This is a genomic window from Streptomyces sp. NPDC050508 (assembly GCF_040655155.1).
GTDB lineage: Bacteria > Actinomycetota > Actinomycetes > Streptomycetales > Streptomycetaceae > Streptomyces.
In genome coordinates this window covers 1-57671 of record NZ_JBFAJJ010000026.1, presented here as the reverse complement: position 1 = coordinate 57671, position 57671 = coordinate 1, and the positions used below count along the sequence as shown (strand labels likewise).

Annotated in this window: 45 protein-coding genes, 1 other RNA gene and 1 pseudogene (1 of these 47 running past the window's edge); 34 read left to right on the top strand and 13 right to left on the bottom strand. The window is 69.6% G+C overall.

Going from position 1 to position 57671, the window contains the following annotated elements:
* Positions 1–2464, bottom strand: partial view of an FHA domain-containing protein gene (locus AB0I69_RS43930; RefSeq protein ID WP_363101470.1) — the 5' portion only. The gene continues 1190 nt to the left of window position 1, outside the view; only the first 2464 of its 3654 coding nucleotides appear in the window; its start codon is at positions 2462–2464; its stop codon lies off the left edge, out of view.
* A 345-nt stretch (positions 2465–2809) separates the two neighbouring features.
* On the opposite strand from AB0I69_RS43930, the gene AB0I69_RS43925 reads away from it, so the two are divergent.
* The 4 genes from AB0I69_RS43925 (at position 2810) to AB0I69_RS43910 (ending at position 8141) form a co-directional block, all read left to right on the top strand.
* Positions 2810–4501: a serine/threonine-protein kinase gene (locus AB0I69_RS43925; protein ID WP_363101433.1), complete on the top strand. Its 1692-nt coding sequence runs from the start codon at positions 2810–2812 to the stop codon at positions 4499–4501.
* A gap of 156 nt (positions 4502–4657) precedes the next feature.
* Positions 4658–5896, top strand: a complete 1239-nt coding sequence (locus AB0I69_RS43920; RefSeq protein WP_363101432.1) for a serine/threonine-protein kinase — start codon at positions 4658–4660, stop codon at positions 5894–5896.
* A 222-nt stretch (positions 5897–6118) separates the two neighbouring features.
* Positions 6119–7225, top strand: coding sequence for a peptide chain release factor 2 (prfB, locus tag AB0I69_RS43915; RefSeq protein WP_363101431.1), 1107 nt, complete (start codon positions 6119–6121; stop codon positions 7223–7225).
* Between the two features lie 310 nt (positions 7226–7535).
* Complete coding sequence (locus AB0I69_RS43910) at positions 7536–8141, top strand: hypothetical protein (protein ID WP_363101430.1); 606 nt, start codon at positions 7536–7538, stop codon at positions 8139–8141.
* A gap of 94 nt (positions 8142–8235) precedes the next feature.
* Here AB0I69_RS43910 and AB0I69_RS43905 read toward each other — a convergent pair whose 3' ends face one another.
* Complete coding sequence (locus AB0I69_RS43905; RefSeq protein WP_262061123.1) at positions 8236–8427, bottom strand: hypothetical protein; 192 nt, start codon at positions 8425–8427, stop codon at positions 8236–8238.
* A 251-nt stretch (positions 8428–8678) separates the two neighbouring features.
* Here AB0I69_RS43905 and ftsE point away from each other — a divergent pair, with 251 nt between their 5' ends.
* The 5 genes from ftsE (at position 8679) to ssrA (ending at position 12704) form a co-directional block, all read left to right on the top strand.
* The gene (gene ftsE / locus AB0I69_RS43900; protein WP_363101429.1) at positions 8679–9368 is read left to right on the top strand and encodes a cell division ATP-binding protein FtsE; all 690 of its coding nucleotides are present in this window, start codon (positions 8679–8681) and stop codon (positions 9366–9368) included.
* Positions 9369–9423: 55 nt separating this feature from the next.
* Positions 9424–10341 carry a permease-like cell division protein FtsX gene (gene ftsX / locus AB0I69_RS43895; RefSeq protein WP_363101428.1) on the top strand — a complete coding sequence of 306 codons (918 nt, stop codon included), beginning with the start codon at positions 9424–9426 and terminating at the stop codon, positions 10339–10341.
* Between the two features lie 67 nt (positions 10342–10408).
* On the top strand, positions 10409–11593 hold the full coding sequence (locus AB0I69_RS43890) for a S41 family peptidase (protein ID WP_363101427.1): 1185 nt from the start codon (positions 10409–10411) through the stop codon (positions 11591–11593).
* A gap of 81 nt (positions 11594–11674) precedes the next feature.
* Positions 11675–12223, top strand: coding sequence for an SsrA-binding protein SmpB (gene smpB / locus AB0I69_RS43885; RefSeq protein WP_363101469.1), 549 nt, complete (start codon positions 11675–11677; stop codon positions 12221–12223).
* Between the two features lie 93 nt (positions 12224–12316).
* Positions 12317–12704, top strand: a transfer-messenger RNA (tmRNA) gene (ssrA, locus tag AB0I69_RS43880).
* Positions 12705–12773: 69 nt separating this feature from the next.
* On the opposite strand, the gene AB0I69_RS43875 is transcribed toward ssrA, so the two are convergent.
* The 7 genes and pseudogenes from AB0I69_RS43875 to AB0I69_RS43845 form a co-directional block, all read right to left on the bottom strand.
* Complete coding sequence (locus tag AB0I69_RS43875) at positions 12774–15644, bottom strand: glycoside hydrolase family 3 C-terminal domain-containing protein (protein ID WP_363101426.1); 2871 nt, start codon at positions 15642–15644, stop codon at positions 12774–12776.
* Positions 15645–15745: 101 nt separating this feature from the next.
* On the bottom strand, positions 15746–16756 hold the full coding sequence (locus tag AB0I69_RS43870) for a LacI family DNA-binding transcriptional regulator (protein WP_363101425.1): 1011 nt from the start codon (positions 16754–16756) through the stop codon (positions 15746–15748).
* Between the two features lie 2 nt (positions 16757–16758).
* A pseudogene (yicI, locus tag AB0I69_RS43865) lies at positions 16759–18996 on the bottom strand (alpha-xylosidase); the annotation flags it as partial.
* Between the two features lie 16 nt (positions 18997–19012).
* Positions 19013–19837 (bottom strand): carbohydrate ABC transporter permease, encoded by an 825-nt coding sequence (locus AB0I69_RS43860; protein ID WP_363101424.1) that lies wholly within the window; start codon positions 19835–19837, stop codon positions 19013–19015.
* Entirely contained in the window at positions 19834–20802 is a 969-nt protein-coding gene (locus tag AB0I69_RS43855) for a sugar ABC transporter permease (protein ID WP_363101423.1), read from the bottom strand. Before AB0I69_RS43855 ends, AB0I69_RS43860 begins: the two co-directional genes overlap by 4 nt.
* The gene (locus tag AB0I69_RS43850; protein ID WP_363101422.1) at positions 20799–22094 is read right to left on the bottom strand and encodes an extracellular solute-binding protein; all 1296 of its coding nucleotides are present in this window, start codon (positions 22092–22094) and stop codon (positions 20799–20801) included. The genes AB0I69_RS43855 and AB0I69_RS43850 overlap by 4 nt, the downstream gene beginning before the upstream one ends.
* A 191-nt stretch (positions 22095–22285) precedes the next feature.
* A complete protein-coding gene (locus tag AB0I69_RS43845; protein ID WP_363101421.1) occupies positions 22286–23485 on the bottom strand; it encodes an MFS transporter in 1200 nt (399 codons plus the stop codon).
* A gap of 83 nt (positions 23486–23568) precedes the next feature.
* On the opposite strand from AB0I69_RS43845, the gene AB0I69_RS43840 reads away from it, so the two are divergent.
* The 5 genes from AB0I69_RS43840 to AB0I69_RS43820 all read left to right on the top strand — a co-directional run bounded on the left by AB0I69_RS43840 (position 23569) and on the right by AB0I69_RS43820 (position 30021).
* Positions 23569–24543 (top strand): LysR family transcriptional regulator, encoded by a 975-nt coding sequence (locus AB0I69_RS43840; RefSeq protein WP_363101420.1) that lies wholly within the window; start codon positions 23569–23571, stop codon positions 24541–24543.
* 384 nt (positions 24544–24927) lie between these two features.
* A complete protein-coding gene (locus AB0I69_RS43835) occupies positions 24928–25731 on the top strand; it encodes a hypothetical protein (RefSeq protein WP_363101419.1) in 804 nt (267 codons plus the stop codon).
* A gap of 128 nt (positions 25732–25859) precedes the next feature.
* Positions 25860–28007, top strand: coding sequence for a glycosyltransferase (locus AB0I69_RS43830; protein ID WP_363101418.1), 2148 nt, complete (start codon positions 25860–25862; stop codon positions 28005–28007).
* Complete coding sequence (locus AB0I69_RS43825) at positions 28004–29269, top strand: acyltransferase (RefSeq protein ID WP_363101417.1); 1266 nt, start codon at positions 28004–28006, stop codon at positions 29267–29269. The genes AB0I69_RS43830 and AB0I69_RS43825 overlap by 4 nt, the downstream gene beginning before the upstream one ends.
* Before the next feature lie 245 nt (positions 29270–29514).
* Positions 29515–30021 carry a hypothetical protein gene (locus tag AB0I69_RS43820; protein ID WP_363101416.1) on the top strand — a complete coding sequence of 169 codons (507 nt, stop codon included), beginning with the start codon at positions 29515–29517 and terminating at the stop codon, positions 30019–30021.
* A 25-nt stretch (positions 30022–30046) separates the two neighbouring features.
* Here the strand turns inward: AB0I69_RS43820 and AB0I69_RS43815 are convergent, their stop codons facing one another.
* On the bottom strand, positions 30047–30703 hold the full coding sequence (locus tag AB0I69_RS43815) for a hypothetical protein (RefSeq protein WP_363101415.1): 657 nt from the start codon (positions 30701–30703) through the stop codon (positions 30047–30049).
* 180 nt (positions 30704–30883) lie between these two features.
* Here AB0I69_RS43815 and AB0I69_RS43810 point away from each other — a divergent pair, with 180 nt between their 5' ends.
* On the top strand, positions 30884–32239 hold the full coding sequence (locus tag AB0I69_RS43810; protein ID WP_363101414.1) for a nitrate/nitrite transporter: 1356 nt from the start codon (positions 30884–30886) through the stop codon (positions 32237–32239).
* 138 nt (positions 32240–32377) lie between these two features.
* Positions 32378–33538 carry a uroporphyrinogen-III synthase gene (locus AB0I69_RS43805; RefSeq protein ID WP_363101413.1) on the top strand — a complete coding sequence of 387 codons (1161 nt, stop codon included), beginning with the start codon at positions 32378–32380 and terminating at the stop codon, positions 33536–33538.
* A gap of 108 nt (positions 33539–33646) precedes the next feature.
* On the opposite strand, the gene AB0I69_RS43800 is transcribed toward AB0I69_RS43805, so the two are convergent.
* A complete protein-coding gene (locus tag AB0I69_RS43800; RefSeq protein WP_363101412.1) occupies positions 33647–34165 on the bottom strand; it encodes an anthrone oxygenase family protein in 519 nt (172 codons plus the stop codon).
* Between the two features lie 261 nt (positions 34166–34426).
* Between AB0I69_RS43800 and AB0I69_RS43795 the strand changes: the two genes are divergently transcribed.
* The 6 genes from AB0I69_RS43795 to AB0I69_RS43770 all read left to right on the top strand — a co-directional run bounded on the left by AB0I69_RS43795 (position 34427) and on the right by AB0I69_RS43770 (position 41621).
* Positions 34427–35020: an ABATE domain-containing protein gene (locus AB0I69_RS43795; protein WP_363101411.1), complete on the top strand. Its 594-nt coding sequence runs from the start codon at positions 34427–34429 to the stop codon at positions 35018–35020.
* A 329-nt stretch (positions 35021–35349) separates the two neighbouring features.
* Positions 35350–35871, top strand: coding sequence for a sigma-70 family RNA polymerase sigma factor (locus tag AB0I69_RS43790; RefSeq protein ID WP_019056398.1), 522 nt, complete (start codon positions 35350–35352; stop codon positions 35869–35871).
* Positions 35872–35909: 38 nt separating this feature from the next.
* Positions 35910–36671 carry a zf-HC2 domain-containing protein gene (locus AB0I69_RS43785; protein ID WP_363101410.1) on the top strand — a complete coding sequence of 254 codons (762 nt, stop codon included), beginning with the start codon at positions 35910–35912 and terminating at the stop codon, positions 36669–36671.
* Positions 36672–36845: 174 nt separating this feature from the next.
* Positions 36846–39161 (top strand): UvrD-helicase domain-containing protein, encoded by a 2316-nt coding sequence (locus AB0I69_RS43780; protein ID WP_363101409.1) that lies wholly within the window; start codon positions 36846–36848, stop codon positions 39159–39161.
* 345 nt (positions 39162–39506) lie between these two features.
* A complete protein-coding gene (locus AB0I69_RS43775) occupies positions 39507–40934 on the top strand; it encodes an NAD-dependent malic enzyme (RefSeq protein WP_363101408.1) in 1428 nt (475 codons plus the stop codon).
* 405 nt (positions 40935–41339) lie between these two features.
* On the top strand, positions 41340–41621 hold the full coding sequence (locus tag AB0I69_RS43770) for an HU family DNA-binding protein (RefSeq protein ID WP_019056394.1): 282 nt from the start codon (positions 41340–41342) through the stop codon (positions 41619–41621).
* 123 nt (positions 41622–41744) lie between these two features.
* Here the strand turns inward: AB0I69_RS43770 and murA are convergent, their stop codons facing one another.
* Positions 41745–43091, bottom strand: coding sequence for a UDP-N-acetylglucosamine 1-carboxyvinyltransferase (gene murA, locus AB0I69_RS43765; protein ID WP_363101407.1), 1347 nt, complete (start codon positions 43089–43091; stop codon positions 41745–41747).
* Between the two features lie 252 nt (positions 43092–43343).
* On the opposite strand from murA, the gene AB0I69_RS43760 reads away from it, so the two are divergent.
* The 12 genes from AB0I69_RS43760 to AB0I69_RS43705 all read left to right on the top strand — a co-directional run bounded on the left by AB0I69_RS43760 (position 43344) and on the right by AB0I69_RS43705 (position 57051).
* The gene (locus tag AB0I69_RS43760; protein WP_363101468.1) at positions 43344–43919 is read left to right on the top strand and encodes a YqgE/AlgH family protein; all 576 of its coding nucleotides are present in this window, start codon (positions 43344–43346) and stop codon (positions 43917–43919) included.
* Between the two features lie 61 nt (positions 43920–43980).
* The gene (locus tag AB0I69_RS43755) at positions 43981–44271 is read left to right on the top strand and encodes a DUF3039 domain-containing protein (RefSeq protein WP_363101406.1); all 291 of its coding nucleotides are present in this window, start codon (positions 43981–43983) and stop codon (positions 44269–44271) included.
* 197 nt (positions 44272–44468) lie between these two features.
* Positions 44469–45764: an extracellular solute-binding protein gene (locus AB0I69_RS43750; protein WP_363101405.1), complete on the top strand. Its 1296-nt coding sequence runs from the start codon at positions 44469–44471 to the stop codon at positions 45762–45764.
* A 42-nt stretch (positions 45765–45806) separates the two neighbouring features.
* Positions 45807–46724, top strand: coding sequence for a sugar ABC transporter permease (locus AB0I69_RS43745; RefSeq protein WP_363101404.1), 918 nt, complete (start codon positions 45807–45809; stop codon positions 46722–46724).
* Positions 46721–47566, top strand: a complete 846-nt coding sequence (locus AB0I69_RS43740) for a carbohydrate ABC transporter permease (protein ID WP_043679376.1) — start codon at positions 46721–46723, stop codon at positions 47564–47566. The genes AB0I69_RS43745 and AB0I69_RS43740 overlap by 4 nt, the downstream gene beginning before the upstream one ends.
* A 10-nt stretch (positions 47567–47576) precedes the next feature.
* Positions 47577–49205: a beta-N-acetylhexosaminidase gene (locus AB0I69_RS43735; RefSeq protein ID WP_363101467.1), complete on the top strand. Its 1629-nt coding sequence runs from the start codon at positions 47577–47579 to the stop codon at positions 49203–49205.
* A gap of 244 nt (positions 49206–49449) precedes the next feature.
* Positions 49450–50343 (top strand): FAD binding domain-containing protein, encoded by an 894-nt coding sequence (locus tag AB0I69_RS43730; protein WP_019056386.1) that lies wholly within the window; start codon positions 49450–49452, stop codon positions 50341–50343.
* The gene (locus AB0I69_RS43725) at positions 50340–51971 is read left to right on the top strand and encodes a 2Fe-2S iron-sulfur cluster-binding protein (RefSeq protein WP_363101403.1); all 1632 of its coding nucleotides are present in this window, start codon (positions 50340–50342) and stop codon (positions 51969–51971) included. Before AB0I69_RS43730 ends, AB0I69_RS43725 begins: the two co-directional genes overlap by 4 nt.
* A complete protein-coding gene (locus AB0I69_RS43720) occupies positions 51968–54286 on the top strand; it encodes a molybdopterin cofactor-binding domain-containing protein (RefSeq protein WP_363101402.1) in 2319 nt (772 codons plus the stop codon). The genes AB0I69_RS43725 and AB0I69_RS43720 overlap by 4 nt, the downstream gene beginning before the upstream one ends.
* A 14-nt stretch (positions 54287–54300) precedes the next feature.
* Positions 54301–54828 carry an AAA family ATPase gene (locus AB0I69_RS43715; RefSeq protein WP_363101466.1) on the top strand — a complete coding sequence of 176 codons (528 nt, stop codon included), beginning with the start codon at positions 54301–54303 and terminating at the stop codon, positions 54826–54828.
* A gap of 167 nt (positions 54829–54995) precedes the next feature.
* The gene (locus tag AB0I69_RS43710) at positions 54996–56186 is read left to right on the top strand and encodes an SUKH-4 family immunity protein (RefSeq protein ID WP_363101401.1); all 1191 of its coding nucleotides are present in this window, start codon (positions 54996–54998) and stop codon (positions 56184–56186) included.
* Between the two features lie 136 nt (positions 56187–56322).
* Positions 56323–57051: a DinB family protein gene (locus AB0I69_RS43705; RefSeq protein WP_363101400.1), complete on the top strand. Its 729-nt coding sequence runs from the start codon at positions 56323–56325 to the stop codon at positions 57049–57051.
* Between the two features lie 274 nt (positions 57052–57325).
* On the opposite strand, the gene AB0I69_RS43700 is transcribed toward AB0I69_RS43705, so the two are convergent.
* Positions 57326–57529 (bottom strand): hypothetical protein, encoded by a 204-nt coding sequence (locus AB0I69_RS43700; RefSeq protein WP_363101399.1) that lies wholly within the window; start codon positions 57527–57529, stop codon positions 57326–57328.
* Between the last annotated feature and the right edge of the window lie 142 nt (positions 57530–57671).

Sequence of the window (57671 nt, the reverse complement as noted above, 5' to 3'; positions counted from 1 at the left end):
CCGCCCGGAGCGGTGCCAGTGCCCGCGCGAAGCGCTCGGCCCACGCGAGCGAGACCGCGTCCACGGCGGCGACGGTGCCCTGTCCGACGGGGCCGGGGGGCGTCGCCTCCTTGCCGGGCCGGGATGCCGCCGTACCGCCGTGCGCGACCCGCAGCAGCCGCAGTGCCGTCGCGACGTCACCGCTGAGCAGCGCGACCGCCCCGCACTCCCGGAACGTCGGCGACGCCGCGCACGCCGCCTCGTACGTCTCCGTCACCGGCGACGAGGGCGAGGCCGGCTCCGTCTCGGCGAGGCACACGACATGGATGCCGGCCCGGGGCCCGTCGTGCGCCAGCCGCGCCACCGCCTCGCGGACATCGGCCCCACCGGGGTCACCGTCCACCACGAGCACGGTGTACGGCCCCACGAAGCCGTCCGCCGAGCCGTCACCGTCGTCGGTGCGGGCCCAGGAGGGCCGGTGAGCGGCGCCGCGGACGGGGTCGGGGGAGTCGGAGGGGTCGGTGTCGGAGGAACGGGGCCGGGTGGCGCCGGAGGCCGCGTCGTCGAAGGCGTGCGGTGCGGGGGTGCCCGACGGGTCGGGTGAGCCGGAGCGGTGGTGGTGCGCGTCGTCGGTGGTGCTGTACGCGGTGGGGGCGCCCGACGGGCCCGTCGCCCCGCGCTGGTGTCGGTCGTCGGCCCCGTGCCGTGCGGCGGCACCCGACCGGCTCTCGGGCGAGCCGGGGTGTACAGCGGCGCGGGACTGCCCCTGGGCCGAGCCGCGCTGCGCGCCGATGCCCGGAGTGCGGCGACCGGCGGTGGCGGACGCACCGAAGGTGCCGGGGGCGACGGCCGGCCGGCCGGTGCCGTGCGTGTCCGCGGCGTGGTCCTCCAGGCGGCGCAGGAGTTCGTCGGTGCGGGCCGTGGCCTGTTCGCGGTCGTAGGCCAGGAGCAGCCGGCAGTCCTGGCCGTGGCCCGGGCGCAGATGCGGCAGCCAGCCGAGCCAGGACCACTCGGCGGTGCGCTCGGCCGCCGAACGCGCGCGGTCCGTGCTGATCAGCACGATCTCCAGGGCGTCGGGGGAGTGCAGCGCGGCGAGCTGGGCCACCACCGCGCGCGCCAGCCCCGCCAGCCGGGTGCGCGGACCGGCCAGGCCCAGCGCGCCGACCTCACGCAGCCCGGAGGTCACCGGCACCGCGGGCAGCAGCGCCGAACCGTCCGGCGTCGCCCGGTCGGCCGTGCCGAGCCGCACCGTGAGCGCCTCCGGGTGACCGGGGGCCCGCTCCCACAGGCGCGGTCCCGGGCCCAGAGCCGTCAGCAACAGGGCCGCCGGGTCCGGCCAGGTGTCCGGCTGCTGGAGGACGACGGGCGGGGGCGGCACGCTCTCGTCGGCGCCCCCTTCGTCGTAGGACGAGTCGTCGCCGGAGTCGTACGCCGACTCGGGGCCCTCGGCCGTCGACTCGCCGCGTCCGCCCGCCAGGCGCCGCGCCCACTTGCCGATCCCGCCGCGCCTGCGCACGCCCTGCGGCACGTCGGTGCCACGCAGAGGGGTGCCCTTGCGTCCGCTGTGCTCCCCGGCGTCGTCGTCGCGGATGGGGATGCGGGACGTCGTCGTACGCGCCGAGAACGACTCCTCGGCACCCTCGTCACCAGGGACCTCGCCGAACGTGCCCACTCCGAAGCGGCCGGCGTGGGTGTCCCCGTCCAGGCGGACGCGGCTCTCGATGCTCGGTGCCGCGCCCTGGCCCGGCACCACGGGCGGTTCGCTCCGGGGTGCCGACACCGAGTCGGCGGGGGTGCCGGGGGACACGCGCACGTGGCCCTCGCCGTCGGGTGCCGTCTCGGCCCGCGCTCCCGGGCCGCCGGACGGAGTCAGCCGTAGGGCCGACTCGCCGATGCGCAGCAGCGCGCCCGGGGCGAAGCGCACCGGGCGGGTGCCCACGCGCGTGCCCGCCAGCGTCGTGCCGTTCGTCGAGCCCAGGTCGGCGACCGAGACGCGGCCCGAGGGGTCGACCGTGACCGCGCAGTGCAGCCGGGAGACGTCCGGGTCGTCCAGCGGGACGTCGGCGTCGGCGGAGCGGCCGATGTGGATCTGGCCGCCATGAAGGAGGTGCACCCCGCCCGCGTCCGGCCCGGCGACCACATGGAGCTGGGTCGGGGCGTCGTCCAGCTCGGGATGCGCCTCGGGCTCGGCGGGGGCGCCCAGGGACAGCACCGCGCCGTCCGTCAACGGCGGCTCGCCGAGCGTGCAGCGCTGGATGTCGAGGCGCTCCACGCCCGCGTACAGCACGATCGGGCCGCCGGACTCGCGGCTCCGCTCGGGCTGGGACGCCGCCGCGTCGGCGGAGACCGCCGAGGCCAGCGCCGAGGCCACCGCGGCCAGGGCCGTGCCGGCGGGCGCGGTGACCAGCACATCGCAACTCGCGGAGCGGCCCCGCGGCTGCGCGGGCGGCCCCAACGGGTCTACGACGGTCAGCCGGATCTGCATCGCCGTCAGCGGTCCCTTCTGCCCGGGCACGGATTTCTCCCCGCCCCAACACGAGCACATCGGCCAGTACTGCACGCATCCTCGCACCTGCCACTGACAACTCGCCCGGGGCCCGGCAGCAAGTGATCTTGATTGGTCAGCTCTGTCCCCAAAAGTGCCTGACCAGTGCCGCACCGGTGATCGAGTGAGACCGGTCATGTCCGCCTTCGGCGACCATTGGGGCAACCGGGAGACCGGGGAGAGCGTCTTTCCTTCGAACATGTACGGCGATGCTTACGTAGGTAGCCGCAAGAGGGGCGGCACTACAGTGGACCGGAACACAGGCAAGCAGCAGGGAGCGCAGACGTGCGGCCGGTAGGCAGCAAGTACCTCCTGGAGGAGCCACTCGGACGCGGCGCCACGGGCACCGTCTGGCGGGCCCGCCAGCGCGAGACCGCAGGCGCCGAGGCAGCCGTCCAGGGACAGCCCGGCGAGACCGTCGCGATCAAGGTCCTTAAAGAAGAGCTCGCGAACGATCCCGACATCGTGATGCGGTTCCTGCGCGAGCGGTCGGTGCTGCTGCGCCTGACCCACCCGAACATCGTCCGGGTCCGCGACCTCGTCGTGGAAGGCGATCTCCTGGCGCTCGTCATGGACCTCGTCGAGGGCCCCGACCTGCACCACTACCTGCGCGAGAACGGCCCCTTCAGCCCCGTCGGCGCCGCGCTGCTCACCGCGCAGATCGCCGACGCGCTGGCCGCCAGCCACGCCGACGGCGTCGTGCACCGCGACCTGAAGCCGGCGAACGTCCTGCTCAAGCAGGGCGGCGGCCAGATGTACCCGCTGCTCACCGACTTCGGCATCGCCCGCCTCGCCGACTCCCCGGGCCTGACCCGCACCCAGGAGTTCGTCGGCACGCCCGCGTACATCGCGCCCGAGTCCGCCGAGGGCCGCCCGCAGACCTCCGCCGTGGACATCTACGGCGCCGGCATCCTGATGTACGAGCTGGTCACCGGCCATCCGCCGTTCTCCGGCGGCTCGGCCCTCGAAGTCCTCCACCAGCACCTCAGCGCCGAACCGCGCCGCCCCTCGACGGTCCCCGACCCCCTGTGGACGGTCATCGAGCGCTGCCTGCGCAAGAACCCGGACGAACGCCCCAGCGCCGAGAACCTCGCCCGCGGCCTGCGCGTCGTCGCCGAGGGCGTCGGCGTGCACGCGAACTCCGCGCAGATCGCCGCCGCCGAGAACGTCGCGATGCTGCTGGCCCCCGACCCCGCACCCGCCGCCGTACCGGGCGTACCCGGCGCCGCCGACCCGACGCAGGTCCTCTCGCACAGCGCGGGCGCCTACGACCCGAACGCGGCGACCAGCGTCCTCCCGCACACCAACGGCCCCGTGGGCGCCGCCGACCCGACCACCGTGATGCCGAACCGCGGCGCGGCCGACCCGACCACGGTCATGCCGCAGAACCCGTACGGCCAGCAGGGCGGGCAGGGCCAACCCGGCGCCGGCCCCGAGCAGCCGCACCCCTGGCAGAACCAGCTCCGCGCCGCCCGCGACCGCAACGAACAGACCCAGTTCCAGCCCTACCTCGACCCGGGCGAGGACCCACTGCGCCGCCGCCCCCAGCGCCAGGTCTCCCGCCCGCAGCAACCCCCGCAGCAACCCCGCCAGTCCGCCCAGCAACGCCCGCAGCAGCGCCCCGCACAGAGCCGGCAACCGCAACAGCAGGGCGGCTACGGCCAACCGCAGCAGCAACAGCCGCAGCAGTACGCCCCGCCGAGCCGGCAGCAGCCCCAGCGGCCCCCGGAGCCCGCGCGCGAGCCCCGCCAGCCGCGGCAGCGCAGCGCCAACCCGATGAAGATCCCCGGACTCGGCTGCCTGAAGGGCTGCCTGTTCACGATCGTCCTGCTGTTCGTCGCGGGCTGGCTGGTCTGGGAGCTGACTCCGCTTCAGCACTGGATCGGCACCGGCCGGAGCTACTGGCGGGAGATCAGCCACGTCGCCGGACAGGTGAGCGGCTGGGTCAAGAGTCTGAGTTCCGCAACCGGCAACTGACTCTCGACGCGGCCGGCAACTGACCCTCGAATCGCCCTTGTCGGACGCTGGGTTGGGGATTTGTCGACACCCAGTGGGTGATTTCCGCCTCCGCGGTGAAGGTTGGCCGATCTGACGCGTAGTTTTAGCGACAACACGCGTCTGGTAGGAGCAGCCTTGGCACGGAAGATCGGCAGCCGGTACACCGCCAACCAGATCCTGGGGCGGGGCAGCGCCGGCACGGTGTGGCTGGGCGAGGGGCCGGAAGGGCCCGTCGCCGTCAAGCTGCTGCGCGAGGACCTCGCGTCCGACCAGGAACTCGTCGGCCGCTTCGTGCAGGAGCGCACGGCCCTGCTCGGCCTGGAGCACCCGAACATCGTGTCCGTACGGGACCTGGTCGTGGACGGCAACGACCTCGCCCTCGTCATGGACCTGGTCAGGGGGACGGATCTGCGCACCCGGTTGGACCGGGAGCGGCGCCTCGCCCCCGAAGCCGCGGTCGCGATCGTCGCCGACATCGCGGACGGACTGGCGGCGGCACACGCGGCCGGCGTCGTCCACCGGGACGTGAAGCCGGAGAACGTCCTCCTGGACATGCAGGGGCCGCTCGGCCCCGGCGGCTCGCACCCCGCCCTGCTGACGGACTTCGGAGTCGCCAAACTCATCGACTCCCCGCGCCGCACCCGGGCCACGAAGATCATCGGCACGCCCGACTACCTCGCCCCCGAGATCGTCGAGGGCCTGCCCCCGCGCGCGGCCGTCGACATCTACGCCCTGGCGACCGTCCTGTACGAACTCCTTGCCGGGTTCACCCCGTTCGGCGGCGGCCACCCCGGCGCGGTCCTGCGACGGCACGTCACCGAGACCGTCGTACCGCTGCCCGGGATCCCCGAAGAGCTGTGGGCGCTGCTCGTCCAGTGCCTGGCGAAGGCCCCGGCCTCCCGGCTGCGCGCTTCCGAGCTCGCCGCCCGCCTGCGCGAACAACTCCCCCTGCTGGCCGGGATGCCCCCGCTGGACGTCGACGAGCCGGACACGGAGGCGGACGAGGCGGAGCAGGAGGAGGCCCCGGTGTCCGCGCCCGCGCGCAGCGAGCGGGTACGGCGAGGTGCCGTACCGCTGGTGCCGGGCGCCAAGCCCGCCGACTCCAACCGGGACACGCACACCTCGATGCGGGTACCCGCGCCGGACGAGCTGGCGGGCGGGGCACGCGGGACGGCACGGGCACCGCGTGCGGCGGGCGCACCGCGCCCCGGTTCGGCCCGGCACCGGGCGGCCACGCGACGCCGTCGGCTGACGCTGGCGGCGGCGGGGGTGGTGCTGGTCGCCGTGGTCGGGGTCGGCACGTGGGCGGCCACGTCGGGCGACTCCGGCACGGACACCCCGGACACGAAGAACTCGGCACCGGCTTCGCCGTAGGAGTTTTCGCCCCCGCCGCCCCTACCCGTCCCGTCCCTGGGGGCTGCCGCCCCCAGACCCCCGCTTCGGCCTGAACGGCCTCGTCCTCAAACGCCGGACGGGCTGGGGGTGGGGCACCTCTTGAGGGACCGAGTCGGGTGACGCCCGCCCCAGTACCGGGGTGACCAGAGTGCTGGTTCAGGCCCGGCACTCCCCGCTTGGCGGAGCCGTTACGCTGGAGGCGTGGCAGTCGTCGATGTATCCGAAGAGCTCAAGTCCCTCTCCTCGACCATGGAGTCGATCGAGGCCGTCCTGGACCTGGACACGCTGAGGGCAGATGTCGTCGTCCTTGAGGAGCAGGCCGCCGCGCCGTCCCTCTGGGACGACCCGGAAGCGGCGCAGAAGGTCACCAGCAAGCTGAGTCACCTCCAGGCCGAGATCCGCAAGACCGAGGCCCTGCGCGGCCGGATCGACGACCTCTCGATCCTCTTCGAGATGGCCGAGGAGGAGGACGACCCGGACACCCGCGCCGAGGCCGAGATCGAGCTCACCGCCGTCAAGAAGGCGCTGGACGAGATGGAGGTCCGCACCCTCCTCTCCGGCGAGTACGACTCCCGCGAGGCCGTCGTCACCATCCGCGCCGAGGCCGGCGGCGTCGACGCCTCCGACTTCACCGAGAAGCTCCAGCGCATGTACCTGCGCTGGGCCGAGCGCCACGGCTACAAGACGGAGCTCTACGAGACGTCGTACGCCGAAGAGGCCGGCATCAAGTCGACCACCTTCGCCGTGCACGTCCCGTACGCCTACGGCACGCTCTCCGTCGAGCAGGGCACCCACCGCCTCGTGCGGATCTCGCCCTTCGACAACCAGGGGCGCCGCCAGACCTCCTTCGCCGGTGTCGAGATCCTCCCGGTGGTCGAGCAGACCGACCACATCGAGATCGACGAGTCCGAGCTGCGGGTGGATGTGTACCGGTCCTCCGGTCCCGGCGGCCAGGGCGTCAACACCACCGACTCCGCGGTGCGCCTGACCCACCTCCCCACCGGCATCGTCGTCTCCTGCCAGAACGAGCGCTCGCAGATCCAGAACAAGGCCAGCGCGATGAACGTGCTCCAGGCCAAGCTGCTGGAGCGCCGCCGCCAGGAGGAGCAGGCCCGGATGGACGCCCTCAAGGGCGACGGCGGCAACTCCTGGGGCAACCAGATGCGTTCGTACGTCCTGCACCCGTACCAGATGGTCAAGGACCTGCGCACGGAGTACGAGGTCGGTAATCCGGAGGCTGTCTTCAACGGCGAGATCGACGGCTTCCTGGAGGCCGGAATTCGCTGGCGCAAGCAGCAGGAGAAGTAAGTTTGTCGACAAGGCAACTGCCGCCCATCGGGCGGCAGTTGCCTTTTGTGTTCCCCTCTTGATCCCTGATGTCTGGGTTTTACATCACACTCACAGGTTCCATCCCCCAGCAAAGAACCCGTAGTTGGACATTGCGCTCGCAACGGCCTTGACGTTGCAGTGAAAAATGGGAAGGGTGAAGCGTGGCATGCGTGTCTCTGGGGCGCATGTGAACCGGGGGAGTCGAGCTTTCGCCAGCCGCTACCCCTGTCGATCACGGCCCCGGACACCGACGCACCACTGACGACGAGCTACTGGGGGTAGCAACCTAATGACCAAGAAGACGCGGATCCGTGTCGCGCGAATAGCGGCCACCGCTGTCATCGCCGGCGGCGCCTCGCTGACCGCCGCCGGTGCCGCTTCGGCGGTCGGTATCGGCGTGAGCCTCGGCGGCAACGACGGCCTCAAGGTGTCGGTCACCACCGACGACGACCCGACGCTTCCGCCGGAGTCGACTCCGCCCGCGACTCCGACCGGTTCGACGGTCCCGACCGTCCCGGACAGCACGCCGCCGGCCACGCCGACGTCGCAGCCGCCCACGTCGGACGACCCGACCGAGCCCACCGGCAACCCCACCGAGCCGACGGACGAGCCGACCACGGCCAGTCCCACGAGCACCAGCACCAGCGGCTCGGGCTCCACCGGCGGCAACAACACCGACCCCGACGGCGGCTCCTCCGCCCAGGAGGCGGGCACCTCCGCCCTCACCGACACCGGCTCCGACACGTCCGCCCAGGGCAACGGCGACCAGCTCGCCGAGACCGGTGCCGGCCAGACCGCGTTCCTGCTGATCGGCGCCGCGACGATGATCGCCGGCGGCATCGCCTTCCGCGTGCTCCCGCGCCTCGCGAGCAACCGCGGCGGCACGATCGCCTGACGGTAGCCGTCCCCGTACGGAACGTACGCACGTCGTACGACGAAGGGCCCGGAGCGTGTCGCTCCGGGCCCTTCGTGCGTGCTCCTGGTATGGCTCAGGCGGTCTGGTGTGCCACCAGCGCCAGCGCCGCGATCAGTACCGCGAGCAGGGCGATCAACGCCATGGGGTTGAGATTCCCCCAGGGATTCTCCTGCTGCAGCCGCTGACGGTTCGCACGGCAGACGGGACAGCGGCCCTCGTTCACGGGCGCCGCGCAGTTCGCGCACACCAACCGGTCGTACGTCATGCGCTCGCCCTCCTTGCACCGGCTTCCACAGACACAACGCCTCCGGAAACTAGAACGTTCCCTCTCCACTGTGCCAGGTTCCGCGGGATTCGGCGCGGCTCGCCTTATCCTGCCCCGACTCTGTGCGTTCCAGCCCTTCAAATCCGCGACAAAACGTGCAAGCCTCGCGCAACCCCGTAGGCCGACTGCGCGCGCGCACCCGCTTCGCGTATGGTCACGCTCACCTACCCCCGGCTACCCGTGGTGCATCCGTGATCCGATTCGACAGTGTCTCCAAGGTCTACCCCAAGCAGACCCGCCCCGCCCTCAGGGACGTCTCCCTGGAAGTGGAGAAGGGCGAGTTCGTGTTCCTCGTGGGGTCCTCCGGCTCCGGAAAGTCCACCTTCCTGAGGCTGGTCCTCCGCGAGGAGCGGTGCAGCCAGGGCCAGGTGCACGTGCTGGGCAAGGACCTCGCCCGCATCTCCAACTGGAAGGTGCCGCAGATGCGCCGCCAGCTGGGGACCGTCTTCCAGGACTTCCGCCTGCTGCCCAACAAGACGGTCGCCGAGAACGTGGCCTTCGCGCAGGAGGTCATCGGCAAGTCCAAGGGCGAGATCCGCAAGTCCGTGCCTCAGGTGCTCGACCTCGTCGGGCTCGGCGGCAAGGAGGACCGGATGCCCGGCGAGCTGTCCGGTGGTGAGCAGCAGCGCGTGGCCATCGCGAGAGCCTTCGTGAACCGCCCCAAGCTCCTCATCGCCGACGAGCCCACCGGCAACCTCGACCCGCAGACCTCCGTCGGCATCATGAAGCTCCTCGACCGGATCAACCGGACGGGCACCACCGTGGTGATGGCGACGCACGACCAGAACATCGTGGACCAGATGCGCAAGCGCGTCATCGAGCTGGAGAGTGGCCGCCTCGTCCGTGACCAGGCACGTGGCGTCTACGGCTACCAGCACTGACCGCCGACCGACCGCCGTCTGATGTCCGTCCACGGAAAGGCCTGAAGAAGCCGCCATGCGCGCCCAGTTCGTACTCTCCGAGATCGGTGTCGGTCTCCGCCGCAACCTGACGATGACCTTCGCGGTCGTCGTCTCCGTAGCCCTGTCCCTGGCCCTCTTCGGCGGCTCGCTCCTGATGAGCGACCAGGTGACCACGATGAAGGGCTACTGGTACGACAAGGTCAACGTCTCGATCTTCCTCTGCAACAAGAGCGACGCCGAGTCCGACCCCAACTGCGCCAAGGGCGCGGTGACCGACGACCAGAAGAAGTCGATCGTCTCCGACCTCGGCAAGATGTCGGTCGTCCAGAAGGTCGTGTTCGAGTCCCAGGACGAGGCGTACAAGCACTACAAGGAGCAGTTCGGCGACTCCCCGCTGGCCAGTTCCCTCACCCCGGACCAGATGCAGGAGTCGTACCGCATCAAGCTCAAGGACCCGGAGAAGTACCAGGTCATCGCGACGGCCTTCGACGGCCGCGACGGCGTCCAGTCGGTGCAGGACCAGAAGGGCATCCTGGACAACCTCTTCGGCCTCCTGAACGGCATGAACTGGGCGGCGCGCGCGGTCATGGCGTTGATGCTGGTGGTCGCCCTGATGCTGATCGTCAACACCGTGCGCGTCTCGGCGTTCAGCCGCCGCCGTGAGACCGGCATCATGCGGCTGGTCGGTGCGTCCGGCTTCTACATCCAGGCCCCGTTCATCATGGAGGCCGCCGTCGCCGGCCTCATCGGCGGCACGGTCGCCTGCGGATTCCTGGTGGTCGGCCGGTACTTCATCATCGACCACGGCCTGGACCTGTCCCACAAGCTGAATCTGATCAACTTCATCGGCTGGGACGCCGTCCTGACGAAGCTCCCGCTCATCCTCGCGACGAGCCTGTTGATGCCTGCGCTTGCGGCGTTCTTCGCGCTGCGCAAGTACCTGAAGGTGTGACACATGCCAAGAGGGCCGTACGGGCAACCGCCCGTGCGGTCCTTCGCGTTGTCCTAGACTCACCGCCATGTCAGGCCGTGACCCGCTCTGTCAGCCCCGCCGCATCCGCCGCGGGGCCGCCCTGACATTGGTGTTCGCGAGTGTGCTGGTGGCCGGTGCGGCGACCGGGTCGTTCGACGAACCGGAGCGGCCGGACCGGAAATCGGCGTCCGGTACGGCCCGTTCGGCGTCCGTCGGCCGTCACGAGGACGTGGCGAAGGCCGCCGCCGAGGCCAAGGCCGACGGCAAGTCGCCCATGGAGGCCGCCGAGCGCGCCGTCAGCCGCAGCGGGGACCGGTGGGGTGCCGTGTACTCCCAAGGGGAGTACGAGGAGTTCGAGGAGGCCCTCGACGGCCAGTACACCGGCGTCGGGCTCTGGGCCCGCCGCGAGCGGGACGGCCGGATCGAGGTGACCCGTGTGCAGTCCGGGTCGCCCGCTGCCACCGCCGGGGTCCGCAAGGGCGACCGACTGCGCACCGTCGACGGCGACAACGTCGACGGGCAGCCCGTCACCGAGGTCGTGTCGTTACTGCGCGGCGACGCACAGGACGCGGCTGCTGGCACCACCGTCACCCTCGGCCTGGAGCGCGGCACGCACGCGTGGAGCGAGACCGTGCGGCGCGCCCGCCTCTCCACGGACTCCGTGACCGTCCGCAGGCTCGCCGGTGAGGTCACCGTCATCAAGATCGCCGCGTTCACCAAGGGCGTCGGCGACCTCGTCCGCACCGCCGTACGGCAGGCCCCGGCCGACTCCGCTTTCATCCTCGACCTGCGCGGCAACTCCGGCGGCCTGGTCACCGAGGCCGTCACCACCGCCTCCGCCTTCCTCGACGGCGGCCTCGTCGCCACGTACGACGTCGACGGCGAGGAGCGCGCCCTGCACGCGGCCACCGGCGGCGACACCACCAGACCCCTGGTCGCGCTCGTCGACGGCGGCACGATGAGCGCGGCCGAGATGCTCACCGGCGCCCTCCAGGACCGCGGTCGCGCGGTCGTCGTGGGCTCCAGGACCTTCGGCAAGGGCTCGGTCCAGATGCCGAGCAAGCTCCCCGACGGCGTCGTCGCCGAACTGACCGTCGGCCACTACCGCACCCCCTCCGGCCACACCGTCGACGGCCGGGGCATCACCCCCGACCTCGACGTCACCGCGCAGGGACAGGCCGCCGTGGAGCGGGCCGAGACGGTATTGAGCGGGCTCGGGGACGCGTCGTAGGCGATCCTGACCGCCGTCCGTAATCGCCTTTCCCTCACACCCCCTTGTAGTGCGAAAATGGGCAGCACTATGAGCAAGGGAATGTACGTACCCAAGGAGTCCCAGCCCAAGCAGGGCGGTGGGGCCGCCGGCGGCAAGGCCAGGGACGGCGAGAAGGGCGGCAAGCGCAAGATCGTCGCCCAGAACAAGAAGGCCCGCCACGACTACGCGATCATCGACACCTACGAGGCCGGGATCGTCCTCTCCGGTACCGAGGTCAAGTCGCTGCGTGAGGGCCGGACCTCGCTGACCGACGGCTTCGTCCAGATCGACGGGGGCGAGGCGTGGCTGCACAACGCCCACATCCCCGAGTACCACCAGGGCACCTGGACCAACCACTCGGTGCGCCGCAAGCGCAAGCTGCTGCTGCACCGCGAGGAGATCGACAAGCTGGAGGCCAAGACCCAGGAGACGGGTCACACGATCGTGCCTCTCGCCCTGTACTTCAGCAACGGCCGAGCAAAGGCGGAGATCGCCCTCGCCCGAGGCAAGAAGGAGTACGACAAGCGGCAGACCCTGCGCGAGAAGCAGGACCGCCGGGAGTCGGACCGCGCGATCGCGGCGGCGAAGCGGAAGCAGCGCGGCGAGTAGCCACGAGGAATACGGTGGCATCGGCGCCCGTTGTTCACGTACGATGGCTACTGCACCCCACAGCGGGTGTGTAGCGGTTTGAAAAAACAACATGGGGATGATCGGTTTCGACAGCGGATGTCGAAGCAGGTGAAGCGTGTCGAGGAAGCGGCAATGATCTCGTTAACCATATGTCGCAACCAATAATCGCCAATTCCAAGAGCGATTCCCAGTCCTTCGCCCTCGCTGCCTAATAACAGCGACTGAAGGACCCTAAAAGGGTGTCAGCCCGGGGGTGTTCCCGACCCGGACCCTGGCATAATCTAGGGAACTAAACCATCGAGCCCGGTCACGGGGTTCGATGGGAAATCAAACAGTGGCTGGGCCCGTCGGCGACTTGTTCGCGTGATCACCGGGGCCGAGAAAATCACAGCGAACTGCACACGGAGAAGCCCTGATTCTGCACCGGTGGACGCGGGTTCGATTCCCGCCATCTCCACTCATCCCATGTTTGTGATTGAGCACAGTGGAAAAGCCCCTCACCGCTTCGGCGGTGAGGGGCTTTTCCCTGTCACTGAATACTGAAGGTCGAGATTCGTAGGCCGTCGCTCAGGACCAGATACACGTCCGTACGGCCTTTCGCCGCACCCGAGAGATCCGCGGTCACTGTTTCGTAGTCGTACGACGACGGAGTCGCCGCCGTGTGAACCGTCCCCGCCAGCCTGCCCGTCGGGGAACCGAGCCGGACCTCGATCGTGCCGGGTGAGGTGCCTGCCACCCGAGCCGTGAACTTCGTTGCGCCCGCGCCCAGTTGCGTGTCCGCGAACTTCAGCCACGCGCCGTCCGCAGCCGCACCCACCGCCGTACCGCTCGCCTTTGACTCGTCCACGAAATGAATGCCGGAGTAGTCGTCGAAGTTCTCGGCACGGGTGGTCTTCGACAGGTTCCGGGGTGGAATGGTCTCCCCGTGGACCTGCCAGGTCGTACGGGCGCGGATGTCGGCGGACGACGCTCCGGCCATGACGTCGTACGTGCCGCTTTCCACCACCCATTTCGAGCGGGTGACATCCCAGTGGGCGAGGTCTTTCTGCTGGAGCTTCAGACGGACCGTTTTCGTCTCGCCGGGTTTGAGGGAAACCCGCTGGAAGGCTTTCAGCTGCTTCAAAGGCTCCTTGTCCCGGGAGGTGCGCTGATGGGTGTAGAGCTGTACGACCTCGTCGCCGGTCCGCGTGCCCGTGTTCGTCACCGGGACCTCATAGCCGCCGGCGACGGGTTTCAGGGTGCCGTAGCGGAACGTCGTGTACGAGAGGCCGTAGCCGAAGGGGTAGAGCGGGGTGCCCTGGAAGTACTCGTACGTGCGGTCGGACTTGATGATGTCGTAGTCGAGGATCGAGGGGAGGTCCGACTCCGACCGGTACCAGGTCTGGGTGAGGCGGCCGGACGGGTTGACGTCGCCGTAGAGGACGTCGGCGAGGGCGTTGCCCGTTTCCTGGCCCGCGTGGGAGGTCCAGAGGAGGGCCGGGACTTCCTTCTGGAGGGCGCCGAGGGTGGTCGGGTAGCTGTTCTCGACCACGACCACCGTCTTGGGGTTGGCCCGGTGGACCGCCTTGACCAGGGCCTCCTGGGTCGGGGCCAGGGCCATGTCCGTGCGGTCGTGGGCCTCGCGGCCGTTGATGGACGGCATGGAGCCGATGACCACGACCGCCGCGTCCTTGCCCTTGACCGCCGCCACCGCGTCGGCGACTCCGCTGCGGACCACGTCCTTCGTGTAGCGCGCGGCCTGGTCCTTGGGGACCAGACCCAGGGTGCCGTTCGCGTCGGTCGGGCCGAGGTAGAGGGGACTCGACCACCAGGACTCCGACGTCTCGTAGCCCGCGTATTTCAGCAAGTACGTGCCGTCGTCCTGCTGTTCCAGCTTGAACTGCTGCTGGACGTACCAACCATTGGGCTGCGTCTGGTCGTTGACGAAGTTCGACCAGTTGTAGCCGACGTACTTTCCGTTGGCGGCCGAGCGCAGGGTCACGATGCCGGAGCCCCAGTCGAAGGCGTCGAACTGGGCCGCTGTTGTAGGGGTGTTCGTGGTCTCCTGCAAGGGTGCGCCGGTGTCGCCCGCGCCTGCGGTGACGTATTTGCCGGTCGCCGTGTCGCGTAGGGCGATGCGGTCCACGCCCTCGCTGGTGGCCACTCCGGTGCCGAGTTTCGAGGCGATGCCCTTCGCGGGGGTGACGGCGTAGGGGAGTGTGCCCGAGTACCAGTCGGTGTAGAGGGTGTCGGCCAGGGGGCCGACCACTGCGACATCCTTGCCCGAACTCCTCAGTGGCAGCGCCCCGTTGTTCTTCAGCAGCACTGTCCCCTCGGCCGCCGCCTTGCGCGCCAACTCCTGATGCGCCGGGCTGTTGATGACGGACGCGTCGATCGAGCCGTACTTGCCGCCGCCCGGGTCGAATTCACCGAGCCGGACGCGGACGGAGAGGATGTGGGAGGCGGCCGTATCGATGTCCGACACCTTCAACAGGCCTTGCTGGAGAGCCGAGTTGACGGCCGTCGTGGTCGGGCCGGAGTCGGCGCTGTTGTCCGTGAAGCTGTCGATGCCGGCCTTCAGCGCCGCCGCGTCGCCCTCAGTGATCGTGGGGTAGTACTGCTGGGGTGTGACGAGGTTGCCGGGGGCGAATGCGTCGGTGACGTTCAGCAGGTCCTGGTCGGTCCACTTCCGGACGACGCCGTTCAGGTCCGGATTCACCGTGCTGGGGCGGCCGTTGACCAGGTTGTACGAGGTCATCACGCCCGTGGCCGCGTCTGCCGCGATCGCCGGTTCGAAGGCGGCCTCGTCGTACTCCTTCTCCACCCGTGGGCGCAGGTCGGAGGACGTGGTCGCGCGGTCGGCCTCGTTGTTGTAGGCGAGGTAGTGCTTCAGGGTGGGGGCCGTCTTGAGGTGGTCCGGGTCACCGCCGGTCAGGCCCTCGCCGTACGCCGTGGAGAGGGCGCCGGTCAGCTCCGGGTCCTCGCTGTAGCCCTCTTCGTTGCGGCCCCAGCGCGGGTCGCGGAGGAGGTTCACCACCGGGGCCCAGAGGTTCAACCCCCAGCCGTCCGGGCGCTGTTGCTGGAAGCCGCGGGCCTCGTCGCCGACCGCCGAGCCGACCTGCTCCATCAGCGCCGGGTCCCAGGTCGAGGCAAGTCCGATGGCCTGCGGGAAGACGGTGGCCTTGCCGAGCCAGGCGACGCCGTGGAGGGCCTCGGTGCCGGTGCGGAAGGACTGGATGCCGAGGCGGGGGATCGCGGGCTCGTACTGGTGGAGGAGGGAGATCTTCTCGTCGAGGGTCAGCCGGCCCAGCAGGTCGTCAACGCGCTTGCTCACCGGGAGGGTCGGATCGCGGAAGGGGTACGGGGTGTCGGCCGTCGCCGGGACCGTCGCTCCCAGGCCGACGATCAGGGCGAACGCCACGACGAGCGTGGTTCTGTGTCCTCTTCCCGTGCCTTGTCTTGTTCTCTTGCCTCTCACGTCACGGCTCCTTCAAGTAGGGCCTTGCACCAACGGTGGTGAGGTCAGGGCGCGTTGCGCGGTGCCGTGCTCGCGCGTTCCGTCAGCCGGGGGGACAGCAGCGTCGCGTCGGGCACGGTCTTGCCGCCCAGCTTCTTCATCAGCAACTCGACGGCTCCGGAGCCGAGTTCAGCGGTCGGCAGCGCGACAGACGTCACCGGAACCCGTACGGACTCGGCGAGTTCGTCGGGGCAGATCGCGGTGATCGACAGATCGCCGGGGACGCGCAGGCCCAGCTGCTCGAACGCGTCGATCAGTGGCTCCAGGAGGGGCTCGTTGTGGACGACGACTCCGGTCAACGCGGGCTGTTCGCGGAGCAGTTGTTCCGCTACGGCGGCTGCGGCGGCCGGTGCTGCCTCGCAGGGGTGGACGGAGGAGGCGAGCCTGTTGCGGTCGGCGGCGGCCGTGAAACCCTGAACGACCCGCTGGGCGAAGGCGGTTCCGCGGACGTACACCTCGGGCGGTGACCCGACGAGGGCGACGACCCGGTGCCCGAGCCCCGCGAGCCGTTCCACGCACAGCTCACCGGCCGCCTTGAAGTCGAGGTCGATGCAGGTCAGTCCGTCCGCCTCGGCGGGGAAGCCGATCATCACGGACGGCCGCTCCAGGGAACGCAGCAACGGCAGCCGGGGGTCGTCGAGTTGGACGTCCATCACGATCATCGCGTCGACGAGCGCCGTGTCCGCGACCCGCCGCAGTCCCTCCTCGCCCTCCTCCTGGGTGAGCAGCAGGACGTCGTGGTCGTAGCGGCGGGCGGTGGTCACCACGGAGACCGCGAACTGCATGACGACCGGGACGTGGATGCCGGTCCGTAAGGGGATGACCAGGGCCAGCACGTTGGACCGGCTGCTCGCCAGGGCGCGGGCGCCGGCGTGCGGCCGGTAGCCCAGCTCGCGGATGGACGCCTCGACGCGCTGCCGGGTCTCCTCGGAGATCGGGCGCTTGCCGCTCAGCGCGTACGACACGGTGCTGGGGGAGACGCCGGCGTGCCGGGCCACGTCCGTGATCTTCACCATCAGCCCAGCTCCAGGGTGAGGAATCCGCTGCCCGACTTGGACCGCGCCCCGGCGGCCAGCGCCCACGACACGGACGGATCACTGCAGGACGCCCGGAGCGTGTCCCCCTCCCGTACGACGGTGAAGGTCACCTCGCCGACCGGCACCGTCACCTGCGCGCCCCGCTCCAGGGCGTACGCCCGCAGAGTTACGCCGTCGGCGTGGTCGTAGTCCGGCCGGTCGGTCACCGCGCCGACCGGGATCACCGTGCCGGGGCGGACCAGCAGGGGCACGCTGTCGAAGGCGTGCTGTTCGCGCACCCAGCGCGGTCCGGTGACCGTGCGGCCGGTGAGGTAGTGGGTCCAGGTGCCCTCGGGGACGTAGTACGAGACGTCACCGTCGTCGCTGAAGACGGGCGCGACGAGCAAGTCCGGGCCGAGCATGTACTGCCGTTCCAGGTGCGCGCACCCCGGGTCGTCCGGGAACTCCAGGACCATCGCGCGCATCATCGGCACGCCCTCGGCGGAGGCGGTGCGCGCGGTCTCGTAGAGGTACGGCATGAGGCTCAGCTTCAGGCGGGTGAACTGCCGTAGTACGTCGACGGATTCCTCGTCGAAGAGCCACGGGACGCGGTACGAGGAGCTGCCATGCAGGCGGCTGTGGGAGGACAACAGGCCGAAGGCCAGCCAGCGTTTGAAGAGGGCCGGGGTCGGGGTGCCCTCGAAGCCGCCGATGTCGTGGCTCCAGTAGCCGAAGCCGGACAGGCCGAGCGAGAGGCCGCCGCGCAGGGACTCGGCCATCGACTCGTACGTCGCCTCGCAGTCGCCGCCCCAGTGAACGGGGTACTTCTGGCTGCCAGTTGTGGCCGAGCGGGCGAAGACGACGGCCTCGCCCTCGCCCCGGTGTTTGCGCAGGACGTCGAAGACGGTGCGGTTGTAGAGGTAGGTGTAGTAGTTGTGCATCCGCTCGGGGTCGGCGCCGTCCGCGTAGGCGACGTCGACGGGGACGCGCTCGCCGAAGTCGGTCTTGAAGCAGTCGACGCCCTGCGCGAGCAGTGCCTCCAGCTTGCCCGCGTACCAGTCGCGGGCGGCCGGGCTGGTGAAGTCGACCAGGGCCATGCCGGGTTGCCACAGGTCCCACTGCCAGACGCTGCCGTCCGGTCGGCGGAGGAGATGCCCAAGTGCCTTGCCCTCGGCGAAGAGTGGGGAGCGCTGGGCGATGTACGGGTTGATCCAGACGGAGATGTGCAGGCCGCGTTCCTTCAGCCTGGCGAGCATGCCCTCCGGGTCGGGGAAGACTCTCGGGTCCCACTGGAAGTCGCACCAGTTGAACTCGCGCATCCAGAAGCAGTCGAAGTGGAAGACGGAGAGCGGGAGTTCGCGCTCCCGCATCCCGTCGATGAAGGAGGTCACCGTCTCCTCGTCGTAGGAGGTGGTGAAGGACGTCGACAGCCACAGGCCGAACGACCAGGCGGGCGGGAGGGCCGGGCGGCCGGTGAGGGCGGAGTACTTGCGGAGGATGTCCTTGGGGGTGGGGCCGTAGATGACGTAGTACGTCAACTGTTGGCTCTCCACGCTGAATTGGACCCGGGACACGGCTTCTGAGCCGACCTCGAAGGAGACCCGGCCGGGGTGGTCGACGAAGACGCCGTAGCCCGCGTCGGTGAGGTAGAAGGGGATGTTCTTGTAGGCCTGTTCGGTGGCGGTGCCGCCGTCGGCGTTCCACATGTCGACGACCTGGCCGTTCTTGACGAGCGGGCCGAAGCGCTCGCCGAGGCCGTACACGGATGTGCCGACTCCCAGGCCGAGTTGCTCGCGCAGGTAGTGGGCGCCGGTCGCGTCCCGCATGATGCCCATGCCCTTGGGGCCGCTGCCGGTGAGGACGCGGCCGTGGGCGAGGAAGTCGACGTGCCAGGGGCCGGTGCGGGCCACCTTCACCGAGAGCGCGCCGGAGGTGAGGGTCGCGTGCTCGTCGTCGTAGGAGGTGTGGACCCCGAACTCCTCTTTCTGGACGTCGAATTGGGGGCCGCGCGGCTGTTCGCCCTCGAAGTGGGTGAAGGTGACGCCGATGACGTCGGGCATCGGGGCGTGGGCGCTGATCGTCACGACCGGTCCCTTCAGCAGGTCGCCGCGGTGGCGGATGGGCATCGTCGGCGCGTGAATTTCCAACGCGCCGTCCGGAGCGGTGACATCGAGGACCTCGACCGGGTGGGCGGCGGTGACGCCCTCGCGCAGCAGCCAGTAGCCGTCGGTGAACTTCATGTGGGGGGTCCCCTTACTACTTGACGGCACCCACGGCGATGCCGCGCGTGAGGGTCCGCTGGAAGACGAGGAAGAAGACGATGGCGGGCAACACACCGAGCAGGGCAGCCGCGTTGGTCATCGTGGCGTCCATCAGGCGCTGGCCCTGGAGGACGCCGAGGGCCACCGACACGGTCTGGTTGTCGTTGGAGATCAGCATGACCAGGGGGAGCAGGAACTCGTTCCAGGTCCAGATGAAGAAGAAGACCAGGAGGACTCCGATGGTGGGGCGGCTGACGGGGACCACGATCCGCCACAGCACCTGCCACTTGTTGGCACCGTCGATCCGGGCCGCCTCGATGATCTCGCGGGGGAACTGGCCGAGGACGGAGGAGAGGAGATACGTGCCGAACGCCGCCTGGATCACCGTGAAGACGATGATGACGCTCAACCTCGTGTCGTAGAGGCCGACTTCCTTGCTGAGGTAGTAGATCGGGTAGACCAGCGCCTCCTGCGGCAGCATGTTGGCGAGGACGAAGAAGGCCAGGACCCAAGTGCGGCCCCGGATACGGCCGATGCCGATCGCGTACGCGTTGAGGATGGAGAGGGCGGCGGCGAGAACGGCCACCGAGCCGCTGATCAGGGCCGAGTTGAGGAGTTTGCGGCCGAAGTCGACGCGTTGCCAGAAGTCCTCGACGCCGTGCAGATACAGGCCCTTGGGGAGGCTCAGCGGGCCGTGCTGGGAGTACTCCGTGGGTGACTTGACCGCGTTGACGGCGACGATCAGGAACGGCAGCACCATGAACAGGGCCGCGATGCACAGGGCGATCAGTACCGGGTAGCGGCGCAGGGCGGTCGTCATGCGCGGGCCCCTTCCTCGGCGTCCTCGGCGCGGGTCTGGAGTTTCAGGAAGGCGAGGGAGAGCACCAGGATGATCACGGTCAACACCGTGGAGATCGCGGCTCCGTAGCCGACCTGGGTCTTCTCGAAGAACGTGGTGAAGGAGAAGTAGGAGGGGACGTCGGTCGCGCCGCCCGGGCCGCCCTTCGTCAGGACGTACACCGCGCCGAACACCTTGAGCGCGGCGATCGTGCACCAGGTGAGGACGACGTAGATCTCCGGGCGGATCTGTTGCAGCGTGATGTGCCAGAAGCGGCGCCACCAGCCGGCGCCGTCCAACTCGGCGGCCTCGTACAGCTGGGGGTCGACGCGTTGCAGCCCGGCCATGAACACCACGAGCGGGAAGCCGAGTTGGACCCAGACCATGACGCCCATGACGCTGTAGAGCGCGATGTCGGGATCGCCGAGCCAGTCCTGCTGCCAGGAGCCCAACCCGACTGCTTTCAGCAGGGCGTTGAGGGAGCCGTTGTCGGGGGCGAGGATCCAGCTCCAGACGATGCCGGCGACCGCGATCGGGAGTACCTGGGGGAGGTAGAAGCAGGCGCGGAGGATCGCGGCCATGCGGGTGCCGAAGTGTTTGGCTATGTAGTCGAACAGGGCGGCGGCCAGGACGAGTCCGACGATCGTGGGTACGGCCGCCATCGCCACGACCATGAACAGGCTGTGGCGGAACGACGCCCAGAACTCCGAATCGTCCAGCAGGTCACGGTAGTTGGCGAGCCCGGTCCACTTGGGGTCGCCCACGCCCTGCCAACTCGTGAAGCTCACGGCCGTGTTCATCAGGAAGGGGACGACGATCACGGCGAGAGCGGCCAGGGCGCCGGGGAGCAGGAACAGGGCGTACGAGTTGCGCGGGCGACGGGCCGGGTGCCTCATGGCGTCACGCTTGTCGAGCACCCGGCCGTCCTTCTCGACGGTGACCGTCATGTCGACGGAACGCCCTTGTCGTACGCCTTCTGCAGGTTGCTGAGGTAGGCGTCCGGTTTCTCGCTGTTCGTGATCAGCTTCTGGGTCTCGGAGACGAGGACGTCGTAGAAGCCGGGTACCGGCCAGTCGGGGTAGAAGGCGAGGCCGTCGCGGGCGGAGACGGTGTTGAAGTTGGCGATGAGTTCCTTGGACTTGGGGTCGGTGATCGCGGAGGTGTCGGCCGCGACCGGGATGCCGCCCTTGTTGCCCATCAGGTTCTGGATCTTCTTCGACAGGGTGATGTCGATGAAGTCGTAGGCGAGTTGCTTGTTCTTGGCGCCCTTGGGGACGACCCAGATGTTGCCGCCGGAGCCGAGGGTGAGGTTCGAGCCGGGCCAGAGCGTCGTGTCCCAGTCGAACTTGGCCTCCGTCTGGAAGCGGCCGTACCACCAGCTGCCGGAGAACAGGATCGGTGCCTTGCCCTGGATCCAGGAGACTCCGGCGTCCTCGGCCTTGGTGGAGCTGGAGGTCTTGGCGATGTAGCCCTTCTTCACCCAGTCGGCGAAGGTCGTGGCCGCGTACGTCCAGGCCGGGTCGTGGAAGTCCGTCTTGCCCTTGTACAGCTCGTACTTGTCGACCCAGGCGCGGTCGGCCTTCGACAGGGCGAGTTGGTAGAGGTACTGCTGGGCCACGTACTCCGCGCCCGCGTTGGCCAGGGGGGTGATGCCCGCTGCCTTGAACTGGGCCATTGCCGCGGTCAGTTCGTCGAATGTCTTCGGCTCGGCGATCTTGTACTTCTTGAAGAGGGCCTTGTTGTAGTAGACCATCGTGTACTCGCCGTAGTCCGTGACGCCGTACCACTTGCCGGAGCCCATCACTCCGTTGGTGTTGTAGACGTCCGTCGTGCCCACACTCGCGGGGATCTTCTTGTCCCAGCCGCGCTTCGTCGCTTCGGCGGTCAGGTCGGTCAGCAGGCCCTGTTTGGAGAGCAGGCCTGCCGTTGCGTTGCCCTTGTTGTACTCCATGATGTCCGGGGCGTCCGATGAGTTGAGGACCATCGGGGCCGTTTTCTGGATCTGCTCGAAGCCCTTCTCCTCGAACTTCACCTTCACGCCCGGGTGTTGGGCCTCGAACTCCTTGATGGCCTCGTTCCAGGCCACGCCCATCGCGCTGTCCGGGCCCTCGTAGTGCCAGAGCTTGAGGGTCTTGCCGTCCGAGGAGCCGCCGTCCGAGCTGCCACCGCAGGAGGACAGGAGCAGGGATCCGGTGAGGATCAGGGCGGCTGCCGTTGCGCGCCGTTGTGCCGTCGACATCCAGTGCCTCCAGGGGAGTCGGATGGGGTGTCGAATCGATTCGACGGGGAGCGTCGAAGCGCTTCGATGGAGGAAGGTATGTAGGGGCTGTGAGGGCGTCAATGGGTGCGGCAGGGATTGGGGCAAGCGGTTCGATGGGTTGTGGGTTGGGTGCGGGTGTGTGGGGGCTGGTCGCGCAGTTCCCCGCGCCCCTAAGGAACTGCCCTGCTCGGTACTGCGATGAGAAGGGCGGTTGTTGCTGCCGCTATCGGTATCGCGAAGCCCGCCGTCGGTGACGTGTGGTCCGCTGTCCAGCCGCCCAGCGCTGAACCGCATGCGATGCCCATCAGCAGGCCCGTCACCGCCAGGCTCATGCCCTCGTTCAACCGGCCCTCCGGCGTGCGGTGTTGGATCAGGGTCATCGCGGTGACCATCGTGGGAGCGGTTGCCATGCCTGCCAGCAGCAGGGCAACCGCCAGTGCTGGGAGGGAGCCGAACGTGCGGGCTGCCAGCAGTGGCAGAGACATCAGGGTCGTCATCGCCAGCAGGCACCACGGCAGGCGGCGTTCCGCCGGGCCGCTCGGTTTCAGCGTGCCGTAGAGCAGGCCTGCCGCGCAGGAACCGGCTGCCTGGAGGGCCAACACCGCACCGCCCGCCGTACGGTGACCCGTCGCGTCCGCGTATGCGAGCGTGACGACCTCCAGCGAACCGAACACGGCACCGGTCGCGACGAAACCGGCGAGCAGGGGTGGGATGCCGGGGACGCGCAGAGGTGGCCCGCCCTTCGCTGCCGGGCTCGGCGGTGGTTCCGTCGACCGTTGGGCCGTGAAGATCAGGACGCCGGTCATCAGCAGTACCGCCCCGGTCAGCGTGCCCGCCTCCGGGAAGAACGTCCCGCACAGGAAGGCCGCCAGCGCCGGGCCCAGCATGAAGCACAGCTCGTCGGCGGCCTGTTCGAAGGAGTTCGCGGTGTGCAGTGCCCCGGTGTCTCCGTCGAGGAGATGGGCCCAGCGGGCGCGGGACATGCCGCCGGTGTTGGGGGTCGTCGCGGTGGCCGTGTAGGCGGCGAACAGGGTCCAGTCGGGGGTGCCGTAGCGCACGCAGAGGAGGAGGGCGAGGGAGCCGAGGACCGCAACTGCCGTTGCCGGTACGGCTGTTCGGGCCTGGCCGTAGCGGTCGATCAGGCGCGCGATCCACGGGCCGGCGACCGCGGACGCCGCGAGGCCGGTCGCGGTGACGGCGCCGGCGAGGGCGTACGAGCCCCGGGAACCGGCGATCATCACGACCGCGCTCACGCTGAACATGCCTGCGGGGAGGCGGGCGATGAGGTTCCCGGTGGTGAAGGCGCGGGTGCCGGGGAGGGAGAAGAGCCGGCGGTAGGTGGTCCGGTGTTCGGTGGTCGTCTGCGGCATGGTTCAACCGTCGCCCGGAGTCGATCAAGGGGTCCAACACCTGCTCCGCGCCGATTCACGCACCTGCGTTGTAAGTTCACCGGATGCCCCGGATACCGGCCCATGTGGACCCCCGACTCCTCCGCGCCTTTCTCGTCGTGGCCGAGGAACTGCACTTCACCCGAGCCGCCGCCCGTCTGTACGTCGCGCAGCAGGCGCTCAGTCGTGATGTGCGGCGGCTGGAGCGGGAGTTGGGGGCCGAGCTGTTCCTGCGGACCACCCGGCAGGTGACGCTGACGCCGGACGGTGAGCGGCTGCTGCCGTACGCCCGCCGGGTGCTCGCCGCGCAGGACGAGCTGCTCGCCGCGTTCCGGCAGGCCCGGCCGCTGCTCGTGGACCTCAACTCGCCGGGCCTGGTCACCGGGCGCCGGGTGCTGCACCGGGCGCGTGAACTCGCCCCGGAGCAGGAGCTGATGGCCCGCTACGAGAGTGGACTGGCCTGGGCCGCGGGGGAGTTGCTGGCGGGGCGGCTCGACGTGTCGTTCGGGCGGTTCGCCGGTCTTGAGCCGGTGTTGCGGGCCGGGCTCGACCATCAACTGGTGCGGTACGAGCCGATGGCGGTCGTGCTGCCCGAGGACCACCGGCTGGCGTCGCTGGACGCGGTGCCGGTGGACGCGCTCGCGGGGGAGTCCGTGTACGCCGGGGCCGGGAATCCGCGTACTCCGGAGTGGACGGATCTCGCGCGTCGTTTGTTCGAGGGGCGTGACATCGAGGTTGCGGCGCCCGCACCGATGGCCGTGGGCGAAGAGGAGTTCGAGCGGGTCATGGCGAAGATGCGGAACCCGATTCTCGCCGTGGTGGACTTTCCGGCCATGCCCCGGACGGTGGTGCGGCCACTGGTGGACCCGGTGCCGCTGTCCGCCGTGTCGCTCGTGTGGCGAAAGGGGCTGGTGCACCCCGGAATTGATGCGCTTCGTCGCGCTGCGGTGGAGATCGGCACCTCCGAGGGATGGCTGAGTCGGCCGGTGAACGGATGGATTCCGGCCATCGACGTGGACATGCTAAAAAGGGGAAAATGACGCATCACGCCACATGGTGAGGTCCCTGTGCGCTACCTTCAGGGCCTGAGCACGGTGTGGTAAAGGGGGCGCGAGGACCGGGTGGGGGCCCGGTTCGGCGGCGTGTGCTCGGGGTCGTCTGCGCGCCCGGAACAGTTCCGTGGGGGGATGTGCGTGCGCATGGAAAAGTGGCGAGAAGACGCCCAACCGGAATGGCCCCAAGCTGCATCCGCGACCAGAGAAGTACCGGTCGTAGGCGGAGAGGCCCAGGCGTTCCCGGCGACCGGAGCAACTGGAGGACCAGACATCCTGGAGGGCGGCAGACGTGGCCGCCATGGCGGTCGTATACGGACCGGTTCCGAGCTCGCCGGGCCTGCGGGGCCCGCGGGAAAGAACGCGCCTGGTGTGAGTGCGGGGGTGGGCGCGGGGGCCGGTGCCGGAGTCCTGGCCGATCCCTGGGGGAAGTCCGTGGGGGCCGACCCCGACGAGGTGACCGTCCAGCTCGACGGGCCGGTATCGCAGCTGGAAGCCGGGGGCAAGAGCGGTCCCGGCGCCGGTCACGACGGCTCCGACGGGCCCGTGTTCGTCGACGAGTCCGGCCGCCGCAGCCGTAGGTATCGCCGGATCGGCATGGCCGTCGGTATCGCCTGCGCGGTCTACGCCGTCGTCATCGTCGCCACTCTGCTGTCCGGCAGCTCCGACGCGCCCTGGCTCCCGGTGCCGGGCCAGAAGGACGACGCGCCGGCCGGCAAGGTCGACACCTCGCCGCTGCCCGCCGAGTCGGGCCGAGCGTCCGGCGGCAGCGGCAGCGTGGCGCCCGGGAACATTCCGACGGCGCGCAACGGTACGACGCCGTCGCCCGGCGCGAGTGCGAGCGGCAAGCCCGGCGCGTCCAAGGGGCCCAGCGGCAAGGCGAGTGCGTCCGCGTCTCCTAAGCCGTCCGCGAGCAAGAGCGCCCCGGCGACGAGCGGCGGGAGCGGGGGCAACCCGGTCGTACGGCCTTCGCAGCCGACTTCTGCCTCGCCCGATCCGACGCCGACGACCAGCACGAGCCCTCCGGCCGACCCGACGCCGACACCGACCCCGACCGGGAGCACGGGGACCGGCACGGTGGCCGACGCCCCGAGCACCCCGTCGCCCGTGGCACAGGAGCCGGCTGCCTCCGCGTCGGCACCGGCACCGTCCCAGACCCCGGAGCACATCCTCTGATGCCATCGCACAACCGCCGACCCAGGGCCACGAACACGGCCCCGGGCGGCCGTCACGGCGCAACTCCGGCTGCCTTGAGCGGAGTTGGGCCCCGCGCCCAGCGCGGTCCCCGGCGACGCCGGCTGTCCATGCGGTTCCTGCTGCCGATGCTGCTCCTCGTCGCGCTGCTGGCGATGCTGATGCTGCGTGGCTACGTGCACAGCGAGATCCTCGCCGACCACCGCATCCGCCCCGAGGCCGCCACCGACAAGGTGCCGGACAAGATCCTCGACGGCGGCCCGGTCATCGACACCCGCAGCGGCCGTACGACCAGCCTGGACGTCCCGGACCACGACATCGTGCTGACCTTCGACGACGGTCCCGACCCGACCTGGACGCCCAAGGTCCTGGACGTGCTCAAGAAGCACCACGCGCACGCCGTCTTCTTCGTCACCGGCACCATGACCTCGCGCTATCCGGGCCTGGTCAAACGCATCGTGGACGAGGGCAACGAGGTCGGCGTGCACACCTTCAGCCACCCCGACCTCTCCTTCCAGTCCAAGAAGCGCATCGACTGGGAGCTGTCCCAGACCCAGCTGGCGATCACCGGCGCGGCGGGCATCCGGACGTCACTGTTCCGGCCGCCGTACTCGTCGTCCGCCGACGCGATGGACAACCTGTCCTGGCCGGTGACCGAGTACATCGGCACCCGGGGCTACCTCACCGCCGTCAACAACACGGACAGCGAGGACTGGCAGAAGCCCGGCGTCGCGAAGATCATCAGCAACGCCACTCCGCGCGGCGGCAAGGGCGCGATCGTCCTGATGCACGACTCGGGCGGCGACCGCCACCAGACCGTGCAGGCGCTGGACAGGTTCCTGCCGGAGATGCAGACCAAGGGCTACAGGTTCGACAACCTCACCGAGGCCCTCGGCGCCCGCAGCGCGCTCACCCCGGTGACCGGCCTCAACCTGTGGAAGGGCAAGGCGTGGATCTTCCTGGTCCAGGCCTCGGACAGCATCATGGACGTCCTGGTGGTCGGCCTCGCGATCACCGGCTCCCTCGTCATCGCCCGCTTCGCGCTGATGCTCCTGCTCTCCGTCATCCACGCCCACCGGGTGCGCCGCAAGGACTTCGCCTGGGGCCCGCCGGTGACGGAACCGGTGACGGTCCTGGTCCCGGCGTACAACGAGGCCAAGTGCATTGAGAACACGGTCCGTTCGCTGATGGCGAGCGAGCATCCCGTCGAGGTGATCGTCGTCGACGACGGCTCGGCGGACGGTACGGCGAGAATCGTGGAGGCGATGTTCCTGCCGAACGTACGGGTCGTACGCCAGCTCAACGCCGGCAAGCCGGCCGCCCTCAACCGCGGTCTGGCGAACGCCAGTCACGACCTCATCGTCATGATGGACGGCGACACGGTCTTCGAACCGGCCACCGTACGGGAGTTGGTCCAGCCCTTCGGCGACCCGCGCGTGGGCGCGGTGGCGGGCAACGCGAAGGTCGGCAACCGGGATTCGATGATCGGCGCCTGGCAGCACATCGAGTACGTGATGGGCTTCAACCTCGACCGCCGTATGTACGACATCCTCCGCTGCATGCCGACGATCCCGGGCGCCGTGGGGGCCTTCAGGAGAAGCGCGTTGGAGCGGGTCGGCGGCATGAGCGACGACACGCTCGCCGAGGACACCGACATCACGATGGCCATGCACAGGGACGGCTGGCGCGTCGTCTACGCCGAGAAGGCGCGGGCCTGGACCGAGGCGCCGGAGACGGTCCAGCAACTCTGGTCCCAGCGCTACCGCTGGTCCTACGGCACGATGCAGGCGATCTGGAAACACCGGGGCGCGCTGCTGGACAAGGGCCCGTCCGGCCGCTTCGGACGCGTCGGCCTCCCGCTGGTGGCCCTGTTCATGGTGATCGCCCCGATCCTGGCCCCCCTGATCGACGTGTTCCTGCTCTACGGCCTGGTGTTCGGCCCGACGGAGAAGACGTTCCTCGCCTGGCTGGGCGTCCTCGCCATCCAGGCGATCTGCGCGGCCTACGCCTTCCGCCTGGACCGCGAACGCATGACGCACCTCGTCTCGCTGCCCCTGCAGCAGATCCTCTACCGCCAACTCATGTACGTCGTACTGCTCCAGTCCTGGATCACCGCGCTCACCGGAGGCCGCCTGCGCTGGCAGAAGCTGCGGCGCACGGGCGTCGTGGAAGCGGCACCCGGCGGTCCGGTGCCGACCCAGCGAAGCCGCAGTGGCAGTGACAGCGGCAGTGCCAATGATCGGAGGCCGGTGGCATGACGCACGGATACACGGCGGGGACGGGTACGAACCCGGATCCCGAGTCGACGCCGGCGTACGGGATTCCCCAACAGCGGCGGCAGGAACCGCAGTTGGCACCGGAACCGAAGAAGGCACCGGGCGGCCGGGACCGCTACCTCGACCTCCTCCGTTCGATCGCGTTGGTCCGGGTGGTCGTCTACCACCTCTTCGGCTGGGCGTGGCTGTCGGTGCTGTTCCCGTCGATGGGCGTGATGTTCGCGCTCGCGGGTTCACTGATGGCCCGCTCACTGAACCGTCCGGCGCTGGGCGTGATCAGGGGTCGGCTACGGCGACTGCTGCCCCCGCTCTGGGCGTTCAGCGCGGTGGTGCTGGTGATGATGTTCGGGATGGGCTGGAACCCGCTCAAGGACCCTGACCTGGGCGGCACTTGGTGGGGCGCGGCGAAGGTCCTCGACTACGTCGTGCCGGTCGGCGCTCCGCCGTATCCCGAGCATCTGGGTTCGGAGTCGGGCCTGTTGGAGAGCACGTGGGCGGACCAGGCGGCGGGGCCGTTGTGGTACCTGCGGGCGTATCTGTGGTTCGTGATCGCGTCACCGCTGCTGCTGTGGGCGTTCAGGAGGGTTCCGTGGGCGACGCTGCTGGCGCCCCTGGCGTTGACGGCGGTCGTGGGCACGGGTCTTGTGACCATCCCCGGTGAGACGGGCAACGCGGTGTCCGACTTCGCGGTGTACGGGGGCTGTTGGGTACTGGGCTTCGCACACCACGAGGGCGTACTGAAGAAGGTCCCGCGCTATCTCGCGGTGTCTGGCGCGACCCTGATCATGGGCTTCGGACTGTGGTGGGCGTCGGGTCATCTGGGGCCGGACGGCTGGGACTTGAACGACATCCCGCTCGCACAGGCGACCTGGTCCTTCGGCATCGTGGTGATCCTGCTCCAGTACTCGCCGTCGTGGCAGGAACTGCCGGGCAGGCTGGCGAAGTGGGATCGGCTGGTGACGCTGTCCAACAACCGCGCGGTCACGATCTACCTGTGGCACAACCTCCTCATCATGGCCACGGTCCCGATCATCGACCAGCTGTACAACCTCCCCTTCATGGAGAGCGACACGGCGACGTCGTGGCTCGACAAGGCGGACACGTTCCTGATGTTCCTGCTGATCTGGCCGCTCATCGCGGTGGCGATCCTCGCGTTCGGCTGGATCGAGGACCTCGCGGCGAAGAGGGGGCCGCGGTTGTGGCCGGACGGTGCGAGTAGTGGGGGGTCTCGGCGAAGGGGCTGATGAGGGGCGGTGGCGCAGTAGTGAATTTGGGTGCACGTGACCCGAAGAGCGAGGAGTGAAGACCCCACATGACACAGCCTCCCGGCTGGCCGCCGCAGGGCGGTTACGGACCCCCGCCTCCGCCGCAACAGCCGCCGCAGTATCCGGGTCCGTATGCGGCGCCGGTGCCCAACTACGGCGCGCCGTACGGTACTTACCCTCCTCCGCCGCCGGCCCCGCCCGGCAGGAACAGGGCGGCGATCGTCGTGGCTTCCGTGGTCGCGGCCGTGGTGTTGATCGGCGGCGGGGTCTACCTGGCCACGAACAACGGCGACAGCGCCGGCAACGACACCAAGCCGTTGGCGGACAAGAGCACGTCCGCGCCGCCGAGCGAGTCCGCGAGCACGGAGGACACGGCCGATCCGAGCAGCGACGAGACCGGCGACGGGACGGTCACGCCGCCCGCGACGGGTGTCGTCGGCCAGTGGCAGGACGACACCGACAAGACCCTGACCATCGGCACGGAGTACACGTCGGGCGACTACGTGGGCGACTATCCGCTCTCCTACATCGACCCCGGGGGCAAGGGCATCCTCACCGGCATGGGCACGGACCGGAGTGACGGTTCGTTCCGGATGGTCCTGAAGTCGATGAGTACGGAGAGTTCGAGCGGGGACGGCTACATCTCGGCGACGGTGACGCGGTCGGGGGACCGTGTGGATATCACGTGGGACGACGGGGGGACCGACACGTTGGCTTATGTGGGGGAGTAGGACCGGAGGGTGGGTGCCGGGAAGGTCAACCACGCACCGTCAGATACAAGGCCATACCGCCACAGAACACGGCGCCGACAGCCAACGGGTCAGCAACGACCGACCAGTTGAAGTACCGCCGAAGTCCGGCCGGCCCCGGCCCCGGCCCCGGCCCCGGCACCGACCCGGCCTCCGACTCGGCCCGCGCATGCGCCCGCATGGCATCGCCGCAGACGCCGGAGAAGTCGTAGTACAGGTCCCAGAACGAACCGTCGAACAACGCGAAGTCGATGTTCTCCCCACCGTGGGTCTCCAGGGCAAGGTGGCCTCGCCACGTGTCGCGGTGCAGCCTCTTCACCTCCGAGCAGGGCACCACCGCATGCCGCCACATACCGGAGCACACGATCTCGCCCGGCCGGAGCACCACCCTGATCAGCGAGCCCCGCCACAGGAACGACGCCGTTGCCAGCATCATGGCGTCCACCACGGCACGGTCCCGTGCGAGGCCCACCGCGTCCAACTGGACGTACAAGGCGAAACCGACGGCGCCGCAGGACAGACCCCTGAGGATGCCGACACGCAGCCAACGCACCAGCTTGATCTCTCCGCGCCGGTTCGGCCGGTAACCCCGTACCCGCTGGACGATCGAGGTACCGGGCCCGTACCAGTCACGCAACCCCGCCTGCCACAGCCCTGACGTCACGCGCGCGACCCTACCCGCAGGGGGTCCCGCGCCGACCGCGGTCTTCCTCACCGCGCCCACCCTCCGCCCGTGAGAGCAACGTTCCCTTCCGGTCACTCACAGCCACAGCGTGGAAACCCGCCCTCCCTACCTTCGGGATGCATCACCGCTCGTTACCCCGTAGTGCACCGTGGAGGCGTCATGACAGCCACTGGCAAGTGGATCGAGCACTGGGATCCGGAGGACGAGACCTTCTGGCGGGAGACCGGTGAGAAGGTCGCCCGTCGCAACCTCGTCTTCTCCGTGCTCTCCGAGCACATCGGCTTCTCGATCTGGACCCTGTGGTCCGTGCTGGTGCTCTTCATGGGCCCCGAGTACGGACTGACCCCGGCCGACAAGTTCCTGCTGACGTCGATGGTCACCCTCGTCGGCGCGGTCGTCCGGGTGCCGTACACCTTCGCGGTCGCCGTCTTCGGCGGACGCAACTGGACGATCGTCTCCGCGAGCCTCCTCCTCATCCCCACCATCGCCGCGTTCGTGGTGATGAAGCCGGGGACCTCCTTCGACACCTTCCTCTGGATCGGCCTGCTGGCCGGCATCGGCGGCGGCAACTTCGCCTCCTCCATGACCAACATCAACGCCTTCTTCCCGTTGAAGAAGAAGGGTTGGGCGCTTGGGCTCAATGCCGGTGGGGGCAACATCGGCGTCCCGGTCATCCAGCTCGTCGCCCTCGCGATCATCGGCGCCAGTGGCGGGCCGCGCGTGCTGCTCGGGATCTACATCCCGCTCATCCTCGTCGCCGCGATCCTCGCCGCCCTCTTCATGGACAACCTCACCTCCGTGAAGAACGACACCGGCGCCGCCAAGGACGCCGCGAGGGACTGGCACACCTGGATCATGGCGTTCCTGTACATCGGCACGTTCGGGTCGTTCATCGGGTACGCGTTCGCGTTCGGGCAGGTGCTTCAGGTCCAGTTCGGCCGTACGCCGCTGCAGGCCGCGTACCTCACCTTCATCGGCCCGCTGCTCGGCTCGCTGATCCGCCCGGTGGGTGGCTGGCTCGCCGACCGCTACGGCGGCGCGAAGATCACCCTGTGGAACTTCGTCGCCATGGCCGCCGCCACCGCCGTGCTCGTCGTCGCCAGCATGCAGAAGTCGTTGCCGCTGTTCGTCACCGTGTTCATCGTCCTGTTCGTGCTCAGCGGGCTCGGCAACGGCTCGACGTACAAGATGATCCCTGGCATCTTCCAGACCAAGGCCGTCGCGAAGGGGCTTGAGGGGGACGAAGCGGCTGCCTACGGGCGTCGGCTCTCCGGGGCCTCCATGGGGCTCATCGGGGCCGTCGGCGCGCTCGGCGGGGTCGGCATCAACCTCGCCTTCCGGCAGTCGTTCCTCTCCTACGGCTCCGGGACCGGCGCGTTCGTCGCCTTCCTCGCCTTCTACGCCCTCTGCTTCGGGGTCACCTGGGCCGTATACCTTCGGCGCCCGACCGCCCAGGCTCAGGCCAAGGCTTCCGCATCGGAGGCGAAGCCGCAGCTCAGCTATGCCGAGGTGTGACGTAACACCGTCGACATAAAGTCGAACCGAGCCTGTCACGCACCGTTGACAGGCTCGTTCGGCACGTAAGTATCGGCATGCGGGTATCGCACCACTGCATGGACCACCGCATGTACGACGACGTTCGGGACGAGAGACATGCACGAGGAACAGCAGCGACCGGATCGCGCGCCACACGGCCCCCTCTCCGGGTTCACCGTGGGTGTCACCGCCGCGCGCCGCGCCGACGAGCTGGGGGCACTGCTCCAGCGGCGCGGTGCGACGGTCGTGCACGCGCCCGCGCTGCGCATCGTGCCCCTCGCCGACGACAGCGAACTGCTCGCCGCGACCAAGGAGTTGATCGACCAGGCGCCGGACGTGGTGGTGGCCACGACGGCGATCGGGTTCCGGGGGTGGATCGAGGCCGCCGACGGGTGGGGGCTCGGGGAGGCGCTCCTCGACCGGTTGCGCGGGGTGGAACTGCTCGCCCGCGGGCCCAAGGTGAAGGGCGCGGTGCGGGCCGCCGGCCTCACCGAGGAGTGGTCGCCGTCGTCCGAGTCCATGGCGGAGGTGCTCGACCGGCTCCTGGAGGAGGGCGTCGAGGACCGCCGGGTCGCCATCCAGCTGCACGGCGAACCGCTGCCCGGGTTCGTGGAGTCGCTGCGGGCCGGGGGAGCGGAGGTCGTCGTCGTCCCCGTGTACCGGTGGATGCCGCCCGAGGACATCGCCCCGCTGGACCGGCTCCTGGACGCCGCGGTCTCCCGCGGCCTGGACGCGCTGACGTTCACCAGCGCACCGGCCGCCGCGTCGCTGCTCTCCCGCGCCGAGACCCGGGGCCTGCTGCCCGAACTCCTCGCCGCCCTGCACCACGACGTCCTCCCGGCCTGCGTCGGCCCGGTCACCGCGCTCCCGCTCCAGAACCACGGCATCAGCACGGTCCAGCCCGAGCGCTTCCGGCTCGGCCCGCTGGTCCAGCTCCTCTGCCAGGAACTCCCCGGCCGCGCCCGCACGCTGCCCGTCGCGGGGCACCGGGTGGAGATCCGCGGCCACGCGGTCGTGGTCGACGGCGTGCTACGGCCGGTTCCGCCGGCCGGTATGTCGTTGCTCCGGGCCCTGTCCCGCCGCCCGGGCTGGGTCGTCGCCCGAGCCGAACTCCTCCGCGCCCTCCCGGGCGCCGGCCGCGACGAGCACGCCGTGGAAACGGCAATGGCCCGCCTCCGTACGGCACTTGGTTCTCCGAAGCTGATCCAGACGGTGGTGAAGCGGGGGTATCGGCTGGCGTTGGATCCGGCGGCCGACACGAAGTACTCCGACGGTTGAACCGGTGTTGGTGCGGGCGTCCCTGGGGGCTCCGCCCCCAGCCCCCCGATCGGCCCTGAAGGGGCCTCGTCCTCAAACGCCGGACGGGCTGGATGGCGCCACCCTGCGCTATGAAGAAGCCCTGCGCTGCACAGCCCCGCACAACACCAACGCCCGCACCAAACACCCCACCCCCACCGTCGACAACCCCGCCCGCACCACGTTCCACCCCACCCACGCGTCCTCGAACCGCTCCCGAGCCGCCCCTACATCCGCTACATCCGCCGTGCTCGCCAGGTCGTCGTTCAGCGGAATATTGAAGGCGACCGTGACGAAGAACGCCAGCGCATACGCGCCCAGCCCCGCCCACACCCACACCCGGTACGGCCTTCCGCGCACCTGCCACGCCGACGCCGCGGTCAGGAGCAGCGCCCCCATGAAGCTCAGGAAGAACACGGGGTTCTGGATCACGTCGTTGATGTTCCGCATCACCTCGACGTAGACCCGGTCGTCGCTGCGGGCCAGCGCCGGCATGATCGCGCAGGCGAAGACGTAGAAGACCCCGGCGATCAACCCCATCGCGATCGTGGCCGCACCCAGTACCCAACCCGCGCCACTCGTGCCCTGTTTCTCTGTTTTCTCTGTCATGCCCTCCAGTCAACGGACGGGCCGCCGCCACCGACATCGCCGAGACGCGCGAGCGCATACGCGACCGTCCACGCGCGCCCTGCCCGAGGGGTTCCGGCCGCGCGAACGGGCAGGCACTGTAGAGGGAACGGTTTCCCGCGCCCCCACCTCCCCTTCCCTTCTCCGCTCACTCCCTCCTCCCCTCACTGGCAACGCACCGACCCCCGGCAGTCGACCATCCACGACCGACGACCGGGGTAATCCCTAGGCGGTGACAGGCACATGGCACTGGGTACGACCATGGCCCCGTACGAGCTGCGCTTCGACGCCGGGCGGATCTGCCTGGATCTCCTCGCGACCACCCATCCCGAGGAACGGCTCGACGCACCGGAGCCGTTGCGCGCGTGGATCGTCCGCTCGGGGCTCGTCCCGGCGGCCACCGCGCTCGCGCACGTCGACTCCGCCTGGCTCGTCGGGTTCCGTGAACTACGCGGGCAGATCAGCCAGTTGGTACGCAGAAGTACCGGTCCCGACACCCGGCCCTACGACCTCGCGCTCGCCCGCGTCAACGACCTCGCCCGCGCCGCACCCCCGGCACCCCGTGCCGTACGGGATGAAGACGGCGCGCTGGTGCGGCAGTTGGACGGGCCGCCGGGGTGCGATGCGCTGCTCGCGGTCGTCGCGCGGGACGCCGTAGAGCTGCTCACCGATCCGGTCGCGCGGGCCTCGTTGAGGGAGTGCGAAGGGGACAACTGCCCGATCGTTTATCTCGATACGTCCCGGGGGCGCAGGAGGCGCTGGTGCTCCAGTGAGGTCTGCGGGAACCGCGAAAGAGTGGCCCGGCATCGGCGGCGCGCGGCCCTCGCCCGAGCCTGAGAATCCCATATGCGGCTTCTGTGGAGTGACGGGACGTCAATTGTCGAAGTGATTTCGACAACAGTGCGTTTCACTCCGCCGTCGCACGGGCAGCCCGCGTGATCTTGCTGGTGTGGTGGAAATGTAAAGATCGTACGGTGGGAATGTGCACTCATGTCCCGCTCGTCACGTCACTACACAGAAAAATGTCGCCCCCCTCTGAACACTCGGCCGCCCGCCCGCGTACCTCTCCATGAGCGACCGACCGGGGGAACCCCCGGACACCGGAGGTGGGCGTGCGCAAGGATTCCGTCGTGGCCAATGAACACGCACCGAGGGCCCGACATCGCATGTCCCAGTCCTCGGAACCTGATGAGGAGCTGATGCGTGCCCTGTACCGAGAGCACGCCGGACCCTTGCTCGCCTATGTGTTGCGGCTCGTCGCCGGGGACCGGCAGCGTGCCGAGGACGTGGTGCAGGAGACGCTCATCCGGGCCTGGAAGAACGCCGGCCAGCTCAACCGGGCGACCGGATCGGTACGACCCTGGCTTGTGACGGTGGCACGGCGCATCGTCATCGACGGTCACCGCAGCCGGCAGGCCCGGCCGCAGGAGGTGGACCCGTCGCCGCTGGAGGTCATCCCCGCGGAGGACGAGATCGACAAGGCGTTGTGGCTGATGACACTGTCGGACGCGCTGGACGACCTGACCCCGGCCCACCGGGAGGTGCTCGTCGAGACGTACTTCAAGGGGCGTACCGTCAATGAGGCGGCCGAGACGCTTGGCATCCCCAGTGGCACGGTGCGCTCAAGGGTGTTCTACGCCCTTCGATCCATGAAACTTGCTCTGGAGGAGCGGGGGGTGACGGCATGAGCATTTACGGGGGATACGGAACGGGTAGTCCAGGTTCCATGCAGGGATCTCAGGGCTCGAACGAACACGAGACCGTCGGCGCCTACGCCCTCGGGATTCTCGACGACGCCGAAGCAACCGCTTTCGAGGCCCATCTCGCCACCTGTGAATGGTGCGCCCAGCAGCTCGACGAGCTGGCCGGGATGGAGCCGATGCTGGCGGCGCTCGCGGATCTGCCGGGCTCCGGCACCCCCGCGATCGGCGAGTCCCTGTCCGCGAAGCCCAGTCCACGGCTGGTGGAGCGGCTGGTCGACGACGTCGGTGACCGTCGAGCCCAGAAGCGCCGGCGCAGTTTCTACATGATCGCCGCTGCGGCCGCCCTGATCATCGCGGGACCGCTGGCCGTCATCGCGGCCAACAACGGCGACAGCTCGGGCCAGACCGGCTCCGTGGCCGTGGGCACCGCGAAGACCACCTTCGAAAACCTGTCCGACAAGGTCACGGCGACGGACGCGAGCACCAAGGTGACCGCGACCGTGGCGATGTCCAAGAAGGACTGGGGCACCCTCGGGGTCGTGGAGCTCAAGAACGTCAAGGGCCCCCTGAAGTGCTCCCTGATCGCCGTCGGCAAGAACGGCGAGCGCGAGACCATGAGCTCCTGGTCGGTCCCGGCCTGGGGTTACGGCATCGCGAACGCCACGAAGACGGAGGCCAAGAACCCGCTCTACGCCCAGGGCGGAGCGGCCTTCAAGCCGAACGAGATCGACCACTTCGAGGTCATGACCTTCGACGGCAAGAAGCTCGTGGCAGTGGACGCGTGAGCAGGTAGCAACTGGCCGATGCAACTGGCCAATGTGGTCTGTGGGGTCCGGGACGCGGCAGGTGCGCGTCCCGGGCCCCGCGTCTTTGTCAAGATCCACCGGGCACGCCCCTCGCTACAGAGGCTTTCTTTCGCGTACGGTTGACGGCTGCCCAGCACGTCAGAAGGGGGCCCGGTGGCCGCACAGGCTCAACAGGAGACCGCGCTCGACACGGTGTCCGACAAATCCGCCCAGGATTCGCTACGGGACCGGGAGATCAGCGTCGAACAGGCACACCTGGACCGGGTGTACCGGCGGCTTGAGGAGAAGATCCACGAGGCGGAGTTCCTCATGAACGACGCGGCCAAGCGCGGCCAGGTCGGCACGCCCGGCGCGCTCGCCGAACGGGACGCACAGGTGTTCCGCGCCGGTATCCACCTCAACCGGCTCAACAACGAGTTCGAGGACTTTCTCTTCGGCAGGATCGACCTCCTGCTCGGCAAGGACGGCAAGAAGGGGCCCGACGGCGCCTACACCGCCGTAGAACCGGCCGAAGGCGCCGTGCGGGACGACGACAACACCGCCGACATTGCCGAGACCCTGCACATCGGCCGTATCGGGGTCCTCGACTCCGAGTACGCGCCGCTGGTCATCGACTGGAGGGCGCCCGCCGCGGCGCCCTTCTACCGGTCCACGCCGGTCGATCCGGGGCGGGTCGTACGGCGCCGGGTCATCCGCTCCAAGGGGCGTCGGGTGCTCGGGGTCGAGGACGACCTGATGCGGCCCGAGCTGACCGCCTTCCTCGACGGCGAGCAGCTGGCCGTCATCGGCGACGGCGCCCTGATGGCCGCGCTCGGCCAGGCCCGCAGCCACACCATGCGCGACATCGTGGCGTCGATCCAGGCCGAGCAGGACCTGGTGATCCGCGCCCCCGCCGCCTCGGTGACGTACGTCGAGGGCGGCCCGGGGACCGGCAAGACGGCCGTGGCGCTGCACCGCGCCGCCTACCTGCTCTACCAGGACCGGCGCCGGTACGCGGGCGGCATCCTCATCGTCTCGCCGACCCCGCTGCTGGTGGCGTACACCGAGGGCGTCCTGCCGTCCCTCGGCGAGGAGGGCCAGGTCGCCATCCGGGCCATCGGCTCGCTCGTCGACGGCGCCGAGGCCACCCTGTACGACTCCCCGGCCGTGGCCCGCGCCAAGGGCTCGTACCGCATGCTGCGTGTGCTGCGGAAGGCCGCGCGGGGTGCCCTGGAGCTGAGCGATTCGCCGTCCCGGCTGCGGGTCGTCGCCTTCGGGCGTCGGCTGGAGTTGGAGGCGGTCGACCTGGAGCGCGTCCGGCAGAACGCCCTCAGCGGTACGGCTCCCGTCAACATGCTGCGCCCGCGCGCCCGCAAGCTCCTCCTGGACGTCCTGTGGGAGCGCTCCGGTTCGGCCGGCCGGCACACTGATCCCGAACTGGCCGCCGAACTGCGCTCGTCCTTCGACGAGGACATCGCGAGCGAGGACGACTTCATCGCGTTCCTCGACGCCTGGTGGCCCGAACTCACCCCGCGCGCCGTCCTGGAGTCCATGTCCGACGAGCGCAAGCTCGGCCGCTGGGCCCGGCGCATCCTCAACCCCGGCGAGGTCCGCAGGGTCGCCCGCGCACTGAAGCGGGACGGGCTCTCGGTCCACGACGTGGCGATCCTCGACGAACTCCAGGCGGTCCTCGGCACCCCGGCCCGCCCCCGCAAGCGGCGCGACCTGGACCCGCTGGACCAGCTCACCGGTCTGGAGGAGCTGATGCCGACGCGCGAGGAGTCGCAGCGCGAACGGGCCGAGCGGCTCGCCCAGGAGCGCGTCGAGTACGCGCACGTCATCGTGGACGAGGCCCAGGACCTCACCCCGATGCAGTGGCGCATGGTCGGCCGCCGCGGCCGGCACGCCACCTGGACGGTCGTAGGAGATCCGGCCCAGTCCTCCTGGTCCGACCCCGACGAGGCCGCCGAGGCCCGCGACGAGGCCCTCGGCTCCCGCCCCCGCCGCCGCTTCACCCTCACGGTCAACTACCGCAACCCGGCCGAGATCGCGGATCTGGCGGCGAAGGTCCTGGCCCTCGCGATGCCCGGCTCCGAGTCCCCGTCCGCGGTCCGCTCGACGGGAGTGAAGCCGCACTTCGCCGTCGTACGGAACTCGTTGTCGGAGTCGGTCCGCGCGGAGGCCGCCCGGCTGCTCGACCGCGTGGACGGCACCGTCGGCGTGGTCGTCGCCATGAACCGCCGCGAGGAGGCCCGCCGTTGGCTCACCGGCCTCGGGGACCGGGTCGTGGCCCTCGGCAGCCTGGAGGCCAAGGGGCTCGAATACGACGCGACGGTCGTCGTCTCGCCTGCGGAGATCGCCGACGAGTCGCCCGCCGGACTGCGGGTCCTGTACGTCGCCCTCACCCGCGCGACCCAGCAACTGACGGTGGTCTCGGCCGAGCGGGACGAGCCGGACGCGAACGGGGTGCCGGATCTGCTCAGGGACTGAGGGACTGAGGGGACCGACCGAGGAGTGCTTTCTATGAACTCTCGGGATGGGAATGGTCTTACGGGATCTGTTTGTTAGCCTGGATGTGACACCGGCCCGATCCAAGCCCCCGGGCCCAACCTTCGTCGCTTAGAGCGACCACTTGCCGCGAGGCGAGCATGGCGGGTCGGTGTCATTGCTTGTCAGAGAGGTCCCCGTCACGGGAAAAGTGACGGGGACCTCTTTTCGTTGTGAACCGTTGAGAACAAAACGTTCGCAATAGGGGGCGGCTAACGCCTACCGGGCAGTAGGTGCGACGATCGGAACGCGTACTCAGCTCAACGGTGAAAGCAGAGGAAGTCGGCCATGGCTACGGCGCCCAGCGTCTCCTACTCGATCACGGTCCGTCTGGAGGTGCCCGCGAGCGGAACCGCGGTCTCCCAGATCACCACGGCCGTGGAGTCCCACGGAGGCTCGGTGACCGGCCTCGACGTGACCGCCTCCGGCCACGAGAAGCTCCGCATCGACGTCACCATCGCCGCGTCCTCGACGGCCCACGCCGACGAGATCGTCCAGCAGCTGCGCGGCATCGAGGGCGTCACCCTGGGCAAGGTCTCGGACCGTACGTTCCTCATGCACCTCGGCGGCAAGATCGAGATGCAGTCCAAGCATCCGATCCGCAACCGTGACGACCTCTCCATGATCTACACCCCGGGTGTCGCCCGCGTGTGCATGGCCATCGCGGAGAACCCCGAGGACGCGCGCCGCCTCACCATCAAGCGCAACTCCGTCGCGGTCGTGACGGACGGCTCGGCCGTTCTCGGGCTCGGCAACATCGGCCCGATGGCCGCCCTCCCGGTCATGGAGGGCAAGGCGGCGCTCTTCAAGCGCTTCGCCGGTATCGACGCCTGGCCGATCTGCCTGGACACCCAGGACACCGACGCGATCGTCGAGATCGTCAAGGCCATCGCCCCGGGCTTCGCCGGCATCAACCTGGAGGACATCTCCGCGCCGCGCTGCTTCGAGATCGAGGCCCGGCTGCGCGAGGCCCTCGACATCCCCGTCTTCCACGACGACCAGCACGGCACCGCCATCGTGGTGCTCGCCGCGTTGACGAACGCCCTGCGGGTCGCCGGCAAGGGCATCGGTGACATTCGCGTCGTCATGTCCGGCGCGGGCGCGGCCGGTACGGCCATCCTCAAGCTGCTGCTCGCCGCCGGCGTCAAGAACGCGGTCGTCGCCGACATCCACGGTGTCGTGCACGCCGGCCGCGAGGACCTGGTCGACGCCAAGCCCGACTCGCCGCTGCGCTGGATCGCAGACAACACCAACCCGGACGGCCTCACGGGCACCCTGAAGGAGGCCGTGCGCGGCGCCGACGTCTTCGTGGGTGTCTCGGCCCCGAACGTCCTCGACGGTGACGACGTGGCCGCGATGGCCGAGGGCGCGATCGTGTTCGCGCTCGCGAACCCCGACCCTGAGGTCGACCCCACAATCGCCCGTCAGACGGCCGCGGTTGTGGCCACCGGCCGCTCGGACTTCCCGAACCAGATCAACAACGTGCTGGTCTTCCCGGGTGTCTTCCGCGGTCTGCTGGACGCGCAGTCCCGCACCGTCAACACCGAGATGATGCTCGCCGCCGCGAGCGCACTCGCGAACGTGGTGTCCGAGGACGAGCTGAACGCGAACTACATCATCCCGAGCGTCTTCAACGACAAGGTCGCCGGAGCGGTCGCGGGCGCGGTGCGCGACGCGGCCAAGGCGGCGGCAGCCGCGGCGCCCTCCGCGTCGTAGGCCGTCCGGCTCGGTGTGTGCGGTGGCTGTGAGGATCGCCACGGCCGCCGACACACCGGCGCGTCGCGGAACCCGGGGCCTTCGGCGGCCGTTTATCGTGGCGGCCAGGCTTCGGGCCTGTCCAGGCCCGGTCCTCGCTGCCGGGAGTCGACGGAGCGTCACCACACTGATGCAGTGGCGCTTTTCGTGTGACCCCCAGGGGTGTTCTCGCGACTCCTACGGGTGCCGGATTGGCTTTCCCGCCGCAGGTAGGGGCAGGATGCGTCTTCGGGCGCGAGGGTCTGGACGACGGACCCGGGTCCGGGGACTCACCGAGGACCCTGGCAGCATCGGCTTCACCGTGCCCGATATGCGGCTCCGCCGCGTGGCACGCCTCAACGGCAAGAAGAACACGGGAGTAACAACATGAACCGCAGTGAGCTGGTGGCCGCGCTGGCCGACCGTGCCGAGGTGACCCGCAAGGACGCCGACGCCGTTCTGGCCGCGTTCGCCGAGACCGTCGGCGAGATCGTCTCCAAGGGTGACGAGAAGGTCACCATCCCCGGCTTCCTGACCTTCGAGCGCACCCACCGTGCCGCTCGCACCGCGCGCAACCCGCAGACCGGCGACCCGATCAACATCCCCGCGGGTTACAGCGTCAAGGTGTCCGCGGGCAGCAAGCTCAAGGAAGCCGCCAAGGGTAAGTAGTCCTTCGCGTACGCGACGGGATTGCGTACGAGGATCAAGTAACGCGAATGGGGCGGCCACCCGGTCAGGGTGGCCGCCCCATCGTCGTACGTACGACTGCTCAGCCGTTGTTCCTACGACTGCTTATCCGAGCGCCTTGCCCGGGAGTTCGACCTTCGCGCCCAGCTCCACGAGCTTCTCCATGAAGTTCTCGTAGCCGCGGTTGATGAGGTCGATGCCGTGGACGCGGGACGTGCCCTGGGCCGCCAGCGCCGCGATGAGGTACGAGAAGCCGCCGCGGAGGTCGGGGATGACCAGGTCGGCGCCCTGGAGGCGGGTCGGGCCCGAGACGACCGCCGAGTGGAGGAAGTTGCGCTGGCCGAAGCGGCAGTTCGAGCCGCCCAGGCACTCGCGGTACAGCTGGATGTGAGCACCCATCTGGTTGAGCGCGGAGGTGAAGCCCAGGCGGGACTCGTAGACCGTCTCGTGGACGATGGAGAGGCCGGTCGCCTGCGTCAGGGCAACGACCAGCGGCTGCTGCCAGTCCGTCTGGAAGCCCGGGTGCACGTCCGTTTCGAGCGCGATGGACTTCAACTGCCCGCCGGGGTGCCAGAAGCGGATGCCCTCGTCGTCGATCGCGAAGGCACCGCCCACCTTCCGGTAGGTGTTCAGGAACGTCATCATCGAGCGCTGCTGCGCGCCCCGGACGTAGATGTTGCCCTCGGTCGCCAGCGCCGCGGACGCCCAGGACGCGGCCTCCAGACGGTCCGGGAGGGCCGCGTGGTTGTAGCCGCCGAGCGAGTCCACACCGGTGATGCGGATCGTGCGGTCGGTGTCCATGGCGATGATCGCGCCCATCTTCTGCAGTACGCAGATGAGGTCCTCGATCTCCGGTTCCACGGCCGCGTTGGCGAGTTCGGTGACGCCCTCCGCCAACACCGCAGTCAGCAGCACCTGCTCGGTCGCGCCCACGGACGGGTACGGCAGCTGGATCTTCGTACCGCGCAGCCGCTGTGGGGCCTCCAGGTACTGGCCGTCCGCCCGCTTCTCGATCTTCGCGCCGAACTGCCGCAGCACCTCGAAGTGGAAGTCGATCGGCCGGCCGCCGATGTCACAGCCGCCGAGCCCCGGAATGAACGCGTGCCCGAGCCGGTGCAACAGCGGGCCGCAGAACAGGATCGGGATGCGCGACGAGCCCGCGTGGGCATCGATGTCGGCGACGTTGGCGCTCTCGACGTGCGAGGGGTCGAGTACCAACTCGCCCGGCTCCTCACCCGGACGGACCGTCACCCCGTGCAGTTGCAGCAGTCCGCGTACGACCCGAACGTCACGGATGTCCGGAACGTTGCGCAGTCGACTTGGCTCACTGCCCAGCAGGGCGGCGACCATGGCCTTCGGTACGAGGTTCTTCGCACCACGGACACGGATCTCGCCCTCAAGCGGGGTTCCGCCGTGGACAAGCAGTACGTCGTCTGAGCCGTTGACGGTCATGAATCTCGCGTTCCGTGGAGTTGGGCAGGGGCCGAAGACGTAAGCGTAATGGCCGCCCACCCCCCTCCAGTAAGCCCAAGGAGCACCTAGGCACGTCATAGCTGTGTCACAACACGAACCGTTCGCAATCGGGCACATGGGGTCACGGGGCGGTATGTGCGCCCTCGGCGCTCCCTTCCGCCCTGAGCTGCATTCACTGCCGAACCCGCATTGCCTCCCCCATCCGCGGGAAGATGCGGGATCATGTCTGGCATGACCGAGGTGTCCTCGCTCACAGGGCGGTTGCTCGTGGCAACACCCGCCCTGGCGGACCCGAACTTCGACCGCGCGGTGGTGCTCCTTCTCGACCACGACGAGGAGGGCTCCCTCGGTGTCGTCCTCAACCGCCCCACCCCCGTGGACGTCGGGGACATCCTGGAGGGCTGGGCGGATCTCGCCGGCGAGCCGGGAGTCGTCTTCCAGGGCGGCCCGGTCTCGCTGGACTCGGCCCTCGGCGTCGCCGTCATCCCGGGCGGCGCGTCGTCCGCCGAGCGCGCCCCGCTCGGCTGGCGGCGGGTGCACGGCGCGATCGGCCTCGTCGACCTGGAGGCCCCGCCGGAGCTGCTGGCCTCGGCGCTCGGCTCGCTCAGAATCTTCGCGGGCTACGCGGGCTGGGGGCCCGGGCAGCTGGAGGACGAACTGGTCGAGGGCGCCTGGTACGTCGTTGAGTCGGAGCCCGGTGACGTCTCCTCGCCGTCCCCGGAGAGACTCTGGCGCGAGGTGCTGCGCCGCCAGCGCAGCGAACTGGCGATGGTGGCGACGTATCCGGACGACCCTTCGCTGAACTGATCCCTGAACTGAGGGACCCTTCGCGGAACTGATGCCGGTGAGCTTCAGTACCCTTGGCCGTATGAGCACTCTTGAGCCCGAGCGCGGGACTGGTACGGGGACCCTCGTAGAGCCGACGCCCCAGGTGTCGCACGGCGACGGGGACCATGAGCGCTTCGCCCATTACGTCCAGAAGGACAAGATCATGGCGAGCGCCCTCGACGGCACTCCTGTGGTGGCGTTGTGCGGCAAGGTCTGGGTGCCGGGCCGCGACCCGAAGAAGTACCCGGTGTGTCCCATGTGCAAGGAGATCTACGAGTCCATGGGCTCGGGCGGGGACGGCGACAAGGGCAAGGGCGGCGACGGCAAGTAGCCGGTCGGCTCCGTCTGGCTGTTTGAAGGCCCTCAGGGCGCGCTTTTGTGCGCCCTGAGGGCCTTTTGTGTGTCACGAAGTGGTTGAGACCTCTTGTGGCCGCGTTCATCTACTCCTTAATCTCCGTGGTGTTGTGCAGAGCGAAACGCCCATTGCATATGTTGCAACGCACGCCCGGATTCCCGGAGGAACGCTCCATGAAGCTCGCCCCCAGATTCGCCGTACTCGTCGCGGCCGCCGCTGTCGTCGCCGGCTGCGCGCCCCAGACCTCCGACAACTCGTCCTCTGACAAGGACGACCAGAGCGGCACCCTGCGGGTGTGGCTCTTCCAGGAGGTCGGCAACGACCCGAAGGCGAAGGTCGTCGACTCCGTGGTCACCGCCTTCGAGAAGGCCCACAAGGGCACCAAGGTGGACGTCGAGTACATCCCGATCGACACCCGCGCCCAGCGCGTCAAGGCCGCCTTCAACGACCCGAAGTCCGCGCCCGACGTCATGGAGTACGGCAACACCGACACGGCCGGCTACGTCCACGACGGCGGACTCCTCGACGTCACCAAGGACTTCGGCGCCTGGAGCGAGGCCAAGGACACCGACCCGACCGCGAAGCAGTCCGTCACGGTCGACGGCAAGATGTACGGCTCCCCGTTCTACGTCGGCGTCCGCGCCCTGTACTACCGCACCGACGTCTTCAAGGACCTGGGCCTGCAACCCCCCAAGACCATGGCCGAGTTGGCATCGACCGCCCGCAAGATCCACAAGGCGAAGTCCGACCTCTACGGCCTCGTCGTCGGCGGCGCCTACACGTACGGCGCGATGCCCTTCGTCTGGGCCAACGGCGGCGAACTCGCCACGGCCAAGGGGAGTTCGTACACCTCCGGGATCGACAGCGCCGCCGCGCAGAAGGGCATCAAGGCCTACACCTCGCTCTTCACGAGCGACAACTGTCCCGCCGCCAAGTGCGCGGTGATGGGCGGCAACGACACGATCACCGCGTTCGCGGCCGGCAAGGCGGGCATGGCGATCGGCGGCGACTTCAGCCACACGGCTGTCGAGGCGGGCAAGGTCAAGGGCAAGTACGCGGTCGTGCCGTTGCCGGGGGTCGCGTCCGGGTCCGTCGCTCCCGCGTTCGCCGGGGGCAACAACATCGGGGTTCTGAAGAGCACTTCGCACCGCACACTGGCGGTCGATCTCATGGAGCAGCTCACCTCGAAGGCGACGCAGGCGTCCATGTTCGACGCGATGGGGTTCCTGCCTACATTCACTGATGTTCGTGACGCGGCTGCGGCGAAGGTGCCGTTCGAGAAGCCGTTCGTGGAGACGTTGGCCGCGGGGACGAAGTTCGTTCCCGCGTCGCCGGGTTGGTCGGAGATCGACTCTTCGCTGGTGCTGCCGACGATGCTGCAGGAGGTCATCAGCGGCAAGAAGGACGTGGCGGCGGCTTCGAAGGACGCGGCGAAGAAGATGAACGACGCGTTTAGCTCCGCGGGTTGAGCGGTGGCGCCTAATAGCTCGGTGAGTGTGGAGCGTTCGCGGGTGCGGGTTCGTCGTGGCTTGTCGCGCAGTTCCCCGCGCCCCTGGGGGAGTTCGGGTGTGCCTTGGTTGTATCTGGCCCCCGCTCTGGTCGTCCTTGGTGGGCTGCTGGTCTACCCGATTTATCAGCTTGGGTTGATCTCCTTCTTCCAGTACACGCAGGCGCAGGTCAGTGGTGGGGAACCGACGACCTTCAAGGGGTTCGGGAACTACTCGGAGTTGTTCTCCGACAGTCAGTTCTGGCAGGTGCTGCTGTCGACCGTGTTGTTTGCGGGGGCGTGTGTGGTGTCGACACTCGCCGTCGGGTGTGCGCTTGCGGTGTTGCTCACGCGGGTGCGGGCCTTGCCTCGGCTGGTGTTGATGCTGGCCGCGCTCGGGGCCTGGGCTACGCCTGCCGTCACCGGGTCGACGGTCTGGCTGCTGCTCTTCGACCCGGACTTCGGGCCGGTGAACCGCATCCTCGGGCTCGGGGACCACTCCTGGACGTACGGGCGGCTGAGCGCGTTCTTTCTCGTGCTGCTCGAAGTGGTGTGGTGTTCCTTCCCGTTCGTGATGGTGACGGTCTACGCCGGGATCCGCGCCGTGCCCTCCGAGGTGCTGGAGGCCGCCGCCCTGGACGGGGCCTCGCAGTGGCGGATCTGGCGGTCCGTGCTGACGCCCATGCTGCGGCCGATCCTGACCGTCGTGACCATTCAGTCCGTCATCTGGGACTTCAAGGTGTTCACCCAGATCTACGTCATGACCAACGGCGGCGGCATCGCGGGCCAGAACCTCGTCCTGAACGTGTACGCCTACCAACAGGCGTTCGCGGCCTCGAAGTACAGCCTCGGCTCGGCGATCGGCGTCGTCATGCTGCTGATGCTGCTCGCCGTCACGCTGGTCTATCTGCGCCTGCTGCGCAGGCAGGGGGAGGAGCTGTGAGTCTGCTTCGCGGTCTTGTACGACGGCCCTGGCGGCTCGCTGCGGAGGCCTCGGCGCTGCTGATCGCGGTCGTCGTCGCCTTCCCCCTCTATTGGATGGTGCTCAGCGCCTTCAAACCGGCCGGGGAGATCGAGTCGAGCGAGCCTCGGCCGTGGACCCTGGCGCCCTCTCTGGACTCGTTCCGGAGGGTGTTCGGGCAGCAGGAATTCGGCCGTTACTTCGTCAACAGCCTTGTCGTGGCGGGCTCGGTGGTCATCGTCTCGGCACTGATCGCCTTTCTCGCCGCGACGGCGGTGACACGATTCCGGTTCCGCTTCCGGACCACCCTCCTGATCATGTTCCTGGTGGCCCAGATGGTGCCCGTGGAAGCGCTGACGATCCCCCTCTTCTTCACCATGCGGGGGCTCGGGCTGCTGAACACCCTGGGGTCGCTGATCCTGCCCCAGATCGCGTTCTCGCTGCCGTTCGCGATCTGGATGCTGCGGGGGTTCGTGAAAGCCGTACCGGACGCGCTGGAGGAGGCCGCGTACATCGACGGGGCGAGCCGGACGCGATTCCTGTGGCAGATCCTTTTCCCGCTCGTCTTCCCGGGGTTGGTCGCCACGAGCGTGTTTTCCTTCATCTCGGCCTGGAACGACTTCCTCTTCGCCAAGTCCTTCATCATCAGCGACACTTCCCAGTCGACCCTGCCGATGGCCCTGTTGGTCTTCTACAAGCCCGACGACCCTGACTGGGGCGGGGTCATGGCGGCCTCCACGGTGATGACGATTCCGGTGCTGGTGTTCTTCGTACTCGTACAGCGACGTCTGGTCTCGGGGCTGGGCGGAGCGGTTAAGGACTGACGTGACCGATGTGATTCCGCTGCCCCGGTACGCCCACACCTACCGGGGGCACTTCGAACTCGGCCCCGACACACGCCTGGTGGCAGGTGAGGGCGCCGGCGCGAGCGAGCGCTGGCTGCGCGGCGCGCTCGGCGCGGCCACCGGATTTCCGCTGGCCCCGGGGGACTCGCCCGAGGACGCCATCCAGCTGTACATCCACCCCACGGTGACCAAGGATCTCGGCCCGGAGGGCTACCGTCTGATGGTCCTGTCCCACACCGTCCACGTGGTCGGCGGCGGCCCCGCGGGTCTCTTCTGGGGCGCCCAGACGCTACGTCAACTGCTGGGCCCGGACGCCTTTCGGCGTGCCCCGCTGCCCGGCAGGGAATGGCGGTTGCCCCTGACCCACGTCCAGGACTCCCCGCGCTTCCGCTGGCGCGGCCTCATGCTCGACGTCTCCCGGCACTTCATGCCCAAGGAAGGCGTCCTGCGCTACCTGGATCTGATGGCGGCGCACAAACTCAACGTCTTCCACTTCCACTTGACGGACGACCAGGGCTGGCGCGTACAGATCAAGCGGTACCCGAAGCTGACCGAGATCGGCTCCTGGCGGGCCCGTACGAAATTCGGCCACCGTGCCTCACCGCTCTGGGACGACAAGCCCCACGGCGGCTACTACACACAGGACGACATCCGCGAGATCGTCGCCTACGCCGCCGAGCGGCATATCACCGTGGTCCCGGAAATCGACGTACCGGGACACTCGCAGGCCGCCATCGCCGCGTATCCGGAACTGGGCAACACCGACGTCATCACTGCATCGATCGAGGGGGGCAACTCCCTCTCGGTCTGGGACACCTGGGGCATCAACCCGAACGTACTCGCCCCCACTGACAACACCCTGCGCTTCTACGAGGGGGTGTTCGAGGAACTCCTCGCCCTGTTCCCCTCGGAGTTCATTCACGTCGGCGGCGACGAATGCCTCAAGGACCAGTGGAAGCAGTCGCCGACCGCGCAGGCGCGCATCAAGGAACTCGGGCTCGCGGACGAGGACGAGTTGCAGTCGTGGTTCATCGGGCACTTCGACAAGTGGCTCTCCGCGCGCGGGAGAAGGCTCGTCGGCTGGGACGAGATCCTGGAGGGCGGGCTCGCGGACGGGGCGGTCGTGTCGTCCTGGCGTGGGTACGAGGGCGGGATCACCGCCGCCCGCGCGGGGCACGACGTCGTCATGTGCCCTGAACAGCACGTGTACTTGGACTGGCGGCAGGCCCCCGGGGATGACGAGCCGGTGCCGATCGCCCATGTGCGCACCCTGGAGGACGTCTACCGCTTCGAGCCGGTTCCGGAGCAGCTCAGCGAGGCCGAGGCTCGTCATGTGCTGGGCGCGCAGGCCAACGTGTGGACCGAGGTGATGGAGGACCAAGGGCGCGTGGACTACCAGACGTTCCCCCGGCTCGCGGCGTTCGCCGAGGTCGCCTGGAGTGCGCTTCCGGCGCCCGCGGAACGGGACTTCGCCGACTTCGAGCGACGGATGGCCGCCCACTATCCGCGGCTCGACGCCCTGGGTGTCGCCTACCGTCCGCCCACCGGACCACTGCCGTGGCAGCAGCGCCCCGGAGTGCTCGGACGCCCCAAGGACGGCCCGCCCCCGAACGCGTAGCAACGCGTAGAACACGTAAGGGAAAAAGACCCCAAGAGTCACCGATGAGTGGCAATTCGCGCGTACCGGTGATGCCCTACCAAAACGGACCATCTCCCTGGTGAGACGGGCGAATGCCTCCTAGCGGACCCCCGCGTTCGGGTCTTGCGAAGATGTGCCAGAGTTGCCACGTCCGCCCTGTCAGCACGTACCGTACGGCAGCAACAGGTGGGACCAGGTGGGGCAGCGGGAAGGGGCAGCCGGTTTGACCACGCACGCACCGCAGGCGGGGCAGTCCGTCACGCTGCCCACAACGCTGGACGAGGCCGTGGCGGCGCTCACGGCCCTGCCCACCGCCGTCCCGGTGGCCGGCGGCACCGACCTCATGGCCGCCGTCAACTCGGGGCAGCTCAGGCCCAGCGCGCTGGTCGGTCTCGGGCGGATCAGCGAGATCCGCGGCTGGCAGTACCAGGACGGGCACGCGCTGCTCGGCGCGGGCCTCACGCACGCCCGCATGGGCCGTCCCGACTTCGCCGCCCTCATCCCGGCGCTCGCCGCCTCCGCGCGTGCTGCGGGCCCGCCGCAGATCCGCAACGCGGGCACCCTGGGCGGCAACATCGCCTCGGCCGCGCCCACCGGGGACGCGCTGCCCGTACTGGCCGCCCTGGAGGCGACGCTGATCATCGCGGGCCAGGACGGAGCCCGCCGGGAGATCCCGGTGTCGCACCTCCTGGCCGGCGTGGAGATGCTGCGCGGCGGCGAACTCATCGGCTTCGTGCGCGTGCCGCTGCTGCACGCCCCGCAGGTCTTCCTGAAGGCCACCGGCCGGACCGGCCCCGGGCGCTCGGTCGCGTCCGTCGCGGTCGTCCTCGACCCCGCCCGGCGCGGCGTCAGGTGCGCCGTCGGTGCCATAGCGCCGATGCCTCTGAGGCCCCTGGACGCCGAGCAGTGGGTGGCCCGGCTGATCGACTGGGACAACAGTCGCACGATCGTCCCCGAGGCGCTGAGCGCCTTCGGGGAGTACGTCGCCGCGGCCTGCATCCCCGACCCGGTACCGGCCGAGGACGGCTCCGTGGAACAGCTTCCGCCCGCGGTACTGCACCTGCGGCGCACCGTCGCCGCACTGGCCCGACGAGCACTCGGGAGGGCGCTGTCGTGACCGACGACCAGCACGGAGAGGGCACCCCTCAGGGCAGCGGACGCTGGGACCCGCTGCCCCAGGGTGACTACGACGACGGCGCCACGGCCTTCGTGAAACTCCCCGAAGGGGGCATCGACGCCCTCCTGGCCGCTCCGGGCCACGGCTATGTGCCGCCGCCCATAGAGGCCGCCCCGGACGCCGACCCGTCGTCGACGGGGTCCTGGGCCATGCCCGCCGAAGGCGTCCAGTGGCCCGACCCGAACGCCGTACCGCAGCAGGGGACGGCCGGGGGCGACCAGTTCTCGTACCGTCCCGGGGCCACCGGCCAGTGGACCTTCCAGGACACCAACGCCCCGGACGCGGGCGCCGCGCCCGGTCGCGACGTGACCGGGGAGTGGTCGATCCCCGTGGCCGGTGGTGATCTCCCGGACGAATCGGGCGAGTTCACCACGTCGGCCCTGGTCGAGCAGTGGGGCGGCACCCCTCCGGCCACCCTGCCCGGCGGCGCGCCCGCGCCCTGGGCGACGGAGGGCGCGGGCCAGTCCTGGGCACAGCAGGCGTCCGGCGCCGACGTGGCGGAACGGCCGGGCACGCACCCCGCCGAGCACACCGACGGCCGAGGTACGCCGTACCCGACCGGCGAGGTGTCGGCGCAGGCTGCTACCCGCCCGCCCGCCGAGACGACCCGGCAGCCGTACGCGGAACCCGGCGACCCGTACGCGCACACCCGGACCGACGCGGCCACCGACCCCTACGGCGACGCCCGCGGCGACCGTCATGACGACGCCTCCGCCGAACTCGCCGCGGCCGACGCACAGTCAGCTCATGGGAACGCCGGGGCGACCGACGATCCCGATGGGGTCGTAGAGGTCCCTGACGGGCCCGCTGAGCCGTCCGCGGCGGTCGATGCGGCCGAGGATGTCGAAGCCGCCCCGGAGGCCGCTGAGGCGCCCGTGACGGCCGTCGAGTCCGATGTGCCGGACGAGACCGCCGAACCGGCCCCGAAGATCCCCGGCGAGGAACACCCGCTCGCCTCCTACGTGTTGCGCGTCAACGGCGCCGACCGGCCCGTCACCGACGCCTGGATCGGCGAGTCGCTGCTCTATGTGCTGCGCGAACGCCTCGGCCTCGCGGGCGCCAAGGACGGCTGCTCGCAGGGCGAGTGCGGTGCCTGCAACGTCCAGGTCGACGGACGGCTCGTCGCCTCCTGCCTGGTGCCCGCCGTCACCGCCGCCGGCTCCGAGGTCCGTACGGTCGAGGGCCTCGCCGTCGAGGGGCAGCCCTCCGACGTGCAGCGGGCGCTCGCCAAGTGCGGGGCCGTGCAGTGCGGTTTCTGCGTGCCCGGCATGGCGATGACCGTGCACGACCTCCTGGAGGGCAACCCCGCGCCCACCGAACTGGAGGCGCGCCAGGCCCTGTGCGGCAACCTGTGCCGCTGCTCCGGCTACCGGGGCGTCCTGGACGCCGTACAGGAAGTCGTCGCCGAACGCGAGGCGCACGCCGCTGCCGCCGAACCTGAGTCGGACGGCGACGAGGCGCGTATTCCCCACCAGGCGGGTCCCGGGGGCGGTGGCGTCCACCAGTCGGCGTTCGAGTCCCCGCGCACGCAGGACCAGGTGTACGGCCAGGACGGAGGTCAGGCGTGAGCAACGAAGCCGCCACCGCGACCACGGAGGCCGCGCCCGCCCCGGAGCTGCCGGGCCACGGCCTGGGCGCCTCGCTCCCGGCCGCCGACGCCCGCGCGAAGACCGAGGGCACCTTCCCGTACGCGGCCGACCTGTGGGCCGAGGGCCTGCTCTGGGCGGCCGTCCTGCGCTCACCGCACCCGCACGCGCGCATCGTGTCCGTCGACACGTCCCACGCGCGCGACATGCCCGGTGTCCGGGCCGTCATCACCCACGAGGACGTGCCGGGCCGGGACCGCTACGGCCGGGGCACGGCCGACCGCCCGGTGTTCGCCTCCGAGGTGGTACGCCACCACGGGGAGCCCATCGCCGCCGTCGCCGCCGACCACCCCGACACCGCGCGGATGGCCGCCGCGGCCATCATGGTCGAGTACGAGGTACTCGACCCGGTGACCGACCCCGAGCAGGCCTTCGAGGCCGAGCCGCTGCACCCCGACGGCAACCTGATCCGGCACATCCCGCTGCGCCACGGCGACCCGGACGCGACCGCCGACATCGTCGTCGAGGGCCTGTACCGCATCGGCCGCCAGGACCCCGCCCCCATCGGCGCCGAGGCCGGTCTCGCCGTGCCCCGCCCCGACGGCGGCGTCGAGCTGTACATCGCCTCCACGGACCCGCACAACGACCGCGACACGGCCGCCGCCTGCTACGGCCTGGAGCCCGACCGCGTGAAGGTCGTCGTCACCGGCGTCCCCGGGGCCACCGCCGACCGCGAGGACCAGGGCTTCCAACTCCCGCTCGGACTGCTCGCGTTGAAGACCGGCTGCCCGGTCAAACTGACCGCCACGCGCGAGGAGTCCTTCCTCGGCCACACCCACCGCCACCCCACGCTCCTCCGGTACCGCCACCACGCCGACGAGGACGGCAGGCTGGTCAAGGTCGAGGCCCAGGTGCTGCTCGACGCGGGCGCCTACGCCGACACCTCCTCGGAGGCCCTGGCCGCCGCCGTCTCCTTCGCCTGCGGCCCGTACGTCGTCCCGAACGCCTTCATCGAGGGCTGGGCCGTCCGCACCAACAACCCGCCCTCCGGGCACGTGCGCGGCGAGGGCGCCATGCAGGTCTGCGCCGCCTACGAGGCGCAGATGGACAAGCTCGCCAAGAAGCTCGCCATGGACCCGGCCGAGCTGCGCCTGCGCAATGCCATGGCCACCGGGGACGTCCTCCCCACCGGCCAGACGGTGACCTGCCCGGCGCCGGTCGCCGAACTCCTCCAGGCCGTACGGGACTTCCCGCTGCCGCAGCTCCCCAAGGACACCCCCGAGGACGAGTGGCTGCTGCCCGGCGGCCCCGAGGGCGCGGGCGAACCGGGCGCGGTCCGCCGAGGCGTCGGCTACGGCCTCGGCATGGTCCACATGCTCGGCGCAGAGGGCGCCGACGAGGTCTCCACGGCCACCGTGAAGGTCCACGACGGCATCGCGACCGTGCTCTGCGCGGCCGTAGAGACGGGTCAGGGCTTCACCACCCTCGCCCGGCAGATCGTCCAGGAGACCCTCGGTATCGACGAGGTGCACGTCGCCCCCGTAGACACCGATCAGCCGCCGGCGGGCCCTGGTTGCCGAGGCCGTCATACCTGGGTATCAGGCGGCGCGGTCGAACGGGCCGCGAAAATGGTCCGCACCCAGCTCCTCCAGCCCCTGGCGCACAAGTTCGGCATGTCCACCGAGCTCCTCCAGATCACCGACGGCAAGATCACCTCGTACGACGGCGTCCTCTCGACGACCGTCACCGAGGCCCTGGACGGCAAGGAACTCTGGGCCACCGCCCAGTGCCGCCCGCACCCGACCGAGCCCCTGGACGAGGCGGGCCAGGGCGACGCCTTCGTGGGGCTCGCCTTCTGCGCGATCCGCGCGGTCGTCGACGTGGACATTGAGTTGGGCTCGGTCCGGGTCGTCGAGTTGGCCCTCGCGCAGGACGTCGGCCGCATCCTGAACCCGACCCAGCTGGTCGCCCGTATCGAGGGCGGCGTAACCCAAGGCGTAGGCATCGCACTCACCGAGAACCTGCGCACCGCGCGCGGGTTGATCCGCCACCCCGACCTCACCGGCTACGCCCTGCCCACCGCCCTGGACACCCCCGACATCCGGATCGTGAAACTCGTCGAGGAACGTGACGTGGTCGCCCCCTTCGGGGCGAAGGCGGTCAGCGCGGTACCAGTGGTCACGTCCCCGGCGGCGATCGCGTCCGCCGTGCGTGCGGCAACGGGCCGTCCGGTGAACCGGCTGCCGATCCGCCCGCAGGCGGCTGTGGTGACGAACAGTGGTCCCTACGGGCAGTAGGCGGGCGGACGTTGCTGGAGGGTGTCGTCCTCATCACCGGCGTGATGGCCGCCGGCAAGTCGACGGTCGCGCAGGCGCTGGCGGAGAGGTTGCCGAGGGCGGCGCACGTCCGGGGTGACGTCTTCCGGCGGATGATCGTCTCGGGGCGCGAGGAGTACGTCCCCGGTGCGGGCGGCGATGGGGAGTCCCAACTCCGGTTGCGGTACCGGCTGTCGGCGGCGACGGCGGACGCGTACGCGGAGGCGGGGTTCACGGCGGTCGTCCAGGACGTGGTGCTGGGCGCGGAGTTGCCGGCGTACGTCGACCTGTTCCGCACCCGCCCGCTGCATGTGATCGTCCTCGCACCGACCCCGGCGACCGTGACGGCACGGGAGGCGGGCCGGGCGAAGACCGGGTACGGCGCGTGGACGGTCGAGGAGTTGGACGGCGCGCTGCGGACGGAGACCCCGCGCATCGGCCTGTGGCTGGACAACTCCGGGCTGACGGTGGGGGAGACGGTGGACGCGATCGTCGAGGGACGGGAACGTTCGCGGGTGGTTTGAGCGTCTGATGAGGTGAGGACGTTTCGGACGTTTCGCGTCCTCCGGGGCTCTGTGAGGCGTTTTCGCTGGTCAGAGCCGTTGTCAGTGGTGCCGCGTAGTGTTCTGGGCAGTGGGGACGACAGCGGAACACCGGTGCCACACGGGGAAGATTCACGCACGGGGGAACAATGAGCAGGACCGACGCCGGTTCCACGGCGACCATGATCACATTGACCGAGGACGACCTCGATCCGTACATCACGCACGCGTCGACGCGCCGCTGGCTGACCGGCCCCGGACTGCCGGGCGACAGCGGCCTGTTGACGTTCGAGGAGCTGCGCAGGGAGGGCCTGCGGACGGTGGCGGACTCGCTGGGCGACCCCGACCCGCTGGCGGAGGAGCTCCGGGACCAGCTGGTGATAGGCGCGCTCTGGGGACCCGACGGCGGGGAGGCGGAGTCGATCCTGCTCGACGGCGAGACGGGCGAGATCGCGACGACGTACTTCTTCCATGACCGCCCGGACCTGATGGAGACCGGCCCGCTGGCCCCGTCGATCGAAACGCTGGCCCGCTTCACGACGACGACGGACGAACTGACGGGCCTGCGCGGCCAGTTCGCGTCCTACGAGGGCCGTCACGGCACGAAGACGGTGGCGGAGGCATCCCGCCAACTGCTCGCCGTGTTCGAGTCGGGGACGGACGGCGAGGTGCCCCCGTTCTGGAAGGCGGCGGCGCTGATCCGCCCGCTGGCACTGGTCGCCGGCCCCGGCACGACATCGGGGCTGACCCTCGACATCCCGGCCCGCCTGCTGGACCAGGAGTTCGGGCAGGGCACGGTCGCCCGCTTCGAGGAGGTCGACTTCCCCGCCACCCTCACCCACGAGCCGACCCGCCGTTTCCTGCGCGAGACGGGCCTGCCCGAGGACACCCTCCTCTTCCAACTGGACACGGACGTCCCGCTCCCCACCCTCACCGAGTTCTACGAGGACGAGCCCGCCGAGGAACTCCCGCCCCGCGCCGACCAGTTGATCCGCCTCGGCTATCTCATAGAGGACAACAGCCTGGTGGTGGACGGCGCGACGGGCGAGATCCTGACCTGGAGCGAGCCGGAGGCGACGCTGGCTCCCCTCAACACGGACGTCTCGACCCTCGCTTTCACCCTCTGGCTGCTCCACCGCGAGAAGGCGATCGACGCGGACCTGTCGGGCGAGCTGACGGCAGAGGCGTACGACCAGTTGGCCACGACGATGCTCCAGACCCTGTCGACGGTGGACCCGACGGGCACGAGCCCCCGGGCGGCCGACCGCGACCACCACAGCCACCCGCATGCGCATTACTGGACGGAGGCGTTCCAGGACGAGGCGGGCGGGGTGCTCTGACGCGTACGCGGTCTCCGTCCCCATCTGTCGAGGAAATCGGTCGCGCCCCGTGAGGTGACCGGTTACCTTCCGCCTGATCGCACCGCACCGCGGTGAGCGGCCAGGCACGAGACGGCACGGGCGAGGGGAACCGGACATGGGTACCGAGACCACAGAGACCATACGGACCGACCGACTGGGCTTGCTGCTGGAGCAGTTCGACAAGGCCCGGGAGATGGCCCAGGTACGGCTGACGGGACTCGGCGACGAGGAGTACCTCTGGGAACCGGCGCCCGACTGCTGGTCGCTCCGACGCCGGAGCGAGGCGGTGACACCGAGGGCGTTCGGGCCGGGGGAGTGGGTGCTAGACCTGGGCGCCGCGGACATCCCGGCGAGCGAGTACGCCGAGGTCGCCCGCCAGGCCGCCGACGGCATGACCGTCGCCAAGATCGCCGACGACTGGAGCGTGAGTGTCGAACGGGTCGAGCAGGTCCTCGCCCACACGGGCGAGCCGGAGCCCGACACGACGCCGATCACGACCATCGCGTGGCGGCTGGGGCATCTGCACTTCGAGTTCGCGGGTGCGTGGGAGTGGACGTTCGGTGAGCGGCGTCACGATCCCAAGCTGATGGTCGACTTCACGCCGTCAGCCGCCCTGACCCTGGAGCAGTTCTGGCCGGTGATCGACCGCTGGCGAGCGGCCGTCGGCACGGTCACGGAGGACCAGCTCGATGTGGTCGGCTTCTCCCAGTATCCGTACGGCTCCGACCCGGACGACCCGTATGCCGCCGTGCTGGCGGGGGCGAACCTGGAGTTCATTCATCACATGGCGGAGATCGCGCTGTTGCGGGACTTGTGGCGGGCTCGGTCCGCCGGCGGGCTGTGAGTCAGGTGCCGGGACGAGCGTTCCACGCGTTCTGGAGAGCTGTCCGCACGTCTCTCCCGAGGACCGCGTGTGTCATCTCGCCCGGCAGGGTGGGTAGTTCAGCCCAGTGGGTCACGGTCTCGTCGCTGGGGAGGCCGTAGGGCGGACGGACGACCCTGTTGGATTCGGCAACGCCGTCCGCCGGATACCGACCGGTGATCGCCGCCGCGACCGGCGTACCGCTCCGGGGCAGCCTGTCGCGCGCGTCGACCGCCTGCCCGCGCGGTTGCCTGTACTAGCTTCCTTCGCGCTGGGTGGAGTAAGTCGCCGCTGCTGAGGCGCAGTTGACCCGGGCGTTCCCAGCGGGCACGGACTGCTCCAGGTGCTGCAGGACGCTGAATCCGTCCTCGTCGTCGACGCCGTTCTTCTTCAGGCCCTCAAGCGTGGAGCCGACGACGGCTGCCAGGCGCGGGCGGTCCTCCGTGCAGCGTGGCGCCAAGGCGTCGAGAACCTGCTGATACTGGTCAGCGGGCCGACCAGTGCCGTCTAGTGCTGTGACCGCATCGGTTGGCCGGGTTGGTGGTCGTGGCGGTTGGATGTGCGGTGACGTCCGATCCGATCGCTGGAGGTGCGGTGGCCGA

Excerpts from the sequence above, each read along its gene's own strand:
- AB0I69_RS43910 (WP_363101430.1), top strand. The coding sequence starts at position 7,536 with ATGACCAAGAAGACGCGGATCCGTGTCGCGCGAATAGCGGCCACCGCT.
- AB0I69_RS43905 (WP_262061123.1), bottom strand. The coding sequence starts at position 8,427 with ATGACGTACGACCGGTTGGTGTGCGCGAACTGCGCGGCGCCCGTGAAC.
- ftsX (WP_363101428.1), top strand. The coding sequence starts at position 9,424 with ATGCGCGCCCAGTTCGTACTCTCCGAGATCGGTGTCGGTCTCCGCCGC.
- AB0I69_RS43890 (WP_363101427.1), top strand. The coding sequence starts at position 10,409 with ATGTCAGGCCGTGACCCGCTCTGTCAGCCCCGCCGCATCCGCCGCGGG.
- smpB (WP_363101469.1), top strand. The coding sequence starts at position 11,675 with ATGTACGTACCCAAGGAGTCCCAGCCCAAGCAGGGCGGTGGGGCCGCC.
- AB0I69_RS43870 (WP_363101425.1), bottom strand. The coding sequence starts at position 16,756 with ATGGTGAAGATCACGGACGTGGCCCGGCACGCCGGCGTCTCCCCCAGC.
- AB0I69_RS43860 (WP_363101424.1), bottom strand. The coding sequence starts at position 19,837 with ATGACGACCGCCCTGCGCCGCTACCCGGTACTGATCGCCCTGTGCATC.
- AB0I69_RS43855 (WP_363101423.1), bottom strand. The coding sequence starts at position 20,802 with ATGACGGTCACCGTCGAGAAGGACGGCCGGGTGCTCGACAAGCGTGAC.
- AB0I69_RS43850 (WP_363101422.1), bottom strand. The coding sequence starts at position 22,094 with ATGTCGACGGCACAACGGCGCGCAACGGCAGCCGCCCTGATCCTCACC.
- AB0I69_RS43845 (WP_363101421.1), bottom strand. The coding sequence starts at position 23,485 with ATGCCGCAGACGACCACCGAACACCGGACCACCTACCGCCGGCTCTTC.
- AB0I69_RS43840 (WP_363101420.1), top strand. The coding sequence starts at position 23,569 with ATGCCCCGGATACCGGCCCATGTGGACCCCCGACTCCTCCGCGCCTTT.
- AB0I69_RS43830 (WP_363101418.1), top strand. The coding sequence starts at position 25,860 with ATGCGGTTCCTGCTGCCGATGCTGCTCCTCGTCGCGCTGCTGGCGATG.
- AB0I69_RS43825 (WP_363101417.1), top strand. The coding sequence starts at position 28,004 with ATGACGCACGGATACACGGCGGGGACGGGTACGAACCCGGATCCCGAG.
- AB0I69_RS43810 (WP_363101414.1), top strand. The coding sequence starts at position 30,884 with ATGACAGCCACTGGCAAGTGGATCGAGCACTGGGATCCGGAGGACGAG.
- AB0I69_RS43805 (WP_363101413.1), top strand. The coding sequence starts at position 32,378 with ATGCACGAGGAACAGCAGCGACCGGATCGCGCGCCACACGGCCCCCTC.
- AB0I69_RS43800 (WP_363101412.1), bottom strand. The coding sequence starts at position 34,165 with ATGACAGAGAAAACAGAGAAACAGGGCACGAGTGGCGCGGGTTGGGTA.
- AB0I69_RS43795 (WP_363101411.1), top strand. The coding sequence starts at position 34,427 with ATGGCACTGGGTACGACCATGGCCCCGTACGAGCTGCGCTTCGACGCC.
- AB0I69_RS43790 (WP_019056398.1), top strand. The coding sequence starts at position 35,350 with ATGTCCCAGTCCTCGGAACCTGATGAGGAGCTGATGCGTGCCCTGTAC.
- AB0I69_RS43785 (WP_363101410.1), top strand. The coding sequence starts at position 35,910 with ATGCAGGGATCTCAGGGCTCGAACGAACACGAGACCGTCGGCGCCTAC.
- AB0I69_RS43775 (WP_363101408.1), top strand. The coding sequence starts at position 39,507 with ATGGCTACGGCGCCCAGCGTCTCCTACTCGATCACGGTCCGTCTGGAG.
- AB0I69_RS43770 (WP_019056394.1), top strand. The coding sequence starts at position 41,340 with ATGAACCGCAGTGAGCTGGTGGCCGCGCTGGCCGACCGTGCCGAGGTG.
- murA (WP_363101407.1), bottom strand. The coding sequence starts at position 43,091 with ATGACCGTCAACGGCTCAGACGACGTACTGCTTGTCCACGGCGGAACC.
- AB0I69_RS43760 (WP_363101468.1), top strand. The coding sequence starts at position 43,344 with ATGACCGAGGTGTCCTCGCTCACAGGGCGGTTGCTCGTGGCAACACCC.
- AB0I69_RS43755 (WP_363101406.1), top strand. The coding sequence starts at position 43,981 with ATGAGCACTCTTGAGCCCGAGCGCGGGACTGGTACGGGGACCCTCGTA.
- AB0I69_RS43750 (WP_363101405.1), top strand. The coding sequence starts at position 44,469 with ATGAAGCTCGCCCCCAGATTCGCCGTACTCGTCGCGGCCGCCGCTGTC.
- AB0I69_RS43710 (WP_363101401.1), top strand. The coding sequence starts at position 54,996 with ATGAGCAGGACCGACGCCGGTTCCACGGCGACCATGATCACATTGACC.
- AB0I69_RS43705 (WP_363101400.1), top strand. The coding sequence starts at position 56,323 with ATGGGTACCGAGACCACAGAGACCATACGGACCGACCGACTGGGCTTG.